Origin of the sequence: Marinobacter sp. DSM 26671, assembly GCF_900112835.1 — a bacterium.
Taxonomy (GTDB): domain Bacteria; phylum Pseudomonadota; class Gammaproteobacteria; order Pseudomonadales; family Oleiphilaceae; genus Marinobacter; species Marinobacter flavimaris.
This window is the reverse complement of sequence record NZ_FONF01000009.1, coordinates 1-56,853: the sequence shown is the minus strand read 5'-3', so window position 1 is coordinate 56,853 and position 56,853 is coordinate 1. Positions and strand designations below refer to the sequence as shown.

55 protein-coding genes (1 of these 55 only partly in view) are annotated in these 56,853 nt (G+C 57.9%); 35 read left to right on the top strand and 20 right to left on the bottom strand.

Annotation, left to right across the window (positions count from 1 at the left end; translation table 11 throughout):
• A protein-coding gene (locus BM035_RS11770) for a HipA domain-containing protein (protein ID WP_254775486.1) crosses the window boundary here: on the top strand, positions 1 to 313 show its final stretch. It extends 500 nt beyond the left edge of the window; only the last 313 of its 813 coding nucleotides appear in the window; the start codon falls outside the window, past its left edge; its stop codon occupies positions 311 to 313.
• Positions 310 to 1,164, top strand: a complete 855-nt coding sequence (locus BM035_RS11765) for a DUF3037 domain-containing protein (protein WP_075267582.1) — start codon at positions 310 to 312, stop codon at positions 1,162 to 1,164. The genes BM035_RS11770 and BM035_RS11765 overlap by 4 nt, the downstream gene beginning before the upstream one ends.
• A 241-nt stretch (positions 1,165 to 1,405) precedes the next feature.
• On the opposite strand, the gene BM035_RS11760 is transcribed toward BM035_RS11765, so the two are convergent.
• The 7 genes from BM035_RS11760 to BM035_RS11730 all read right to left on the bottom strand — a co-directional run bounded on the left by BM035_RS11760 (position 1,406) and on the right by BM035_RS11730 (position 8,624).
• Positions 1,406 to 2,152 (bottom strand): amino acid ABC transporter ATP-binding protein, encoded by a 747-nt coding sequence (locus BM035_RS11760; protein ID WP_092031996.1) that lies wholly within the window; start codon positions 2,150 to 2,152, stop codon positions 1,406 to 1,408.
• Positions 2,153 to 2,165: 13 nt separating this feature from the next.
• Positions 2,166 to 2,837 carry an amino acid ABC transporter permease gene (locus BM035_RS11755; RefSeq protein WP_014578168.1) on the bottom strand — a complete coding sequence of 224 codons (672 nt, stop codon included), beginning with the start codon at positions 2,835 to 2,837 and terminating at the stop codon, positions 2,166 to 2,168.
• Between the two features lie 91 nt (positions 2,838 to 2,928).
• A complete protein-coding gene (locus BM035_RS11750; protein ID WP_008175305.1) occupies positions 2,929 to 3,687 on the bottom strand; it encodes a transporter substrate-binding domain-containing protein in 759 nt (252 codons plus the stop codon).
• 250 nt (positions 3,688 to 3,937) lie between these two features.
• Complete coding sequence (gene metF, locus BM035_RS11745; RefSeq protein WP_008175304.1) at positions 3,938 to 4,807, bottom strand: methylenetetrahydrofolate reductase [NAD(P)H]; 870 nt, start codon at positions 4,805 to 4,807, stop codon at positions 3,938 to 3,940.
• 12 nt (positions 4,808 to 4,819) lie between these two features.
• Entirely contained in the window at positions 4,820 to 6,214 is a 1,395-nt protein-coding gene (gene ahcY, locus BM035_RS11740) for an adenosylhomocysteinase (protein ID WP_092031993.1), read from the bottom strand.
• A gap of 68 nt (positions 6,215 to 6,282) precedes the next feature.
• Positions 6,283 to 7,473: a methionine adenosyltransferase gene (metK, locus tag BM035_RS11735; RefSeq protein WP_053112926.1), complete on the bottom strand. Its 1,191-nt coding sequence runs from the start codon at positions 7,471 to 7,473 to the stop codon at positions 6,283 to 6,285.
• Positions 7,474 to 7,622: 149 nt separating this feature from the next.
• On the bottom strand, positions 7,623 to 8,624 hold the full coding sequence (locus tag BM035_RS11730; protein WP_039882088.1) for an ArsR/SmtB family transcription factor: 1,002 nt from the start codon (positions 8,622 to 8,624) through the stop codon (positions 7,623 to 7,625).
• 235 nt (positions 8,625 to 8,859) lie between these two features.
• Here BM035_RS11730 and tkt point away from each other — a divergent pair, with 235 nt between their 5' ends.
• The 6 genes from tkt (at position 8,860) to BM035_RS11700 (ending at position 15,959) form a co-directional block, all read left to right on the top strand.
• The gene (tkt, locus tag BM035_RS11725; RefSeq protein ID WP_092031990.1) at positions 8,860 to 10,860 is read left to right on the top strand and encodes a transketolase; all 2,001 of its coding nucleotides are present in this window, start codon (positions 8,860 to 8,862) and stop codon (positions 10,858 to 10,860) included.
• Positions 10,860 to 11,894, top strand: a complete 1,035-nt coding sequence (gene gap, locus BM035_RS11720; protein WP_092031988.1) for a type I glyceraldehyde-3-phosphate dehydrogenase — start codon at positions 10,860 to 10,862, stop codon at positions 11,892 to 11,894. Before tkt ends, gap begins: the two co-directional genes overlap by 1 nt.
• A gap of 115 nt (positions 11,895 to 12,009) precedes the next feature.
• Positions 12,010 to 13,170, top strand: a complete 1,161-nt coding sequence (locus BM035_RS11715) for a phosphoglycerate kinase (protein ID WP_092031986.1) — start codon at positions 12,010 to 12,012, stop codon at positions 13,168 to 13,170.
• 240 nt (positions 13,171 to 13,410) lie between these two features.
• Entirely contained in the window at positions 13,411 to 14,475 is a 1,065-nt protein-coding gene (gene fba / locus BM035_RS11710; protein WP_092031984.1) for a class II fructose-bisphosphate aldolase, read from the top strand.
• Positions 14,476 to 14,629: 154 nt separating this feature from the next.
• The gene (locus BM035_RS11705; protein WP_092031981.1) at positions 14,630 to 15,601 is read left to right on the top strand and encodes a DnaJ C-terminal domain-containing protein; all 972 of its coding nucleotides are present in this window, start codon (positions 14,630 to 14,632) and stop codon (positions 15,599 to 15,601) included.
• 13 nt (positions 15,602 to 15,614) lie between these two features.
• Entirely contained in the window at positions 15,615 to 15,959 is a 345-nt protein-coding gene (locus BM035_RS11700; RefSeq protein ID WP_053112922.1) for a chaperone modulator CbpM, read from the top strand.
• A gap of 13 nt (positions 15,960 to 15,972) precedes the next feature.
• On the opposite strand, the gene BM035_RS22330 is transcribed toward BM035_RS11700, so the two are convergent.
• Entirely contained in the window at positions 15,973 to 16,146 is a 174-nt protein-coding gene (locus tag BM035_RS22330) for a DUF6435 family protein (protein WP_104270694.1), read from the bottom strand.
• Positions 16,147 to 16,351: 205 nt separating this feature from the next.
• Here BM035_RS22330 and BM035_RS11695 point away from each other — a divergent pair, with 205 nt between their 5' ends.
• The 4 genes from BM035_RS11695 to BM035_RS11680 all read left to right on the top strand — a co-directional run bounded on the left by BM035_RS11695 (position 16,352) and on the right by BM035_RS11680 (position 22,411).
• Positions 16,352 to 17,818, top strand: a complete 1,467-nt coding sequence (locus BM035_RS11695) for a DUF5666 domain-containing protein (protein WP_092031978.1) — start codon at positions 16,352 to 16,354, stop codon at positions 17,816 to 17,818.
• Between the two features lie 82 nt (positions 17,819 to 17,900).
• Entirely contained in the window at positions 17,901 to 18,752 is an 852-nt protein-coding gene (locus BM035_RS11690; RefSeq protein WP_092031976.1) for a DUF6502 family protein, read from the top strand.
• Between the two features lie 76 nt (positions 18,753 to 18,828).
• On the top strand, positions 18,829 to 20,343 hold the full coding sequence (locus tag BM035_RS11685) for a DUF5666 domain-containing protein (protein ID WP_008175271.1): 1,515 nt from the start codon (positions 18,829 to 18,831) through the stop codon (positions 20,341 to 20,343).
• 127 nt (positions 20,344 to 20,470) lie between these two features.
• Positions 20,471 to 22,411 (top strand): methyl-accepting chemotaxis protein, encoded by a 1,941-nt coding sequence (locus BM035_RS11680; protein WP_008175270.1) that lies wholly within the window; start codon positions 20,471 to 20,473, stop codon positions 22,409 to 22,411.
• Here BM035_RS11680 and BM035_RS11675 read toward each other — a convergent pair.
• Positions 22,408 to 23,382, bottom strand: coding sequence for an NAD(P)H-dependent flavin oxidoreductase (locus BM035_RS11675; RefSeq protein WP_008175269.1), 975 nt, complete (start codon positions 23,380 to 23,382; stop codon positions 22,408 to 22,410). The two genes, BM035_RS11680 and BM035_RS11675, sit on opposite strands and share 4 nt — an antisense overlap.
• A 126-nt stretch (positions 23,383 to 23,508) precedes the next feature.
• Here BM035_RS11675 and BM035_RS11670 point away from each other — a divergent pair, with 126 nt between their 5' ends.
• From BM035_RS11670 to BM035_RS11660, 3 genes are all read left to right on the top strand, one after another.
• Positions 23,509 to 24,240: a DsbA family protein gene (locus BM035_RS11670; protein WP_008175268.1), complete on the top strand. Its 732-nt coding sequence runs from the start codon at positions 23,509 to 23,511 to the stop codon at positions 24,238 to 24,240.
• A 135-nt stretch (positions 24,241 to 24,375) separates the two neighbouring features.
• Positions 24,376 to 25,395, top strand: coding sequence for an oxygen-dependent tRNA uridine(34) hydroxylase TrhO (gene trhO / locus BM035_RS11665; protein WP_008175267.1), 1,020 nt, complete (start codon positions 24,376 to 24,378; stop codon positions 25,393 to 25,395).
• 21 nt (positions 25,396 to 25,416) lie between these two features.
• Positions 25,417 to 26,148, top strand: a complete 732-nt coding sequence (locus BM035_RS11660) for a DUF481 domain-containing protein (protein WP_008175266.1) — start codon at positions 25,417 to 25,419, stop codon at positions 26,146 to 26,148.
• 51 nt (positions 26,149 to 26,199) lie between these two features.
• Here the strand turns inward: BM035_RS11660 and BM035_RS11655 are convergent, their stop codons facing one another.
• The 4 genes from BM035_RS11655 to BM035_RS11640 all read right to left on the bottom strand — a co-directional run bounded on the left by BM035_RS11655 (position 26,200) and on the right by BM035_RS11640 (position 31,306).
• Positions 26,200 to 27,147 carry a YbgA family protein gene (locus BM035_RS11655; protein WP_008175265.1) on the bottom strand — a complete coding sequence of 316 codons (948 nt, stop codon included), beginning with the start codon at positions 27,145 to 27,147 and terminating at the stop codon, positions 26,200 to 26,202.
• Between the two features lie 103 nt (positions 27,148 to 27,250).
• Positions 27,251 to 29,494 (bottom strand): glycosyltransferase, encoded by a 2,244-nt coding sequence (locus BM035_RS11650; RefSeq protein WP_008175264.1) that lies wholly within the window; start codon positions 29,492 to 29,494, stop codon positions 27,251 to 27,253.
• Entirely contained in the window at positions 29,491 to 30,549 is a 1,059-nt protein-coding gene (locus tag BM035_RS11645; protein ID WP_008175262.1) for a lysylphosphatidylglycerol synthase transmembrane domain-containing protein, read from the bottom strand. The genes BM035_RS11650 and BM035_RS11645 overlap by 4 nt, the downstream gene beginning before the upstream one ends.
• A 97-nt stretch (positions 30,550 to 30,646) precedes the next feature.
• Positions 30,647 to 31,306: a GntR family transcriptional regulator gene (locus BM035_RS11640; RefSeq protein ID WP_008175260.1), complete on the bottom strand. Its 660-nt coding sequence runs from the start codon at positions 31,304 to 31,306 to the stop codon at positions 30,647 to 30,649.
• A gap of 251 nt (positions 31,307 to 31,557) precedes the next feature.
• Here BM035_RS11640 and BM035_RS11635 point away from each other — a divergent pair, with 251 nt between their 5' ends.
• The gene (locus BM035_RS11635; RefSeq protein WP_008175258.1) at positions 31,558 to 32,694 is read left to right on the top strand and encodes an alkane 1-monooxygenase; all 1,137 of its coding nucleotides are present in this window, start codon (positions 31,558 to 31,560) and stop codon (positions 32,692 to 32,694) included.
• Between the two features lie 291 nt (positions 32,695 to 32,985).
• Complete coding sequence (gene gloA / locus BM035_RS11630) at positions 32,986 to 33,534, top strand: lactoylglutathione lyase (RefSeq protein ID WP_008175256.1); 549 nt, start codon at positions 32,986 to 32,988, stop codon at positions 33,532 to 33,534.
• A gap of 6 nt (positions 33,535 to 33,540) precedes the next feature.
• Here gloA and BM035_RS11625 read toward each other — a convergent pair whose 3' ends face one another.
• The 7 genes from BM035_RS11625 to atzF all read right to left on the bottom strand — a co-directional run bounded on the left by BM035_RS11625 (position 33,541) and on the right by atzF (position 40,789).
• Positions 33,541 to 34,494 (bottom strand): DMT family transporter, encoded by a 954-nt coding sequence (locus BM035_RS11625; protein ID WP_092031973.1) that lies wholly within the window; start codon positions 34,492 to 34,494, stop codon positions 33,541 to 33,543.
• Positions 34,491 to 35,144 (bottom strand): LutC/YkgG family protein, encoded by a 654-nt coding sequence (locus tag BM035_RS11620; RefSeq protein ID WP_008175252.1) that lies wholly within the window; start codon positions 35,142 to 35,144, stop codon positions 34,491 to 34,493. The genes BM035_RS11625 and BM035_RS11620 overlap by 4 nt, the downstream gene beginning before the upstream one ends.
• Entirely contained in the window at positions 35,141 to 36,580 is a 1,440-nt protein-coding gene (locus tag BM035_RS11615; protein WP_008175234.1) for a LutB/LldF family L-lactate oxidation iron-sulfur protein, read from the bottom strand. Before BM035_RS11615 ends, BM035_RS11620 begins: the two co-directional genes overlap by 4 nt.
• On the bottom strand, positions 36,573 to 37,355 hold the full coding sequence (locus BM035_RS11610) for a (Fe-S)-binding protein (protein WP_008175233.1): 783 nt from the start codon (positions 37,353 to 37,355) through the stop codon (positions 36,573 to 36,575). The genes BM035_RS11615 and BM035_RS11610 overlap by 8 nt, the downstream gene beginning before the upstream one ends.
• A gap of 151 nt (positions 37,356 to 37,506) precedes the next feature.
• Positions 37,507 to 37,776, bottom strand: a complete 270-nt coding sequence (locus BM035_RS11605; protein WP_008175232.1) for a ComEA family DNA-binding protein — start codon at positions 37,774 to 37,776, stop codon at positions 37,507 to 37,509.
• 461 nt (positions 37,777 to 38,237) lie between these two features.
• Positions 38,238 to 38,930, bottom strand: coding sequence for a GntR family transcriptional regulator (locus BM035_RS11600; protein ID WP_008175230.1), 693 nt, complete (start codon positions 38,928 to 38,930; stop codon positions 38,238 to 38,240).
• 44 nt (positions 38,931 to 38,974) lie between these two features.
• Entirely contained in the window at positions 38,975 to 40,789 is a 1,815-nt protein-coding gene (gene atzF, locus BM035_RS11595) for an allophanate hydrolase (protein WP_092032126.1), read from the bottom strand.
• Between the two features lie 352 nt (positions 40,790 to 41,141).
• On the opposite strand from atzF, the gene urtA reads away from it, so the two are divergent.
• From urtA to tnpA, 18 genes are all read left to right on the top strand, one after another.
• Positions 41,142 to 42,449 (top strand): urea ABC transporter substrate-binding protein, encoded by a 1,308-nt coding sequence (gene urtA, locus BM035_RS11590; protein ID WP_008175225.1) that lies wholly within the window; start codon positions 41,142 to 41,144, stop codon positions 42,447 to 42,449.
• Between the two features lie 91 nt (positions 42,450 to 42,540).
• Entirely contained in the window at positions 42,541 to 44,139 is a 1,599-nt protein-coding gene (urtB, locus tag BM035_RS11585) for an urea ABC transporter permease subunit UrtB (protein ID WP_008175223.1), read from the top strand.
• A gap of 192 nt (positions 44,140 to 44,331) precedes the next feature.
• Positions 44,332 to 45,456, top strand: a complete 1,125-nt coding sequence (urtC, locus tag BM035_RS11580) for an urea ABC transporter permease subunit UrtC (protein ID WP_092031971.1) — start codon at positions 44,332 to 44,334, stop codon at positions 45,454 to 45,456.
• Positions 45,453 to 46,277 carry an urea ABC transporter ATP-binding protein UrtD gene (gene urtD / locus BM035_RS11575; RefSeq protein WP_008175220.1) on the top strand — a complete coding sequence of 275 codons (825 nt, stop codon included), beginning with the start codon at positions 45,453 to 45,455 and terminating at the stop codon, positions 46,275 to 46,277. The genes urtC and urtD overlap by 4 nt, the downstream gene beginning before the upstream one ends.
• Entirely contained in the window at positions 46,277 to 46,975 is a 699-nt protein-coding gene (gene urtE / locus BM035_RS11570; protein WP_008175218.1) for an urea ABC transporter ATP-binding subunit UrtE, read from the top strand. The genes urtD and urtE overlap by 1 nt, the downstream gene beginning before the upstream one ends.
• Positions 46,972 to 47,868 (top strand): urease accessory protein UreD, encoded by an 897-nt coding sequence (locus tag BM035_RS11565; protein WP_092031968.1) that lies wholly within the window; start codon positions 46,972 to 46,974, stop codon positions 47,866 to 47,868. Before urtE ends, BM035_RS11565 begins: the two co-directional genes overlap by 4 nt.
• Before the next feature lie 41 nt (positions 47,869 to 47,909).
• Positions 47,910 to 48,212, top strand: a complete 303-nt coding sequence (gene ureA, locus BM035_RS11560; RefSeq protein ID WP_092031965.1) for an urease subunit gamma — start codon at positions 47,910 to 47,912, stop codon at positions 48,210 to 48,212.
• 10 nt (positions 48,213 to 48,222) lie between these two features.
• A complete protein-coding gene (locus BM035_RS11555; protein WP_008175206.1) occupies positions 48,223 to 48,540 on the top strand; it encodes an urease subunit beta in 318 nt (105 codons plus the stop codon).
• Positions 48,537 to 50,240, top strand: a complete 1,704-nt coding sequence (gene ureC / locus BM035_RS11550) for an urease subunit alpha (RefSeq protein ID WP_092031962.1) — start codon at positions 48,537 to 48,539, stop codon at positions 50,238 to 50,240. Before BM035_RS11555 ends, ureC begins: the two co-directional genes overlap by 4 nt.
• A gap of 47 nt (positions 50,241 to 50,287) precedes the next feature.
• Positions 50,288 to 50,872, top strand: coding sequence for an urease accessory protein UreE (locus BM035_RS11545; RefSeq protein ID WP_092031960.1), 585 nt, complete (start codon positions 50,288 to 50,290; stop codon positions 50,870 to 50,872).
• Entirely contained in the window at positions 50,838 to 51,557 is a 720-nt protein-coding gene (locus tag BM035_RS11540) for an urease accessory protein UreF (protein ID WP_092031957.1), read from the top strand. Before BM035_RS11545 ends, BM035_RS11540 begins: the two co-directional genes overlap by 35 nt.
• A gap of 22 nt (positions 51,558 to 51,579) precedes the next feature.
• Positions 51,580 to 52,218, top strand: a complete 639-nt coding sequence (ureG, locus tag BM035_RS11535; protein ID WP_041645525.1) for an urease accessory protein UreG — start codon at positions 51,580 to 51,582, stop codon at positions 52,216 to 52,218.
• 44 nt (positions 52,219 to 52,262) lie between these two features.
• Entirely contained in the window at positions 52,263 to 52,448 is a 186-nt protein-coding gene (locus BM035_RS22325) for a hypothetical protein (RefSeq protein WP_139216036.1), read from the top strand.
• A gap of 173 nt (positions 52,449 to 52,621) precedes the next feature.
• Positions 52,622 to 53,374: a nuclease-related domain-containing protein gene (locus BM035_RS11530; RefSeq protein ID WP_092031954.1), complete on the top strand. Its 753-nt coding sequence runs from the start codon at positions 52,622 to 52,624 to the stop codon at positions 53,372 to 53,374.
• Between the two features lie 62 nt (positions 53,375 to 53,436).
• Positions 53,437 to 54,825, top strand: coding sequence for a Fic family protein (locus BM035_RS11525; protein ID WP_175497389.1), 1,389 nt, complete (start codon positions 53,437 to 53,439; stop codon positions 54,823 to 54,825).
• Between the two features lie 82 nt (positions 54,826 to 54,907).
• Positions 54,908 to 55,720, top strand: coding sequence for a DUF3800 domain-containing protein (locus BM035_RS11520; RefSeq protein WP_175497388.1), 813 nt, complete (start codon positions 54,908 to 54,910; stop codon positions 55,718 to 55,720).
• Between the two features lie 124 nt (positions 55,721 to 55,844).
• On the top strand, positions 55,845 to 56,510 hold the full coding sequence (locus BM035_RS11515; protein ID WP_175497387.1) for a hypothetical protein: 666 nt from the start codon (positions 55,845 to 55,847) through the stop codon (positions 56,508 to 56,510).
• A gap of 79 nt (positions 56,511 to 56,589) precedes the next feature.
• The coding region (gene tnpA / locus BM035_RS11510) for an IS66 family insertion sequence element accessory protein TnpA (RefSeq protein WP_092031949.1) at positions 56,590 to 56,853 on the top strand (264 nt) is incomplete at its 3' end.

Sequence of the window (56,853 nt, the reverse complement as noted above, 5' to 3'; positions counted from 1 at the left end):
TGCGGAAACTCAGCGCCTCGTGGTCATTGACCACAACCAGGCGTTCGACCCTGATTTCGATGCCGACCAATTTTTTCGGTATCACGCCTTCAAGGACAGCGTGCCAGATGTGTTCGATGACTTGATTGAGCGCCAGCACTATACTGAAAGGCTGGAACAGGCTTTGAGGGAGTGGGACGGCATTATCCAGGCCATTCCCGAGGAGTGGTTTTACATAGACTCTGAGATGACGATGAAACTGGACTTTGATCCGGATTCATTCCTGACACACTTGCAGCGTTTTCGTAGCGACAACTTTTGGAACCGGAAATGACCAGGACAGCGTGCCAATACGCCATCGTGCGGTTTATGCCTTATATCGAGACGGGCGAGTTCGCCAACGTCGGTATTTTGCTGTGGGCACCGAAAACCCGCTACCTGGGCTTTAAACTGCTTCGGAAAAAGCATGCCCGTATCACCCAGTTCTTTGAGGAGCTGGACCGGGGACTGTACCTCAAAACCATGGCGAATCTGGATGCTGAGCTGCGCAGAGTACAGGGCATGCTCAAAGACCAGGTCGGCGAGTTTGGTGACAACGACCGGGATTATGGATTTCACAAAGGTCTGTTTCAGGAACTGATCCGACCCCGTGAAACCATCGTTCGTTTCAGCGAGCAGCGGGCAGTGCTGGCGGAGAATCCAGAGCAAACACTGGCTGAGCTCTACGAATATTACGTTGGCCGGAACTTCGTCACCAGGGAATATCAGGAGACCATTCTCGAGAAGGGCATCAAGCAACTCCTGGAACAGCGGGATCTGGCAAAGCGTTTTACCAAGCGTCGGATCGAAGATCAGCTATACGGAGTCACCTTCCCCTTCGTTGAGCAAAAGGACAACGAGGCCATTCGGGTAATCAAGCCCCTGTTCCTGGGGCAGACCGATTCCACGGCCATTATCGAACATGGTGGCAAGTGGAAGCTGAAAGTGGATCAGCTCCGCAAGCGGCATCTGCTGAAAGGCCCCGTGTTATTTCCGGTTAAAGGCCCGGAGCCTGGACAGGTTAATGACCTTCGTGTAGAGGCTTTCGAGGAAACCCTTGCCAACCTGGAGGGCGACGGTATCGAGATAACTCTGCACACTGAAAAAGACAGGATTCTCGAGTTTGCCGGAATGCACGCCCATTAGCGATCTCGGGCTCGTCGGCGGGTATGATTGCGCCTGCCGATTGCCCTCCCGAGGAGCTTGTAATTAATCCTTACAGGTTGCACCCCGAGCGGGTTGCAATTATCGGTACTGCAGGCGATCAGTATGCAGACAGGCTAGGTTACTTCCTCCACTTGCTCTCCCTCCTCCGGAACTTGCAGTTCGCCGGCGGGCATTCAGGAAAAAGCCTCCGCAAGCGGAGGCTTTCAAAGCTGGGTTTGGCTCAGTGCGCCAACACCCGCGAAAGAAACGCCTGGGTGCGCTCGTTCTGAGGGTTGTCGAACACATCGTCCGGTTTACCCTGTTCCACAATCTGGCCCTCGTGGATGTAGATCACGCGGTCGGCCACTTCCCGGGCGAAGCCCATCTCGTGGGTGACGACCATCATGGTCATGCCTTCCTTGGCCAGTTCCCGCATAACGTCCAGCACTTCACCGATCATTTCCGGGTCCAGGGCTGAGGTTGGCTCGTCGAACAGCATCAGGCGCGGTTCCATCGCCAGCGCTCGGGCGATTGCGACCCGCTGTTGCTGGCCGCCGGACAGCTGGCTGGGGTACTTGTCGGCCTGGTTGCCGATGCCCACACGGTTGAGCAACCGCTCGGCGGTGGCATTGGCAACAGTTTCCGGAGCATCCTTGACCTTCTTGGGCGCCAGCATGATGTTCTTTTTCACCGTGAGGTGAGGGAAGAGGTTGAACTGTTGGAATACCATGCCGACTTCCTTGCGGATTTCAGCCAGAGCTTTCGGATTGCCGCTCTTGGGCGCGAGCTGTTGGCCGTCCACTTCCAGTGTTCCGGATTCATATTCTTCAAGGCCGTTCACACAGCGAATCAGGGTGGATTTGCCGGAGCCGCTGGCGCCGATAATAACCACCACTTCGCCCTGTTCAACGGTAAGGTCAATATCTTTGAGGACATGCAGTTTCCCGAAGTACTTGTTCATGCCCTTCATTTTTACAATCTGAGTCATGGGTAACGTTCCTTCAGACAGAAGCCAGTCCGCGGCGCTCAACGAAGCGGAGAATGATGGACAGGGACAGGGTGATGGCCAGGTAGAGGATCGCGACCACAAAATACACCTCGAAGGCGGTAAAGGTGTTGGCAATATAGATCTGGCCCTGGCGTACCAGTTCGCCCACGCCAATCACCGAGAACAGGGACGTGTCCTTGATGCTGACGATAGCCTGGTTGCCCAGCGGCGGAATCATCCGGCGGAACGCCTGAGGCCACACGACAGACCAGAAGGTCTGGGTACGGGATAGCCCCAGAGAGAGACCGGCCTCGGTCTGGCCTTTATCGATGGACTGAACACCACCGCGGACCACCTCCGATATGTAGGCGCCGGAGTTCAAAGCGATGGCCGCGATGCCGGCCGTCAAGGGATCAATGGGACCGCCAATCAGATCGGGCAGGCCATAGAAAATAAAGAGGACCTGAACCAGGATCGGAGTGCCACGAAAGATTTCGATGTAGGCGGTTGCCGGCCACCGCAGGAACCACTTCTTGTTGATGCTCAGCAGGCCAAAGAAAATGCCCAGAGCAAAACCGATCAGAAGACCGCCGAAGGAAATCAGCAGGGTGTAGGGGATCCCTTTTATCAGAAAAGGGATGGAGTCGATGGCTGCCTGCCAGTCGAACTGAAACTGGAATTCCACAGTGAGAGTCTCCGCAGAGTTTTGGAGTCACGAAGTGCCGGGGCAGTGAAGCCCCGGCAAAGGGAATCAGACCTCTGGGGCCCGGGAGCCCTTACATGCCCTCGGGCATGGGGCCAAACCATTTTTCGTAGATGGTTTTGTAAGTACCATCTTCCTTCATTGCGGCAAGGGCTTCGTTTACATCATCAACCCACTCACTGCCACTCTTGAGGGCGATACCATACTGCTGGCCTTCGTAAAGCGGGCCGACGGTTGTCACCTTGCCTTCACCTTTGGTGCGGGCAAAGTAGCCTACGTTTGGCGCATCGTAGAACACTGCATCAATGGCACGGGACATCAGCGCCATGTACATATCAGAGCTGCCCGGGTAGGGGGTTACACCGTCATCGGCGTCAAGGTTCTTGACCAGGTAGTCATAACTGGTGCTACCAATCTTGGTGCCGATTTTCTTGCCTTCGAGGTCGTCGAATTCGCTAACGTCGTCATTACCCTCGCGAACGAGGATTCGCAGACCCGAGTCGTAGTACGGGTCGGAGAAATCGACGATTTCTTCACGCTCTTCAGTAATCGTGATGCCGGCAATGGCAATGTCGACGTTGCCGGTTTGCAGGGCCGGGATGATGCCGTTGAAATCCATGGTGTTGAGGTCAATTTCGAAACCTGCACGGTCGGCTACCTCGCGGATGATCTCCATATCGAAACCGATCATCTCACCGGTTTCCTGGTCCATCATTTCAAACGGAACGAAACTCGGGTCAGTGACGACGCGCAGGGTTTCTGCGCTCACGGTTCCTGCGGCAACGGTCAGTGCCAGGCTGGCGCTTACGGTCTTCAGCCACTTCGTGCTCATACAATCTCCTTTTCTTTCTTATGAGGCTCCATTTGCCCGGTAAGGCAAGCCGGACCAATCACTGCTGTTGACGGCGATCTCCGGGGAGCGTTGATGGAACTGCATCACATACACTCTAGACTATTACGCAGATGTATACAGGAAATCAAATGCTTGGCGGGGAGGTCCCGCCGGACGGGGAATAAAAAAGGGGCAGATGAAAGTGTTCATCTGCCCCTTTTATTTCGTGGAGAGCGGATAGCGCGAAGCCTTAAAACGCAATCTTCTCCCGCTCACTGATGCCCAGATTCTTCCAGATGCTGATGCTGGGCTCTACCTGATTCAGGGTGTAGAAATGCAAGCCCGGCGCGCCTGCTGCCAGGAGCTTCTCGCACATTTCGGTGACCACTTCCTCACCGAATTTGCGAATAGATTCTCTGTCGTCGCCGTAGGCTTCGAGCTGCTTGCGAATCCAGCGAGGAATTTCCGCGCCGCACATGTCGGAGAAACGAACCAGGTTGGAGAAATTGACGATGGGCATGATGCCCGGTACCACCGGAATGGTAACGCCCATTTTCTCCAGCCGGTCGATGAAGTAGAAGTAGCTGTCTGCATTAAAGAAGTACTGGGTGATGGCGCTGTTCGCACCGGCCTGAACTTTGCGGGCAAAGTTCTTCAGATCTTCTTCGGCGTTGCGGGCCTGAGGATGAAACTCAGGGTACGCAGCTACTTCCAGGTTAAACGTATCGCCGCTGTGCTCACGGATAAACTCCACCAGCTCGTTGGCGTAGCGCAGCTCACCGGCGGCACCCATACCGGAGGGCATGTCGCCCCGTAGGGCGACAATCCGGTTGATTCCGTGCTCCCGGTACAGATCCAGAAGCTCCCCGATTTCCTGGCGGGTGCCCCCGACGCAGGAAAGATGAGGTGCCGTGGAAATGCCCTGGCTATGCAGGTTGAGCACGGTCTCGATGGTGCGGTCCCGGGTGGAACCACCGGCGCCGAAGGTGACGGAGAAAAAGTCCGGATTCACCTCGGCCAGCTGGTTGCGCACGTTCTGCAGCTTTTCCTTGCCCTGGTCGGTCTTGGGCGGGAAAAACTCAAAGCTGAAACGACGCTTGAACTGTTTCTGGGATTGCATCTGTTTACCCGATCAGTACTTGTAGCTTTCTGGCTTGTACGGGCCTTCGACCGGTACACCGATGTATTTCGCCTGCTCCGGAGTCATCTTGGTGATCACGCCACCAAAGCCTTCCACCATGGCCCGGGCCACTTCCTCATCGAGGTGTTTGGGCAGAACCTGGACGTACACGCCTTTCTCACGGGCATCTTCCGGCAGGTCGGCGAACTTGCGCTCGAACAGGTACATCTGGGCCAGAACCTGGTTGGCAAAGGAGCCATCCATGATCCGTGACGGGTGACCGGTGGCGTTGCCCAGATTCACCAGGCGGCCTTCGGACAGCAGGATCAGGTGGTCGTTGGTGGCCTTGTCGCGGTACACCACGTGCACCTGCGGCTTCACCTCGTCCCATTCCCAGTTCTTGCGCATGTAGGCGGTATCGATCTCGTTGTCGAAGTGACCGATGTTGCACACCACAGCACCGCTTTTCAGGGCTTTGAGCATGTGCGCGTCGCACACGTTCATGTTGCCGGTGGTGGTGACCAGCAGATCGGTGTTCTGCAGCAGGTCGCGGTTCACGGCAGACTCGGTACCGGTGTTCACGCCGTCAATGTACGGAGACACAACTTCGAATCCGTCCATGCAGGCTTGCATGGCACAGATGGGGTCGGCCTCGGTCACTTTTACAATCATGCCTTCCTGGCGCAGGGAAGCAGCAGAGCCCTTGCCTACATCACCATAGCCAATCACCAGGGCTTTCTTGCCTGCCATCAGGTGGTCGGTAGCGCGCTTGATGGCGTCATTCAGGCTGTGGCGACAACCGTATTTGTTGTCGTTCTTGGCCTTGGTGACCGCGTCGTTCACGTTGATGGCCGGCACCTTCAGAGTGCCCTCGCGCAGCATTTCCTGCAGACGATGCACACCGGTGGTGGTTTCTTCGGTCACGCCGTGGCAGTTAGCCAGGATTTCCGGGTACTTCTCATGGAGCAGGGCGGTCAGATCGCCGCCGTCGTCCAGAATCATGTTCGGTTCCCAGCCGTCTACATCGGCTCCGACCGTACGCTCCAGGCACCAGTCGTACTCTTCGTCGGTTTCGCCCTTCCAGGCAAACACGGGAATGCCCTGCGCGGCGATGGCGGCAGCGGCCTGGTCCTGGGTGGAGAAGATGTTGCACGAAGACCAGCGCACGTTCGCACCCAGTTCAATCAGCGTCTCGATCAACACGGCGGTCTGGATGGTCATGTGGATACAGCCCATCACATTGGCGCCTTTCAGCGGCTGCTCGGCTTTGTATTTCTCGCGGAGCTTCATCAGGGCCGGCATTTCGCCTTCAGCGATGTTGATTTCCTTGCGGCCCCAGCCGGCCAGGGAAATATTGCGAACTTTGTAGTCGTCAAAGCTGTTCAGCTTTTCTGCGGGAGTGCTCATGGTGTTCTCCTGTCAGTTCAATCAGTTTGGCTTGGGCGTATGCCTGATGACATACGCCCGAAATCGGTTTAGATACCAGCCGCATCTTTCAGGGCCGCGGCGCGATCGGTCTTCTCCCACGGGAAGGCGGTAAAGGTTTTGCCGCCAACCGTCATTTCATAGGGGTCGCGACCGAAGTGGCCGTAGGCGGCTGTTGCCCGATACATCGGATGCAGCAGATCGAGCATGTTGGTAATTGCGTAGGGCCGCAGGTCGAAGTTGTCGCGCACCAGTTCAATGATCTTGTCGTCGCTGATCTTGCCGGTGCCGAAAGTGTTCAGGGAGATCGACGTCGGCTGCGCCACACCGATGGCGTAGGACACCTGGATCTCACACTTGTCAGCCAGTCCGGCGGCGACGATGTTCTTGGCAACGTAGCGGCCGGCGTAGGCGGCGGAGCGGTCAACCTTGGACGGATCCTTTCCGGAGAAAGCACCGCCACCGTGGCGTGCCATGCCGCCGTACGTGTCTACGATGATCTTGCGGCCCGTCAGACCACAGTCGCCAACGGGGCCACCGATCACGAACTTGCCGGTCGGGTTGATGTGGAACTGGGTGTCCTTGTGCAGCAGTTCAGCTGGCAGCGCGTGCTTGACGATCAGCTCCATCACCGCTTCTTTCAGGTCTTCCTGGGTCACGTCTTCATCGTGCTGGGTGGACAGAACCACTGCGTCGATACCAGCAACCCGGCCGTTTTCGTAGCGGCAGGTAACCTGGCTCTTGGCGTCCGGGCGCAGCCACGGCAGCAGGCCGCTCTTGCGGGCTTCGGCCTGGCGCTGAACCAGACGATGAGAGAAGGTGATTGGCGCCGGCATCAGTACATCGGTTTCGTTGCTGGCATAGCCGAACATCAGGCCCTGGTCGCCGGCGCCCTGGTCTTCCGGCTTCTGGCGGTCGACGCCCTGGGCAATATCGACGGACTGCTTGCCGATAATGTTGATGATGCCGCAGGTGTCGCCGTCGTAGCCCACTTTCGAGGAGGTGTAGCCGATGTCCTTGATGACACCGCGCACCAGGTCTTCCAGATCCACCCAGGCGCTGGTGGTGATCTCACCGCCAACGATGGCCACACCGGTTTTTACCATGGTCTCGCAGGCAACGCGGGCATGGGGATCGTCGGTCAGGATGGCATCCAGCACGGCATCAGAGATCTGGTCTGCCAGTTTGTCCGGATGGCCTTCAGAGACCGATTCGGAAGTGAAGATGTTGTAGTCAGCCATAGCGCATGCTCCTCTGTGAGCGATTCAAATTCAGGCCGGTAAGCGGTTTTCTTAAAGCGCTTTCCGGTATCCGGTTTGTTGGTCTGTGTGAGGATACGTAAAACTACGTATCCGTATATCAAAATTTGTTGATATTGCGATCCAGGTCGTCAAATCTGACCGCTGTGTTTCCAGAATTCCCGAACCTGGATCTGGAACCCGTTCCGCAAGCCGATAAACAGCTGTTCTCCGGCAACCAGGCCGGCGTCCGCGGCCCAGGTGGTAAGCTCTTCCGGCTCAAACCCGAGCCAGAGATCACCGCAGTTTGCTTTTGCCCAGTCCTGGTCGTGACTGCACAGGTCGCTGATTACGAAGCAGCCGCCGTTGTTCATCAACGCCGCGGCATCAAGGAAGATGTCAGCGGGGCTGGGCACGTGATGCAGAACCATATTCGCAACGACCAGGTCGAAGGCGTCGCCCCTGGCCAGCAGGGTGTCGGTAACACCTTCTATCAGGTCGATGTTGTTCAGCCGTTCGTCAATGCAGGTGCGGGTGGCCTTGGCCAGCATGTCCCGGCTGTTATCCAGGGCAACCACATGCCCACAAAGCTCTGCCAGAACCGGTAGGAAGGCACCCTCGCCGGGGCCGATTTCCAGTGCGGCCTGCCATTGATGTTTGCGGGACCGTTTGCGGATCATTTCCGCGACCGGCTCTGCGTAAAGATCAAAAGCGGCGATCAGTTCCTGCTGCTCGCGGAACTGCTCTGCATGCCGGGCGAAGAAAGCCTGGGACTGGTCTGCGCGCTGAGTGCGAATGGCCTCAATGCGCTCCTGCAGATGTGGTGGCAGTGGCACCCGGTCTACCGCTTCAAATATCTGTCGGATGGTCTGGTCGGTTGGCTTGTCGCTGTCCAGGTGCAGCGGGCGGCGATAGAAAATCGCATTGCCTTCACGCTGGGGCTCAAGCAGACCAGCCTTGTTCATTACCTTCAGGTGGTGGCTCATACCGGACTGGCGCATATCAAACAACTGGCTGAGCTCCAGAACTCCGAACGTATCCCGTCTCAACACACGCAGAATCTCCAGCCGCAACGGATCCCCGCCCGCTTTGAAGATCGGGGCCAGTGCGTCCACGGAGGACAGGTTGTCGGCGTATGTGTTCATGGATGTCATGGAAACGAAGTGTAGGGGGCTTCGGGTGGTCAATCAATAGGCATATCAAAAAATTTTGATATAGATTTATCGTTCTTTGAAATCAGACCTTTCGGAAATCCACAGGCAAACAATCGTGAAACAGGCACATGCCGATTTGCCCCGGCACACACTAATCGGCGAAAATACGCGCCTCATTTTGATCGCCCTTTAATCACTACGAATTCTTTTCCTGCAAAACACTGGAGAAACGTCAATGCCGTCTCGTAAAGATCTCGCCAACGCCATTCGCGCGCTGAGCATGGATGCGGTTCAGAAAGCCAAGTCCGGCCACCCGGGTGCGCCCATGGGTATGGCGGATATCGCCGAGGTTCTGTGGAACGATTACCTGAGCCACAACCCGGCCAACCCTCAGTGGGCCAACCGGGACCGCTTCGTGCTGTCCAACGGTCACGGCTCCATGCTGCAGTATTCCCTGCTGCACCTGAGCGGGTACGACGTTTCCATCGACGACATCAAGAACTTCCGCCAGTTGCACTCCAAGACGCCGGGCCACCCCGAGTACGGCTACACCCCGGGCATTGAAACCACCACTGGTCCTCTGGGCCAGGGCATTGCCAACGCCGTTGGTTTTGCCATTGCCGAGAAGTCCCTGGCAGCGCAGTTCAACCGTCCGGGCCACGAGATTGTTGACCACTACACCTACGCGTTCCTCGGCGACGGCTGCCTGATGGAAGGCATCTCTCACGAAGTTGCCTCCCTGGCAGGCACCCTCGGCCTCGGCAAGCTTGTGTTCTTCTATGACGACAACGGCATCTCCATCGATGGCGAAGTGGATGGCTGGTTTACTGATAACACCCCGCAGCGTTTCGAGTCTTACGGCTGGCAGGTGATTCCCGCAGTCGACGGCCATGATGCTGACGCCATTCGCGCCGCGATCGAAGCCGCCCGTGCCAACACCGAACAGCCCACGCTGATCTGCTGCAAGACCATCATCGGCTTTGGTTCCCCGAACAAACAGGGCAAGGAAAGCTGTCACGGTGCCCCCCTGGGTGACGACGAAATCACCCTGACCCGCGAGCAGTTGGGCTGGCAGTACGGTCCGTTCGAAATTCCGGCCGACATCGCCAGTGCCTGGAACGCCCGTGAAAAAGGTGCCGCTGCCCAGTCCGAGTGGGAACAGAAGTTTGCCGCCTACGAAAAAGCGGAGCCGGAACTGGCGGCTGAGTTCAAGCGCCGCATGGCTGGCGACCTGCCCGCCGACTTTGCCGAGAAGGCCCAGGCTTACATCCAGGAATGCCAGGACAAGGCCGAGACTGTGGCTTCCCGCAAGGCGTCCCAGAACACTCTGAACGCTTACGGCCCGCTGCTGCCGGAACTGATGGGCGGCTCTGCCGACCTGGCCGGTTCCAACCTGACTATCTGGTCCGACACCAAGGGTCTGACCAAGGAAGATGCCAGCGGTAACTACATCTATTACGGTGTCCGTGAATTCGGCATGGCTGCGATCATGAACGGCATCGCCCTGCACGGCGGTTTCGTGCCCTACGGCGCGACCTTCCTGATCTTCATGGAATATTGCCGCAACGCCGTGCGCATGGCTGCGCTGATGAAGCAGCGTTCCATCTTCGTGTTCACCCACGACTCCATCGGCCTGGGTGAAGATGGCCCGACTCACCAGCCTATCGAGCAGATGGCCAGTCTGCGCACCACCCCCAACATGAGCATGTGGCGTCCGGCGGATACTGTTGAATCCGCAGTGGCCTGGAAAGCAGCTCTTGAGCGCACCGATGGCCCGACCGCCATGGTCTTCTCCCGTCAGGGGCTGCCGGCACAGCCGCGCGATGCCCAACAGCTGGCGGACGTAGCCAAGGGCGCCTATATCCTGTCAGACAGCGAAGGCACGCCGGACCTGATCCTGATTGCCACCGGCTCCGAAGTCGGCCTGGCGCAGGATGCGGCTGCCCAGCTTCGTGATCAGGGCAAGAACGTGCGCGTGGTTTCCATGCCGTCCACGGACGTGTTCGATGCCCAGAGCGCCGAGTACAAGCAGCAGGTCCTGCCGCTGGATGTCACCAACCGCATCGCCATTGAAGCCGGCATTGCCGATTACTGGTACAAGTACGTTGGCCTGGACGGTCGCATCATCGGCATGACCACCTTCGGTGAGTCCGCCCCGGCCGGTGAGCTGTTCAAGGAATTCGGCTTTACCGTCGACAATGTCCTGGAAGTGGCTGCTGAGCTTCTGGACGCCTGATGACGGACTCTGCGCCTTTTCGTGTCGCCATCAACGGGTACGGCCGAATCGGCCAGTGCGTGTTGCGTGCGCTTTATGAAAACGGCTTCCGCGATCACCTTCAGGTGGTCGCGATCAACGAGTTGTCGGATATCGACACCATTGCCCACCTGACCCGATACGATTCCACCCACGGGCGTTTCCAGGGTGACATTTCGGTATCGGGTCAGGACCTGATGGTCAATGGCGATGCCATCCGCGTGTTGAGTCACGCTGACCCGGCAGAGCTGCCCTGGCGCCTGCTTGATGTCGATCTGGTACTGGAATGTTCCGGCGCCTTCTCGGATCGTGCTACGGCCGAGAAGCACATCGATTCCGGGGCCAGACGCCTGCTCTTCTCGCAGCCGGCCGAGTCCGATGTGGACCGCACCGTTGTCTACGGGGTCAACCACGCTGATCTCACACCGGAAGACGTGATCGTTGCAGCCGCCTCCTGCACCACCAACTGCCTGGTGCCTGTGATCAAGGTGCTGGACGACGCCTTTGGCGTGCAGCAGGGCAGTACCACCACGATTCACGCGGCCATGAATGACCAGCCGGTTATCGATGCCTACCACCACCAGGATTTGCGACGAACCCGCAGCGCCCTGCACAACATCGTTCCGGTGGAAACCGGTCTTGCGAAAGGTATTGAGCGGTTGCTGCCGAGCATGGAAGGCAAGTTCAGTTCGGTCGCCATGCGGGTGCCGACCATGAATGTCTCCGCCATCGACATGGTGGTGAACGTGGGCAAAGCCACCAACGTGGCAGCGGTGAACAACCTGTTAGAAGAGGCCGCCAACGGCCCGTTAAAGAGCATACTCGGCTATACCGACGAACTGCTGGCCAGCTCCGATTTTAACCACGACGCCCACTCCGGCGTTGTCGACGGCGGACAGACCCGGGTCAGCGGCGGCACCATGGTGAAAGTGCTGTGCTGGTTCGATAATGAGTGGGGGTTCGCGAACCGGATGCTCGATGTCAGCCGTAGTTGGCTGACGAAACAAAAAACCTGATTGTCGGTTATCGCTGCGCTCGAACCGACCTACCGTAGGTCGGATTGAACGTAGTGAAAATCCGACAGCCAGACCAGATTTCAAGTGTGCAAGATCTGATCAAGGGAAGAACGTTATGGCCATCAAGAAAATGACCGACCTTAACCTCGCTGGCAAGCGAGTGCTGATCCGCGAAGACCTGAACGTGCCGGTCAAGGACGGCAAAGTCTCCAGCGACGCCCGCATCCGCGCCTCACTGCCCACCATCAAGGCTGCTAAAGACGCCGGCGCTAAAGTCATGCTGATGTCCCACCTGGGCCGCCCGGAAGAAGGCGTGTACGACGAAGCTTCCTCCATGAAGCCCGTTGCTGATCACCTGACCAAAGTCCTCGGCCAGGAAGTCCGCTTGATCAAGGACTATCTGGACGGCGTTGAAGTCGCCGATGGCGAAGTTGTCCTGTTCGAGAACGTTCGCTTCAACAAGGGCGAAAAGAAAGACAACGAAGACCTCGCGAAGAAGTACGCGGCCCTGTGCGATGTCTACGTCATGGACGCCTTCGGCACGGCGCACCGCGCCCAGGCCTCTACCCACGGCGTGGCCAGATTCGCCCCAGAGGCCTGCGCCGGCCCGCTGCTGGCGGCCGAGCTTGAAGCCCTGGGCAAAGCCCTGGACAACCCGTCCAAACCGGTGGTTGCCATCGTTGGTGGCTCCAAGGTCTCTACCAAACTGGACGTGCTCAACGCGCTTGAAAAAGTTTGTGACTCCATCATCGTGGGCGGCGGCATCGCCAACACCTTCCTGGCCGCTGCTGGTCACCCGGTGGGCAAGTCCCTGTGCGAGCATGACCTGATCGACACCGCCAAAGAGATCGCCAGTCGCGTTGAAATCCCGCTGCCGGTCGACGTGGTTGTTGCCAGCGAGTTCGCCGAAACCGCCACCGCAACCGTCAAGAACATCTCCGACGTCACCGACGACGACATGATTCTCGATGTGGGCCCGGAGACCGCGGGCGAATTCGCTGAACTGCTGAAAAACGCCAAAACGATCCTCTGGAACGGCCCGGTTGGCGTTTTTGAATTCGACCAGTTCGGCAATGGCACCAAAGCGCTTGCTAATGCCATCGCCGAAAGCGACGCCTTCTCCCTCGCTGGCGGTGGTGACACCGTCGCCGCCGTTGACAAGTACGGCGTTGCTGACAAAATCTCGTATATCTCCACCGGTGGTGGCGCGTTCCTCGAGTTCGTCGAAGGCAAGACCCTGCCGGCGGTAGCCGTATTGGAAGAACGCGGCGAGTAAACAAACAAAAGCGGTTCTGATCGGCTCCAACAACAAGACCAGAATCGCAAGGCAGGTGGGGGAATCCTTCCCGGGACTGTCTGCAGCAAGGATGCTGCAGTCAAGCGTACAGGGACGTATTAACAGCGTGTCCCGGGAAGGATTCCCCCACCTGCCGCAGCAGACTCCCAGGCCAGACCAGAGGAGTCCTGCACAGAAACAGAATTCAACTACCCATAGTCCAAATGAAGGAGACGACCCATGGCCCTGATTTCGATGCGGCAAATGCTGGATCACGCCGCCGAGCATGGTTACGGTGTGCCAGCCTTTAACGTCAACAACCTGGAACAGATGCGCGCCATCATGGAAGCCGCCGACAAAACCGACTCCCCGGTGATTGTCCAGGCTTCCGCCGGTGCCCGCAAATACGCTGGCGCCCCCTTCCTGCGCCACCTGATCCTGGCGGCCATCGAAGAATTCCCGCACATCCCGGTGGTCATGCACCAGGATCATGGCACCAGCCCCTCCGTGTGCCAGCGCTCCATCCAGTTGGGCTTCAGCTCCGTGATGATGGACGGCTCCCTGGGTGAAGACGGTAAAACCCCCACCGAATACGACTACAACGTCGACGTAACCCGTCGCACCGTTGAAATGGCCCACGCCTGTGGCGTCTCCGTAGAAGGCGAGCTGGGTTGCCTGGGTTCCCTGGAAACCGGCCAGGCCGGTGAAGAAGACGGCATCGGCGCCGAAGGCACCCTGGACCACAGCCAGATGCTGACCGACCCGGAAGAAGCGGCGGACTTCGTCAAGAAAACCCATGTTGACGCCCTGGCCATCGCCATCGGCACCAGCCACGGTGCTTACAAGTTTACCCGTCCGCCCACAGGCGACATCCTGGCCATCGACCAGATCAAAGCCATCCATGCCCGCATCCCGGATACCCACCTGGTTATGCACGGCTCCAGCTCCGTACCCCAGGAGTGGCTGAAGATCATCAACGAATACGGTGGTGAGATCCCGGAAACCTACGGCGTACCGGTCGAGGAAATCGTAGAGGGCATCAAGCACGGCGTGCGCAAGGTCAACATCGACACCGACCTGCGCCTGGCCAGCACCGGCGCGGTCCGTCGCTTCCTGGCTGAAAACCCGGCCGAGTTCGACCCGCGCAAATTCCTCAAGGAAACCATGAAGGCCATGACCGACGTATGCGTGGCGCGTTACGAAGCCTTTGGTTGTGCCGGCAACGCCAGCAAGATCAAGCCGGTGAACCTTGAGCGCATGTTCGAGCGTTACGCCTCCGGTGAGCTGGATCCGAAAGTTAAGTAAGTTATGTTATTCATTTGGGGCGGATCTCCGCCCCAAATGCCTGACCCACCTCAAGTACGAACGACCTTCCCCTTGTAATTTCCCCAATCTCATCAAATATAGTGGTTAGTAAGCGGGCGTACGCCCAGCAGAATAACCAGTGGTGAGGATCCTGATGGACTTCAAAGACTATTACGCCGTGCTCGGTGTGAGTGAGTCTGCCTCCGCCGAGGAGATAAAAAAAGCCTACCGAAAGCTGGCACGGAAATACCATCCGGATGTCAGTAAGGAAGAGGACGCCGACACCAAATTCAAGGAAGTGGGTGAAGCCTACGAAGTACTGAAAGATCCCGAGAAGCGCGCGGAGTACGACCAGCTGCGTAAATACGGCGCCAGGGCGGATGGTTCTTTCGAGCCGCCTCCGGGCTGGCAAAGCGGTGCCGGTTTCGGTGGCGGAGGTTATACCGATGCCGACGCGCGCCAGTTCAGCGACTTCTTCGAGGAGATATTCGGAGGTGGTCGCCAGGGCGGTTTCTCCGGGGGCTACGGTGGTGGCGGTTTCCGCCAGAACATGAGAATGCGCGGTGAGGATGTGCATGCGAGGCTCGCCCTGTTCCTCGAAGAAGCGTTTCACGGCTGTGAAAAGCAGGTTTCTTTTGCGGTACATGAGGCCGATGAACATGGCCGGGTGATTCCCCGGCAAAAGACCCTGAAAGTGAAGATCCCCGCCGGCATGCGCGAAGGCCAGCACATCCGCCTCAAAGGCCAGGGTTCGCCGGGTGTGGGCGGTGCTGAGCCGGGCGATCTGTTCATTGAAGTCGAGTTTGCGCCGCATCCACATTTTTCCGTGGAGGGCCGGGATGTCATGGTTACTGTGCCGATAGCGCCGTGGGAAGCGGCTCTGGGGGCAACGGTGACCGTGCCAACCGTAGGCTCAAAGGTAAATGTGAAAGTGCCGAAGGGCTCCACCAGTGGCCGGAAGCTGCGGCTCAAGGGCAAGGGGTTCCCGGGCAAGCATCCGGGTGATCAGATTGTCATTCTGCAGATCACCATGCCCGAGAAACACAGCGCCGAGGCCGAGAAGCTCTACGAGCAACTGGCCGAGGCAGAGAAAAACTTCAATCCACGCAGCAAGCTTCACGTGTAAGCGGGAGTAAGGTATGAGCAAGCAGGATCATATTTTGACGGTAGAGGTGGTCGACCAGGATGGCAGCACCTTCACCCTGCGTGAAATATGCGAGCGTGGCGAGTGCCATGCCGAGTTTGTCATAAAACTGGTGGACTACGGGATCATTGCCCCGCTGGAAGATTACCCGGAGGCACGGCAATGGGAGTTCGATGTCGCTGCCCTGAGCCGATTGCGCAAAGCGCAGAGATTACAGAGGGACCTGAAAATGAATCTGCCCGGCCTGGCCATGTCTCTGGAACTGCTCGATGAGGTGGAGGAAATGCGTCGGGAAGTGGCCCGTCTCAATCACCGCATCCGGCAATTGATGGGGGAGTAAACGCTCCCCCCGCTTATTTCTTTTCGTCCAGCGCCTGGATCTCGGCGTAGATCTTTTCTGCCTCCTCCATGAGGGTTCCATGGGTTCTCAGATCGCCGTTGCGCTGGGCATCCAGTGCTTTGGCGAGCTTCGCCTCGTATTCCTTCTGCAGTTTTTTCCTCGGATCGCCTTTCAAAAATCCCAGCATAGTAATGAACCTGTTTTGGCTGACTGTTCAAAGATTTACGTTTCCCGCTCCATAAAGTTCACAAAATTTTCATGATCAAAAACTGGACAGGCGCAAAAAATGGGATTAAATTCCCAAATACAAGATTGGGAAAAATATCCCAATTTAAGATCGGGTGTTTAAACGCGGTCGCCCGCGGACGCAATAACAAGCCTGGAGAAGGACGATGAATCGCAAACCTTTAGCAATCGCAGTGAAGCTGGCCATGACGGGAGCTCTGGCCGGTGCCCTTGCCGCTTGTGGCGGCGGAGGCTCCGGAGACACCTCTACCAGTGGCACCTCATCCGGTACCAGTGTCGGGGCGGTATCGGGCTTCGGCAGTGTTTACGTTAACGGTACTCGCTTTGGGACCGATGGCAGCGTTAGCAGCGACGATGGTCTGGAGCGTGAGGACCAGCTCGAAAAGGGCATGATCCTTAAAATTAAGGGCGACTGGGATGACCGTGGCCAGGGCCGGGCCGACAGGGTCAGTTACGACGATACCCTGCGCGGACCGATTTCCGGTATGAGCTGGGACGATGTAACCCGCACCGGAAGTCTCACGATGCTGGGCCAGACTATCGCATTGGACGGCAAAACTGTCTTTCGTGGCGTGACTCCGACGACCCTGGCTGGCAACCCCCAGGGATATCGCGTAAGGGTCAGCGCCTGGCGTCTTGAGGATGGCAGCTTCCGGGCAAGCTTTGTTGGTGCCCGGGCCATTGGCCTGGAATTCGATGACAACAACGAAGTAGAAATCGAAGGCGTTGTTGCCGATCTGGACACAAGCGCCCAGACCTTCACCATCAACGGTTTTATTATCGATTACACCAGTGCGGTAGGAGACGATGATTTCTCCCTCGATGACCTGGCAAACGGAATCGCTGTCGAAGTGGAAGGGACGCTGAACGGCAACACCATCTTGGCCGAGGAAATCGATGATGAGGATGACCTCTTCGACGATGATGACGATGTCGAAATCTCCGGAAGCATTTATGACTATGACGCCGCCAGCGGACAGTTCTCGGTAAATGGGGTGCGCGTCCAGATTGATGGGGGCACCGAGTTCGACGATCTCCGCGAAAGCAGCCTTGCGGATGGCCTGTTCGTGAAAGTGGAAGGGGATTTCCGCAATGGCGTCCTGGTGGCTGAAGAGATCGAAGGCCGGGATTCCGATGCCGAGCTGGATGGTCGCATCGAGTCTCTTGATCTGACCAATGAAACCATGGTCGTCAGTGGCGTCCGGGTTCAGCTGACCGGCAACACCCTGATTGATGACGACGACGATGACGAAGATGGCCTTCGCAGTCGCGTCCAGGATATCCAGAGCCTGCAGGTGGGTGACTATCTCGAAATTGAAGGTCGCCAGCAGAGCAGTGAAGGCGGATTCCTCGAGGCCATCAGCATCGAGCGTGAGGATGACGATGACGATGACGATTTTGAGCTTGAGGCACGGGTGAGTGCCATCGGAGCCGATTCCATCACCATCATGAATCTTGAGGTGCTCCGAAATGGCTACAGCCTGTCCGGCGCCCAGGTTGGTGATGAAGTGGAAATCGAGTATCGCCAGACCAGCGGTGGCGAGTATGAGCTCACCGACAACGTCGAAGTCGATGACGATAGTGACGACGGCAATGGCAGCAATGATGATTGATCAGTGAGCCGAAGGTGCGGGTCGGACAGTTGTCGGCCCGCATCCTGGCTTTCGAAGTCGCTATGGGAATACAATCCCAAACATGAAAAAGCCCAACCCCCTGCATCAAGCGCTGTTTCGCATTCTGCGCCCTCTGGCGAGGTTGCTGTTGCGCAATGGTATTCCTTTCGGTGAGTTCTCCGAGCTGGTTAAACGTGCCTACGTGGAAGCCGCCCTGGAGGACTTCACCGACGACCGGAGAAAGCCCACGGACTCACGGGCTGCAGTAATGACCGGGCTGACCCGAAAGGAAGTCAAACGCCAGCGGGAGATCCTGGCAGGGGAGGATGCTGGGAGCCGCGACGTGCTTCATACCAACCGGGCGTCCCGGGTGGTATCGGGCTGGGTCCACGATGCGGTGTTTCAGGCCAAGGACGGAGAGCCTGCAATGCTGGCTTTCGACGGGCCTGCAAGCTTCAGCGAGCTGGTCAAACGCTACAGTGGCGACATGCCGCCCCGTTCCGTGCTGGATGAACTGCTTCGGGTGGGGGTGGTTTCCGTGGAGGGGGAATCTGGCCGCCTGGTCCTGCAGCAAAGGGCCTTTGTCCCGGCAGGAGACAGCGAGGAAATGCTGCAGATTTTCGGTGAAGACGTATCGGATCTCATCGCAACCATTGATCACAATCTGGTCAGTGACGAGTCCGGGCAGCCACCTCTGTTCCAGAGAACCCTGACCTACAACAATATCCCTCCGGAAGTGATGGAGCGCTGGCGCAGGCACGCAGCCGAACGTTCCCAGTCTCTTCTGGAAGAACTGGACAAGTGGCTTGGTCCCCATGATCGGGATATATCCGGTCAAGAGCCTGAAAGTGTATCCGGTGAGCCCGTCCGAACCGGCGTGAGCATCTTCTTCTTTGAAGAGCCCGCCGGAAAAGGCGGCCGGGGTGGGGAATAAAAAAGTTTCCGCAGGCGCTTTAAACAAGCGATATGACAGATGCCGGCCAGGAACGCCGGTTACGGAGATAAAGGTTATGAAACGGCACTTCTGCAATCGTGTTATTGGGCTGGCAGCCGGCACAGTGGTCTTCGGGGCGATCTCCGCCTGCGGTGGCGCTGGCGGAGGCCTTGATGTTGCCGATGGTGGTATCCGGGGCACCGGGTCCAGCGTTGGTCCGGTTTCCGGATTCGGAAGTGTTTTTGTTAATGGCGTTGAATTCAGCACCGATGACATTCCGAATCGGGAAGTGGAAAGCAATGACGGCATCACTGCTGAAGGCCTTCTGAGTGAAGGAATGATTCTCAGGGTTGAAGGCGAGTGGTTTGATGATGGCGAAGGCACGGCCGAGAAGCTCAGTTACGACGATACATTGCGGGGTCCGGTAGACCTAGTGACCGCCGATCCAAGTGGTGCCGGTGAATTCGTGACCCTTTCAGTGATGGGGCAATCCGTGCGGGTTGATCGCCAGACGGTGGTTCGCGGCACAACTTACGCCACACTGCTTGGCGAACCCTCTATCACAGATCATGTCCGTGTCAGCGCCTGGCGTCAGGCCGATGGCTCCTATCGGGCCGGCTACATCGCGGTCATCAATCCGGATCTGACTAGTATCGAGTTGGAAGGCACATTGTCAGCGGTGGATATATCCCAGAATCAATTCACGATTGGCACGATCACCGTTGAATATGATGAGAACAGCGTCAGTTTCGGATCAGACCTGACCGAGGCGAACCTGATCAACGGCGCTGTCCTGGAGGTAGAGGGAACCCTGTCAGGAAGCGTGTTGACTGCCGCTACCATTGACCGGGACGACGCCCGACGCTTCAGTCGCAGCAGTGCTGACGATATCGAGTTCACCGCGATAATTGATGCGCCCTATACCGCTTCCGGTATCAGCTCACGCCCGGGAGAGTTTACGATGGGAGGTCTGACCGTTCGGGTGACAGATGCAACCGAACTGGATGACAGCATTACTCTCGACGAGCTTACCGAAGGGCTCCTGATACAGGTGGAAGGGCAGTTCGTCTCGGATACGGTTGTTGAAGCGGAGGAAATTGAGATCCGGGACGGCAATGCGAAAGTGAAGGGAGTAGTTTCTTCCTCTGCTGACAACTCTTTCCTAGTCGGCGGTGTTGAAGTTCGGATTTCGTCGACGACTGCCTTCACTGTCGAAGACGGCTCTGGTATCTCATTCCAGACCCTCCCCATTGGTTCGACCACAGTGGAGGTCGAGGGCATTGAGAAAGAGCAGGGTGCAGATGTATTTATCGAAGCTTTGAAGGTGGAGGTTGATGACGAAATTGCAGATTTCGATGATCGAGATCTTTACGAGCTTGAAGGAAAGCTTACGAGCATCACTCCGAGCACCATCACGGTTCTCGGTGTATCGATCGATGCCGGACCAGCGGTTTACGACAGTAATACTCAAAGTGAAATTATTGATCGTTTTGATGATGGCGAGCTTTTGATTCTCGAAGTTGAATATTCGAGGAACGGGAACAACTTCATCGCCGACGAAATCGATCTGGAAGAAAGCGATGACGATTAACTACAAAACCCGTACATAAATGCGGCCCACTCCGGCCCGGGTTTTGCTATACATACGGACACGCCAGGCAGGGACGCTGTTGCCGACTGTGCAGGATGCATGAAGCACACATGCTAGCGGAGTCCGTATGTCACTCAGTTTTATCCGGCGGCTGATCTCTAGCCGCCTTCTCCGACCGGTTTTTGTTGTTCTGGTCGTTGCCGGTCTGGTTCAGGTCCTGGTCAGCCAGTGGCTGATTTCCAGCCAGGTAGAGCGCCTGGTAGACACCGCAGGGTCCGCCCTTGAGGCCAGCAGCCAGCAGGTCAGTGCCTCCTTCGGTGATACCCGTGAGGATGTCCGATCCCGCCTGGAGACCATGCGGCAGAAGACCACCGAGGAACTCTCCGCCGAACTCACCCGCCAGCAGACGGCGCAGCAGGAACGCGTTGCCGGCAACGTTCGCACCGCTGTAATGGCGGAAGCCCAGGGTCTGGCTGACGTCCTCGCCGCTGTTGCGGCCCCGCTGATCTGGGATCGGGATGTCCCGCGCCTCACCGATCTTGTCGAACTGGCCGACGCACGTGAATCGGTTCTGTTTGCCGTGTATTACGACCAGTACGGTGAACGCCTGACCCGTTATGTGGACCGCACCGATGACCGGGTGCGCACCTTAATGGAGCAGGGGGAAGGTCGCGGTGCGGCAAATCGGGTCCTGGATGCGGCAAGTCGCGACCCCAACGTGGTCATCATTACTGCCGATATCGCTCCCCAGGGTTCCGCCATTGGTCAGCTGAAGCTGGGACTGTCGCTCGAAGGCATCAATCAGGACCTGGCGGCTCTGGAGCAGGAATTCAGCACTACCATCACCGGCAGCATCGACGCGCTGCATGACACCCTCGAATCAGAAACCGAGCAGGTTAACCAGCGCCTTCAGCAGCAGTTGGCGAGTATGGACGCTGACACTCGCTCCAGAATCCAGAACACTGTGGAGGCGTTGAATACCGAAGCCTCGAGCCTCTCCGCCAATTTGAGCATGTTGGCAATCGGTTCCGTGGTGGTTCTGATCCTGCTGGTGGCCCTGGTGCTCGGTGGAGGCTTGCTGCCCAGAGTTTTCCGTTTGAGCTCGGCGATCTGGGGTATCGCCGATGGCGAGGCCGATCTCACCCGCCGGGTTTCCATGAAAGGCAAGGATGAGCTCACGGAAATGGCGCAAGGCGTGAACCGCTTTATTGGACGAATCCAGGAGCTGGTCTCCGACGTGAAAGAGTCCGCTGAATCGGCAGCCGGCCAGGCCCAGGCTCAGGGCGACATAAGCCGTAGTGCCGTGGCCGCGGTGAATCGTCAGGAGCAGGACGTAGCCGAGGTGTCTGGCACCATGGAAGCCATGTCCCGCAGCATCTCTGAGGTGGCTGAGAACATACAGGACATCGCCGGATCGGTGAGTAATGTCAGTTCCGAGAGCGAGGCCACCGCCGGTATTTCCCGGGATGTGCGAAACCGGCTGGATCAGGTGGTCCGTAACGTTGAGCAGGCAGTAGATGCGGTTAATCAGCTGGACCACCAGAGCAAGGAAATCGGTTCGGTGCTGTCGGTGATCGGTGCCATCGCAGAGCAAACCAACCTGCTGGCTCTCAACGCCGCTATTGAGGCGGCCCGCGCAGGAGAATCCGGCCGGGGCTTCGCCGTGGTGGCCGATGAGGTCCGCACCCTGGCAAGCCGGACCCAGGAGTCCACCACGGAGATCCAGTCCATCATTGAGCGTTTGCAGAAGGGCAGCCAACAGGCGGTCAGCGCTATCGGTGAAGTGTCAGGCCAGGTTGCAGAGTCGTCGTCGGAATTCCGTCGGGCTGACGAGCATTTCGACCGGATCAACCAGCTGCTCAGCAGCCTTCAGGATCGGGCCATGGCTATTTCATCCGTGGCGGAAGAGCAGGGCCGGCATGCCAGTGAGGTCAGCGTGAGCGTGAGCGATATTGCAGGCTCCTCCCGAGAGACGGTGGAAGCCATTGAGCGCTCCGACGAGGCCAGCGGCCAGATTGCCCGGACACTGACCTCGTTGAAGGATAAAGCCTCACAGTTCCAGGTTTAGGAACCTGTCGATAACAGGCGCTCCCGGGCGTTTCTGTACTCCTCGGTCAGACGGCTCACCAGTTCCGAGACGGACAGCACGTCGTGGATCTGGCTGACCCCCTGGCCGGCGGACCACACGGTTTTCCAGGCCTTTGCTTCATCATCAATAGGCTTCAGTTTTTCGCCGTAGTTGATCTCGCCGGCCTGGTTCAGTTCGTCCATGGGGAAGCCGGCCGCTTCCAGGCTCTGGCGCATAAAACTGGCGGGCACACCGGATACCGCCGGCGTATGAATAATGTCGCCAGACACTGCCTCAATGATCATGTTCCGGTAGGCCTCATCGGCCTGGGACTCGAACGTGTTTATAAAACGGGTACCCAGGTAGGCCAGGTCCGCACCGAGGGCCTGGGCCGCCAGCAGATCCTCACCATGGGATAGCCCCCCGGCCAGCAAAATCGTGCCGTCAAAGACTTCCCGGATTTCATGCACCAGAACGAACGGGTTGATCGTGCCCGCATGGCCACCGGCACCCGCTGCCACGGCAATAATGCCGTCCACACCGGCTTCGGCCGCCTTGCGGGCATGCTTCTGGTTGGTCACGTCATGGAACACCACCCCGCCGTAGCTGTGCACCGCCTCCACCACCTGGCTGGCGGCGCCCAGGGAGGTGATGATAATGGGCACCTTGTGTTTAACACACAGTTCCAGGTCTGCCTGCCAGCGCGGATTGGTCCGGTGCACGATCAGGTTCACGGCGTAGGGCGCCGTTTTTGCTTCCGGATTGGCGCTTCGGTAAGCGGCCAGCTCTTCGTTCATCTGGATGAGCCACTCCTCAAAGCCCTCGCTGGTGCGTTGGTTCAAAGCCGGGAAACTGCCAACGATGCCCTGCTTGCAGCAGGCGAGCGCCAGTTCGGGCCCAGAGATCAGAAACATGGGTGCGGCCACCAGGGGCAGTGAGAGAGAGTCTGTCAGGGAAGCGGGCAATGGCATGAGGATTCCTTAATTTTTGTTGGAACTTTTGTAGAATATAAAGGATCTTAGCGTGCCACGCTCGATCTGAAAACGGTCGCGAGCTAATTAATTCCGGAAACCATAAACACAATAAGGAGTCCCTCCATGGGTGAAGCAAAACGTCGCAAGGAAACCGGTGCGCCGCCGCCCCAAAAAGGAAAATCAAACAAGCTTTTGTATGCGGGTATCGGACTGCTTGCGCTTGCGGCAGTGCTTCTTGGCGTATTTTTCCTGACCGCTCCACCAAAACCAACGTCTGACGGGCTGCCTGTGGCCGCTCCGAATGCCGAGGACTTCCCCGCCCAGTTGGACCAGTTCGGTGTCTCCGTGGGTCCCGACGACGCACCGGTCGTGGTGCGTGAGTTTGCCGACTATCAATGCCCCGCCTGCGGCAACTTTGCCTCTGCCAGCAAGCAGTTGAAGGAAGAGTATGTGGCTGAGGGCAAGGTTCGCTTTGTCTACTTTGATCTGCCATTACAGCAGCATCAGAACGCCATGCCAGCCGCCCAGGCAGCACGCTGTGCCGGGGATCAGGACGCCTACTGGGCCATGCACGAACGCCTGTACGATTCCCAGACCGAGTGGAGCGGCTCGAACGATCCGGTTGCCACCTTTACCCGCTACGCCGGTGCTCTGGGCCTTGAAGAGCGGCGCTTCCGCCGGTGCATGACCACCGAGTTGCACCGGGAAGCTGTCGAGCAGAGCCGCCAAGTGGCCATGCAGCTTCGGGTAACCAGTACGCCGACGGTTCTGGTGGATAACATCCGCCTGACCCGTCCCGGCTGGGGCCAACTTTCCGCCGTCGTTGAGCGCGAACTGGCCAACGGGGCGGAGTGACCTGTTGAACCCCGGGTAACCCCGCACTTGATCGTGAGCCTGAGTTGGTTAAAATTTGCGCCCTCTCAGGCTCCCGCCTCAGATGAACCTCTAAACCATGCTCCGGATTTACGGTCCGGCCCGCAGGAGAACATGATGAGCAACAATGTTGTTGTCTGCGCACTGTACAAGTTCGCAGTCCTGAACGATTACAAATCCCTCCGCCAGCCGCTGCTGGATCTGATGCTTGATAAAGACGTGCATGGCACTTTGCTGCTGGCGCGCGAAGGCATCAACGGTACCATTGCCGGCAGCCGCGAAGGCATTGATGCCGTGAAAGCCTGGATCGCCAGCGACGAGCGGTTCGACGGCATTGATTACAAAGAGTCCTTTGTGGACATCCAGCCGTTCAAACGCACCAAAGTGAAGCTCAAGAAAGAGATCGTCACCATGGGTGTGGACGGTATTGATCCGAAGCGGATTGTCGGCACGTATGTGGATCCGAAAGAATGGAACAAACTGATTTCCGATCCGGATGTGGTGCTGGTGGATACCCGCAACCAGTACGAAGTGGAAATCGGCACCTTTGAAAATGCCGTCAATCCGGCCACGGATACCTTCCGGGAGTTCCCGGAATACGTGAAACAGAACCTGGATCCTTCGAAGCACAAGAAGGTGGCGATGTTCTGTACCGGTGGAATCCGCTGCGAGAAATCCACCGCGTATCTGAAGGAGCAGGGTTTCGAGGAGGTCTATCACCTCAAGGGTGGCATCCTGAAATACCTGGAAGAGGTACCGGAAGAGCAGAGCCTGTGGCACGGAGAGTGCTTTGTTTTTGATGACCGGGTAACGGTTAACCACCGGCTGGAGCGTGGCGATTACGACCAGTGCCATGCCTGCCGCAGGCCGATTACCGAAGAAGACAAGCAGCGCCCCGAATATGAACAGGGTGTGAGCTGCCATCAGTGCATCGAATCGCTGACCGAAGAGCAGAAAGCCCGGTTTGCCGAGCGTGAACGCCAGATGCGTCTGGCAGAGGAGCGGGGCGAAGCCCACGTTGGTGGTGAAGCCGCGCGCATCATTGCCGAGCGCAAGGCCCGGAAAAAGGCTGAAAGAGAACGTCAGGCCCGGAAAAGCCTCGATGGCGAGAGGGCGAGGAGCACCGAGGGCGCCTGACCAACCCCCAAAGGAGACTTCATGGATTTACGACAGGCTGTAGCCATTACCGCAGTTGCAATCGCGCCCTTTGCCAGTGCGCAGGAGGCAGACAACTGGAAGGGCGAAACCGAGCTGGGTGTGTTGATCACCTCGGGCACTACCGAAGAGACCAACATCAAGGGTCGCCTGGGGTTGGTCCATGAAGTCGAAACCTGGCGTAACACCGGCGAATTCCGCACCAACTATTCCGAGACTGAAGACGAAACCACTGCCGAGAAATATCAGGCCGCCCTGGAGACCGACTACAAGTTCGCCGAGAACCGGTACTGGTTTCTCCGTGGCTCCTATGAAGACGATCGCTTCTCCGGCTACGACTTCGAATCAACCGTAACCACGGGTTACGGCAACCGGGTCTGGAACTCCGGAGATCGCTCGTTTCTGGACCTCTCAGTAGGCGCCGGTTACCGCTACAACAAGCTGGATATGGTGAATGCGGAAGGCGAGGATACCGAGGAAGAGGCCATCGCCCGCCTTGCTGGCCAGTTTGATTACGCCCTTTCGGAAAATTCCCTGTTCCGTCAGAAGCTCAGTACCGAAGTTGGCCTGGACGAAAACAACACGGTGACCGAATCGGAAACATCGCTGCAGGCGAACGTGGTGGGGAATCTCTCCATGAAGGCTGCTTTCCGGGTCAAGCACGTGTCTGACGCTCCGGCCGGCTCCGAAAACACCGACACCGAAACGTCACTCTCGCTGCTCTACGGTTTCTAACTGCGTGAATTCGGGGTCAGATGAAAATTTCATCTGACCCCAACTTTATCTTCAGACGTTGTTACGCAGCCCCAGCTCATCTGGGTAGGGCGTCAAATACTGCTGGGCATGCAGGTAATCCACCGGCTCCCTTCTTTGGGCCATACGCAGCAGCGTCATGGGAACCACCAGCGGTACCTCGCCACGATGGTAGGCCTCCATCTGCTCCATCAACACCTTGCGGTCTTCATCGCCCATGGAATCCCTGAGGTAGCCCATCAGATGCTGCATGGCGTTCATGTGTGAACCCCGGCTTACCTTCTTGCTCATGGCCTCCATGAACTGGTGGATATAGCGTTCGGCAATGTCTTCCAACGGCTCGGACTTCAGGTCTCCAAGCATCGGACCAAGCTGGCGGTAGATCTTTTCGGAGTGAGCCAGAAGCTGGAATTTGTGGCGGGTATGGAATTCAATCAGCGCCCTGGCCGAGAGCTTGTCTCCGGCCACGTTCTGCATCCAGTCGTCGTAGGCGAAAACTCTTTCAACGAAATTCTCCCGGATCATGTTGTCGTTCAGTCGGCCTTCCTCTTCCACCGGCATCAGAGGGTAGGCCTTCAGCAGCGCCTCGGCAAACATGCCCCGGCCATCCCGGCGGGTTACATTGCCATCCTCGTTATGTACCTTGATCCGCTCCATGCCACAGCTCGGGGACTTGGCCATCAGGATGTAACCACGAAGGTCTGCCAGGGTCGGCATCACCTGTTCGATAAAGCCCTGCATGGCGTCGGTATGGTCCGCCGCGCCCTTGGTCTCGATCAGGCGCAGGCCATCACTGTATTCGCGCAGGTGGATCGCCGGGCGCGGAACGCCCAGGCCCGCTTCCAGCTCCGGGCAGATGGAGCGGAAATCAAAGTGTTTCGAGAGCACCTGGGTGCAGTAGCGGGAATGTTTATGGCCGCCATCATGGCGAACTTCCTTGCCCAGCAGGCAGGTGCTGATTCCGACGGGGATGCCGCTCACGTTAGTCTCCGATAATTAACCAGGTCTGATAGCTAAAACTGTCTTTGTAATACGTGAATTCAGTCTAGCCCGATCAGGCCGCTGCGGAAAACTGTAACCCCACCTATTCAGGATGGATTATCGAGCCTTTTCGTTTCTTCGCGGCCATGGCGAGTGTGGTGGCGTAGATGGTGCGGACGTCTTGGGCGAACTGCTCCACTGAGTAGTCCCTGGCAAATTCCAGGGCCTGTTCGGAGAGTTTTTCACGCAGATCGTCGTCTTCCAGTAGCTTTTTGACTTGCGCCCGCCACTGGTCCTGTTTTTCCGGCGTCTTGAAGCCGTTGAACCCGTGTCGGACAACGTCTTCAATGCCACTGGAGCGAACCGCTACGACCGGCAAACCGGCAGCCATCGCCTCCAGAATTACCATGCCCTGGGTTTCGGAGATGGAGGCGAACAGGAAGGCATCCCCCAGTCGGTACCAGGTGGCCATTTCGTCCGGCGGCACGGCACCAACAAGGGTGAAGTGTTGTTGAAGTCCCAGGTCTTCGATCTTCTTCTGCAAGCGGTCCTTTTGGTGGCCATCGCCGATCATCAGGAACCGGAAGGGCACATGGGTTTCCCGCCGCAGGGCATCAATGGCCTCAATCATGAAGTCGATGTTTTTCTCGTTCGAGAGCCGGGAAACACTGACAAACACTTTCTCATTCCTGAGCTTCAGCTTCTCCCGGAGTTGCTCGACGTCCTTTTCCTGAACCTCCTGGAACTTGTGATATTCAATGCCGGTAGGCTGCACGAAGGTCGGTGTTTTAACCCCGATCATCCGCAGATATTCCTCCGTGGAGTAGGTAGGCACGATCACACCGTCGCACTTGTTGGCAAAGCGTTTGATCAGCGCGTGCGAAATCAGGTTCCGGAACAGCATGCCGGGTAGCGGCACGAAGTGGGCGTAATGCTCCAGGCGGGTATGGTAGGTGTATATGGCCGGGATATTCAGGGTGCGAGCCACGAACAGGCCCAGCGACCCCAGCCAGAACGGATGGTGCAGATGGATGATATCCGGCTTGAACGCCCGAACCCGTTTGCGAATCCGCCCGAGGAAAATATTGGCCAGCCGGAATTCCCGCTTCTCGCCCATGGCCAGTAGCGAGGGCACTCGCAAAACGTGGGATTCGGTTTCCGGCTGCCCCTTGTAGCGGGGCGCCACGACCAGCAGTTTATCGCCAAGCGCTTCCAGGCCCCGGCGCAGGCGTTCAATGGAAATGGGTACCCCGCCGATGAAGGGCAGGTAGTTGTTGGTAAACATGGCCACCCGCATCGGTTTGTCCAGCCAGGGCGAGGGGTCCAGGTCGTAGTCCGGGTAATAATCCTTGCCGATGAAAATGGCGCCGTACAGCTTGATCGCAATGGCCGCAAACACGGCGACGATCAGAATAAAGTTGAGGTAACCGGTGTAGAACAGGGAGTAGATAAAGAACCAGAGACTTTCCAGCCGCTTCAGAACCGGGTGCTGGCCCACTTCCAGTCGCTGCAGACGGTGTGTTACCTCGCCATCTGAGTCTACATTCACCTGCACGTAGTGATAGAAACTGGTGTCGTTGTTCATAACCAGGCCACCGGCGCCACCCGTGGTAACGAAGGTGGTGTCTTCTACCGTCTTTTCCGAATAGAGCGAGAGGTTGGCTGAAAATACCCGGTCAACGTCATGCTCCTCGATGGCCTGTAGAAGGGCGTCCCGGAACTCGGGCGGCGCCAGGTAATCATCCTTCTGGTCGAACGGGGCATTCTCGTCCGGATGAAGGGGAGGGTGCCCGATGAACAAGATCCTCGCCTTCGACGTGTCCTGGGCCAGCAAATCCTTCAGCCAGCGGATCTGCCAGCGCCAGGGAGTTTTACCGGTGCTGTCCAGAAAAATCAGCCGGCTATTGCCCGCTTCGATACTGAAGAAGTGCGGGCCGAAGTGATCGTAGAAACGGAAACTGCCAAAGTCCTCGTACTCGTGGGCACCGAAGGTCAGCAGATAGGGGATCTCCAGGTGGCTCAGAGTGCCGTAGAGTGCCCGGTACTTGTCTTCGCCGCCACCACTGACAGCGTTCCCCGCCGAAACCAGAAAATCCAGCCCGGATCGATTCAGCTCCGGGATGATGCGGTCCTCGAAGATGCCCACCGAATTATTGATATTGCCCACCACCGCGAAACTGAAGGGCTCGCCGGGTTCAAGTGCCTGATAAATCCGTTCTACCTGCTCGGTATGAACCCCCTCGAAATCCTCCGTGAACAGATTCAGGTAGGTTTTGTAGCCAACCAGCAGAAACACCACCAGAAGACAGAGGTAAAACAGCAGCTTGAGTGGGTTTCGGAAGATCATCCGGCTCTCCTGCGATTGGCAACAAGTTCCTTCTGTAGCACCACCAGCCCGATAATCATGCCCAGATAGATGGTCAGCAGACGCCAGCAGACGATGACCAGAATCAGGTGGTTTCCCGAGAGGATATCCCGGAAGAAGCTCCCGAAAACACCCTCCGAGATGCCTGAGGCGCCCGGCGTGGGCGAGAAGTACATCACGAAGGTGGTCACAACCAGCAGGCCCACGGACATCACATAATCAACACTGTAGTCCAGGCTGTGCATCAGCAGCGCCGGGAAGCTGAACAGGCTAAGCAGAAACACGGCGGTGAACAGGATGGACAGCCAGACGAACACCGGAGCACCACGCAGGTAATCACCAAAGCTCCGTGACAGCCGCAGCATTTCCCGGCGTGCCTTGAACTGCCAGCGCCGATGGCGGGGTTCACTGATCAGATGGAGCCGACGCGCGGCCCTCAGCAGCCGGGCCAGGGGGCCGATCAGCCAGCGGGTCCGGAGCAGCAGAACCAGGAAAAAGCCGAGGTACAACACAATCAGAACTGCCAGAGCGGTGCCGATATCGCCAGTGATGGAATTGCCGTCCAGGGGTTTGAGCGTGAGCAGGAATACCGGCGTCAGCGAAAATATGAACAGCACCGCCAGGATCGTCCGGATCGTGGTCGCAGCCGTCGCACGCCCAATCGGAACGCCATGGTGGCTCAGAAACCAGATCTGGGCGAAACCGCCCCCGGTGGCCATCGGCGTGATGTTGGAAAAGAACAGATTGATAAACACCAGCCGCACCATGGCCGGCAGGGGAAGCCGGTGCCCCAGGGCTCTCAGGGTAAAATAGAGCCGAAGGCCATCCGAGATGAAATAAACCAGCAGAAGGCCAGCCACCGATAACAGGGTTCCCGGAGCGATCAGCCTGGTATCGAAGGTAAGGGTGCGTTCGGCGAACAGATGGTAAACGGCATACAGCCCGGCAGCGGTGAGCGCCACAAACAACAGACTGAAAACCGCCAGCCTTTTTCCCGAGGCACGCTTCGAATGGTTGATGTCCGTGGAGTCAGTCATGGGCTGCCCGTCAGAGTGAGACGGGCAGTTTACAGCGTAGGGTGTGGTGGGTGTCCAGTGTCGCTGGCGGCGAACCCCATGGATTCCAGGGTCGAGGTTAAGAAGTCAGAGCCTGGTGAATGAGAGACTTCTGGTGCTCCGCAAACTCCCGAATCAACGCCTGCGCCTTAACCGAATCCCGCGCCAGCACCGCCTGCGGCAGATTGGCAAAAAACTCACTGGTCTGCGTCAAACCTCGACGATACCGATCGGCACTCAGATAATAGGCCCGACTGACCGCCGGCTTGAAATTCGACAGTGCCTCCGTGAGATACGGATTCCCCACCACCTCACAACAGGCATCCATCACATCAAAACTCGCCTCAACCACCCCGGAGATGTCGGCAGATCCGTCGTTTATCTTGTCAACAACCTTGCTCACCGCCCCAAGCACCAGAGGCTTGTCGCGTTCCTGCCAGCGCTCGCACAAACGCACCGCCATCATCATCAGCAAGTGCATATAAACATCGTAGAGCTCCGAAGCATGGGCCGCATCCAGCCGGGTTGCCGAAGCGCCCTTACGGGGCGTGATCTCCACCAGATGCCAGCGCTCCAGGGTGTACAGGGCTTCCTTCACCGATGCCCGGCTCACCTTCAGTTTACCGGCGAGCGTGGCCTCCTGAATCCGCTCACCCGGACGAATCTGCCCGGTCATGATCCGTTCTGCAAGGTAATTGGCAATCTGCTCGGCCAGTGTGTTCGGCACCTGAAAATCCATAAAGGCTCTCTGGACAGGTCGTAAAAACCGGTCGGCTGCTGCAGTAAGCCGACCGGCGGAAGAGTATATGCGCATGAGTTTATCACAGCCTCGGAGTGCGATAGCGACAACGCCTTGATTCGGCGGGGCTTCCTGACAATTGTCAAAAAACCTCGCCAGAAATGTTGACGACTGATGTACTGTAGGACAATAATGCAGAAAACAACAGGTGATCAGAGTTTCACCAACAAGCATTTGATGGAGAGAACCCAATGAGCACAACGCAGTTATCGGTCAATCGCGAGGCCACCCGCCGAAGGATATTGCTGACCCTCAAGAAGTACAGCTACCTGATCGCCATGGTGCCCCTGTTGCTGCCGCCTCTGCTGCTGGCCGCCGGCCAGGCCACTGATCTGGTGAACCTGTTTTCCTGGGGCGTCCCCGTGGTCGTGTTCGGGATCATCCCGGTACTGGACATGCTGCTCGGCAAGGATTCCCTGAACCCGGATGAAGAAACCGACGTGCCGCGGATGGTCGGCGAACGGTTCTATAAAGCCATTACCCTGGGCTGGGTGGCAGGCTTTGCAGCCTTACTGGTCTGGAGCATGCTGGAACTGGCGTCCGGCACCTTCAGCCTGGTGGGCAGTATTGGCTGGATCGTCTCCATCGGCATCGTCGGAGGCCTCGGCATCAACGTCGCCCACGAACTCATCCACAAAGACGAAAAACTCGAAACTCGGGCCGGCGGCTTCCTGCTGTCACTGGTCTGCTACGCCGGTTTCAAAGTCGAACACCTGCGCGGCCACCACGTACACGTCTCCACCCCGGAAGATGCCTCCTCGTCACGCTACAACCAGTCCCTGTATAACTTCTTGCCCCAGGCCTACATGCGCAACTTCCTGAATGCCTGGAAACTGGAAGCCGAACGCCTGCAACGCAAAGGCCACAAAGCCCTCAGCTGGCGCAACGAACTGATCTGGTGGTACAGCATCAGCGCCCTGGCACTGGCTGGTTTCACCATCGCCTTCGGCTGGCTCGGCGCCGTCTTCTTCCTGGGCCAGAGCTTTATCGCCTTCACCCTCCTGGAAATCGTCAACTACCTCGAACACTACGGCCTGCACCGGAGAAAACTCGAAAACGGCCGCTACGAACGCACCGGCCCCGAACACAGCTGGAACAGCAACTACTTCCTCACCAACGTCTTCCTGTTCCACCTCCAACGCCACAGCGACCACCACGCCTGGGCCAAACGCAGATACCAGATCCTCCGCCACCACGACGTGGCTCCCCAACTACCGGCCGGCTACTCCGCAATGATCGTCCTGGCAATGTTCCCCCCACTCTGGCGGAGGGTAATGAACCCAAGGGTAGAGGCTTATTACGAAGGAGAAGAACACCAGTTGGCCTGAAAGCGGGCCACTCCAAAGGTTCGGTCGGCAGGGGTGTGAGGGGGTTCTTTCTGCAGGGAAACGACTGTCTGAGCGAAGCGAGTTCGGATTCCCGGAAGAAAGAACCCCCTCATGGCCCTGCCAGCCACCGATCTTCAGAGCGTCTCTGAAGAAACGCCGGCCTAAAAAACCGGCCCTCAAGACCCCGGCGGTTCGTCTCTGGCCCCGGGGTCTTTTTTCACGCCCTTGAAATCCCCCTGAAACGCACACAGGTATAACCTTTGAATCCTGCGAAAAAAAGGGAAAACCAACATGCCCAAGCATTTCGAACAGGCCCCTGGCCTATACGAAGAAACCGTTCCCGAAACCGAAGGTTACGTCTTCAACCAGACCATGATGCGCATCAAGGAACCCGAGCGCTCCATGGACTTCTACACCCGAGTGATGGGCATGCGCCTCGTTCGCAAACTGGACTTCCCCGAAATGAAGTTCACCCTGTATTTCCTTGGCTACCTGGATGATCGCCAGGCCGGCCTCGTGCCGCAGGACGATGCCCACCGCACCACCTACACCTTCGGCCGCGAAGCCATGCTTGAGCTCACCCACAACTGGGGCACCGAAGACGACAACGACTTCGGCTACCACAATGGCAACGACGAACCTCAGGGCTTCGGCCACATCGGCGTAGCGGTGCCAGACGTTTACGCCGCCTGCGACCGCTTTGAAAAGCTCGGTGTGGAGTTTGTGAAAAAGCCGGACGACGGCAAGATGAAAGGCCTGGCCTTTATCAAAGACCCGGACGGCTACTGGATTGAAATCCTGCAGCCGGACATGCTTGAGAAACAGCGCAAGGAAGACTGATCTTCCTTACTCCGCACCGGCCTCCTGGCCGGCTGCGGGTTTACGGCCGTAGCGGGAGGCCACCACCACCGCTGCGGTCAGAATCAGTGCCCCCGCAATACCAATCGGCCCCAGAATCTCCTCCAGAAACACCCAGGCCAGCAGCGCCACAAACAGCGGTTCCAGAGTCACGATGATGCTGGAGAGCGTGGCCGGTGTCGTTTTCATGCCAGAGAAAAAACACACATAGCCAATACAGGTTGGCACCACCCCCACATACACCACCATCAGCCAGTGCCCGATACTGAGAGTTTCCAGCCCCTCGAAACCGCCAGACAGGGCAACCACCGGCAACAGAATCAGCGCCGCCGTGAAGAAGCAGATAAACGCCGTCGTAAACACCGGGGTGCCAGCAGAGCTGTAACGGCTGGTGAGCGTAAAACCGGTGTACACACAGGCGGCCAGTAACGCCACCAGAATGCCCGCTAGCCGAAGTGTACCGGTGGTGTCCATATCGCTGAGAACCAGCATGCCCGTGCCCGCGATGGCGGCAAACAGCGACAGAACCGTCAAAAGGCTGGGCTTCTCTCCCAGAAGAGGCGCAGCAAGAATTGCCACCAGTACTGGCGGAAGGCAGAGCGCGATCAGGGTGGCGATGCCGGCACCGGTGAGGTCCACGGCCAGAAGGTAGCTGCCCTGGTAGAACGCCTGGAACAGGCCAAGGGCTGCCAGCGGAATCAGGGTCTTGCGGGTGAGGCTCCGTAGCGAACTGCCGGGCACTCTGGCGCCCGGGTTGGCGCGCTCAAGGCGTATCTGCTCCCGCCGCATCAGTAGCCAGAAAAACGGCAAGGCCACCGCCAGTCGCAGGAAGCCCAACGTAATGGCCTGCAGTTCGGTACCGGTAAACAGAAATTTCGCAACAATGCCCGTGGTCGCCCATAGCAGGGCAGCCAGGGCGATCAACAGGGCGCCTTGGATCATTCAATAATCAACACAATAAGCTCTTTGGGACCGTGAACACCGTAGGCAAGGGTTTGCTCGATGTCGGCGGTTTTGGAAGGGCCAGAGATTAGCAGGGCATTGGTCGGCATGCCAGCAGCCCAGTTCTGGGCCTTCATGGCTTCGTGGAAGGTGGTATAGAGCTCCGCGGCCCGGAGCACGGCAATGTGCACCGGCGGCACCAGGCTCATTAGCCGTGGCTCGTCCTCGTTTGGCCACAGGATCAGCGAGCCGGTTTCGGCAATACCGCCGCGGGTGGACGTAATGCTGGCGTCCACCTCGTTGAACAAATGCGACTGCCAGCTTTCGATAGGCTCGTCGTAGATCAACAGTTCCGGCAGATCGTTACGACCGGCAGTGCGAAGTGACTGTCCGATTTCGTGTTGTTTTGGAATCAGCAGATTCCTGGCCCCGCGGGTGTTCAGCACCTCCGCCAGGCGTTCCATCCACATGTCTTCGGTGCAGTGGTGCACCTCGCCGTGGACCGACTCGATCATCTTCTCGAACCGCTCGATACGCTCCTTTGTCGACCAGTCATCCCGTACCAGAACTGAAAAGTCGCACTCCGGCACCGTCAGTTCACCGCCGGTTCGGTTGCGCAGACGCTGAAGAATCGTTTCCCGGGAACTCATTGGCCACGCTCCTTCATTCGCTGGTGCAGGGTTTTGGCCGCCAGTTTGGGGGGCGTGCGGTAATCGGTCCAGGCGCCCGCTTTCGAGGGCTGCAATGCCCTGAATTTGCTGGCGGCACCGGTGCCGAAGCGATAAATGCCGGGGCTGGCGTGCATCCAGGCCCAGCCTTTCCAGATCATCGCTTCCATTGAGCTTCGCTTGGCCCCGTGGCCACGGACCTTGGCCGGGTGGAGCTTGTCGCCATCCACCGATTCCTGGCGCAGTCGCACCAACAGATCGGGAATGGGGATTTTCACCGGGCAGACCTCGCCACAGGCGCCACACAGACTGGAGGCGCTGGGCAGGTGCCGGCCTTCGTCCAGGCCAATCAGGTGCGGCATCAGGATCTTGCCGATCGGGCCCGGATAGGTGGTGCCATAGGCATGGCCGCCTACCCGTGTGTACACCGGGCAGTGGTTCATGCAGGCGCCGCAACGGATGCAGCGCAGGGTGTCCAGCAGCTCGTCGTCCTGGTAGATCGACGAGCGGCCGTTATCCACCAGCACCAGATGCACTTCTTCGGGCCCGTCCAGCTCCTCGGCCTTGCGCGGGCCGGAAATCATGTTGAAGTAGGTGGTGATGTGCTGGCCGGTAGCAGACCGGGTCAGCAGGGCGAGCAGGGCAGAGACGTCCTCCATGCTCGGCACCACCTTTTCTATGCCGGTAACGGCAATATGGCACTTGGGCACCGTGGTGGTCATCCGGCCATTGCCTTCGTTTTCCACCAGGCATAGGGTGCCGGTCTCCGCCACCGCAAAGTTAACCCCCGAAACGCCCACATCGGCATTCATGAACTTTTCCCGCAATTGCAGGCGGGCACTGGCGGTGAGGTATTCCACATCGTTGGACAGATCCGTGCCGGTTTTCTCGTGCAGCAACTGGGAGATCTCTCCAGTGTTCTTGTGAATCGCCGGCATGATAATGTGTGATGGCGTTTCATCCGCCAACTGCACAATGTACTCGCCCAGGTCCGATTCCAGGGCTTCGATCCCCTGTTCCTCCAGGTAATGGTTCAGCTCCATTTCCTCGGAGACCATGGACTTGCCCTTGATCACCGTCTTGGCATCCCGGGCCTTGCAGATGTCCCGCACAATCCGGCAGGCCTCATCGCCATCCACCGCCCAGTGCACCCTGATGCCGTTTTCGATCAGCTTTTTCTCAAGCTGCTCCAGCAAATCTGGCAGGTTGGCCAGGGCGCGGAGGCGAACGTTGGCACCCAGATCCCGGAGGGTTTCCAGATCCCAGCCCTCGAACGCCGTCTTGCGCTTGGACATCAGCCCGTCCATGGCGCTGCGGAAATTCTTGCGGATCTTGGGGTCGTGAATGGCCGCCTGAGCCCGCGGATGGAACTCTTTCACGTCGATGTGATGGCCAGTGTGCTCGGCTGTCTCACTCATGACTGCTGCCCCCTTTGCCCTGGGTGCGCGACCACAGGAAACTGAGAATGTGCTGGCCTTCAACAGGCTTCTGGTTTTTCTCGGCGTAGCCGGCGATGTTCATCAGGCAGCCGCAATCGGTGGTGACAAACTGCCTGGTGCCGGTATCCACCAGTGCATCCACCTTCTCGCTCACCATGGCGCTGGAAATCTCCGGGTGGCGAACCGCAAAGGTGCCGCCAAACCCGCAGCATTCCTCCGGCCGGATCTGCTCTACCAGGTTCACGTTTTTGAGTTGTCCCAGCAGTTTGGGTCCAACCTCGGCCACGCCCATTTCCCGGCGGGCGGAGCAGGAGGTGTGCATGGCCACGGTGGTGGGTTCGCCCAAATCTTCAAGTTTGATGTGGCAAACATTGAGCAGAAAATCCGTCAGCTCCCAGACCCGGCCCGCAACCTCAGCGGCTTTCACCTCATCCGTGGTGTCCTTGAAAAGGTCAGGGTAGTGCTTGCGCATCATCCCGCCACAGGAGCCGGATGGCACCACAATGGGCCAGTCGCCGGGGAACAGGTCGAGCTGGGCCCTGGCTACTGATCGGGCCTCGTCGTGATAACCGGAAGTGTAGGCTGGCTGGCCACAGCAGGTCTGGTTCTGGGGAAACAGCACCTCAATGCCTTCACGCTCCAGAAGTTCCACGCCGGCAATGCCCGCATCGGGGTAGAACATGTCCACCAGGCAGGTGCCGTAGAAATAGACTTTCGCGGGTTTTGCAGGATAAACCTTGATCGGATCAACCATGTGCGGATGCTCAACGGTTTTTGAATTGTTATCCAGCAATAATAGGGTGGCGAGCGCGGTGTTGCCAGACGACTTTATGGGTAGCCGGAAAGAGGGAGGAAAGGGATTCAGAAAGAGGAAGGGCAGCGGCAGCGCGCCACTGCCCGGGGTATTACTTCACGGTGAGGCGAGCGGCATTTTTCTCGATGGTACGTTCGCCAATGCCCTTCACATTTGCCAGGTCTGCGGTAACTGCAAAAGGACCATTCGCTTCGCGATAGGCAACGATGGCTTCGGCCTTGCTCTGGCCAATGCCGTTCAGGCTGGCGAGGGTAGCCACATCGGCCGTGTTGATATTGATAGCGGCGTCCTGGGCGTAGGCAAAACCGGTAACCAGGCTGAACAGCAGAACGAGTGTTGCGAAAAGCGGTGTGCGTTTCATAGATACGAGCTCCTGAAGCTGTGTTGCGTTTTTTGGTTTTGTGCCAGGGCGCAAAGCAGCAGAAGCGAAATGTAAAGAAGAGAGCAGAAATGTCTGTGGGTACGGGGAGTGCACGGACGGGACCACATTCCTTGTGATCCCCGATTCCGTGGCTGACCCCTGCCTGTTCCCTCAGGCGTGCGACTCATCCTGAGCGCGTCTTTCCTGTGATCATCCCTGTAAGCCCTGATCCTTCGGGCAACTCCCGAGCCGCGGAGGGCTCTTCCCTGGAGTTCTCATCCTTGAGCCAACGTTCCTTGCTGGCTTGTCATCCCTGACACTAACCATTCTACTTTGGATCGAATTCCTACCTATCGGAGAATCGCTCCATGGTTTGTGCGATATATCTTACGGATCTGTAAGCGTTTCGGCGGGTTCAATTATGAACCTGAGTTCAGTATTTCCGGGGCCTGAGAGGCAATTTATTGCTCACTGCGGTGGGCAGCAGCCGCCTCGCGGATTCGCTCCATGGTGATTTCCCGCACGGCCTTCTGGCTGGCACGGATATGACGGGTGAGACGATCCGCCGCCTCGCTTGCCTGCCCGTTGCGCAGTGCCTCCAGAATCGCGGCATGCTCCACGTAAGTGGCATCAATACGCTCGTCCCGGCTGAAGTCCAGGCGCCGCACAATCCTCAGCCTGTCGGTGATCTCACGATGAATTCGTGTCATCTCCCGGTTTCCGGCAGCGGCCACCAGATCGCAGTGAAAGCTCTCGTCCAGCATTCTGACGGTGCTGCCCACCGCGCGCTCGGATGGATGGTCCGGGTTCCAGAGGGCTACCAGGGTTCGCAGTGCTGCAGGCTCTTCAGGCAGGTTGCAGATTTTGTGCACGGCCGCCCGTTCGAGAGTGATGCGCAGGTCATAGAGTTCCTCCACCTGCTGGAAATCGAATGGCTTTACCTGCCAGCCACTGCGGAACAGCACCTCCACATGGCCCTCCCGCTGCAAGCGGTACAGTGCTTCCCGCACCGGTGTCCGGCTTGCGTTCAGGCGGGTTCCGACATCCCCCTCGCTGAATCGGTCGCCGGGGATCAGGCGGAACTCGAAGATGTCCTCTTTCAGGGCCTCATAAACCCTGTCGGCTACGGACTCTTTTCGTCTAGGGTTTGCCATTGGCACCGTTTCCCCTCGTGGAGCGCCAGATTGCCCCGGCTTGGTCAGGCTCTGGAGGCGATATAGGCGCGCCAGCCACCGAACTCTGTTACATCCTCTGCGCCCTCGAAGCCGTAGCCCTCACAAACAAAACCGTTTACCCACCGGCCATCAGCCAGCTCGACGTTGCCTATGCCCAGAGGCGCAGGAATCAGGTCCACAAAGGAGCCAAAGGCCGAGGCGGGCATTTCCCAGACTTCCACAATGATTTCCCTGCCTTCGCCAGGGGCCGCCCGTTTCAGCCCGGGCTTCGGCGGTGTGGTGTTTGGTAGGGCGAACAGCCGGTAGTTGGCAGACGTTGTGGTTTGCTCAAGCAGAACCGCGTAGCGCTCACTGAGCTGGGTGTTCAGGGGCATGCCACTGAGGTGGGCACCAACAACGGCCACCTTGATGGTGGGTGTCGAAATGGCGGCCCCGGGGGCTTCTTCGGGGCGGTCGTTGCCTGTAGCGCCCAAAGGGGTCGGGTGGGCATTCAGCCACTGGCACGCCAGGCGTTGCAGCTCCGTGTCTTTCCAGGCACCAGTTATCAGGGTAACGCCAAAGGGCAGGCCGTCGTCCCGGAAACCGGCAGGAATCGCGAGCGCACTCATGTCGGCCAGGTTCACGAAATTGGTGTAGGTGCCGAGTTGGCTGTTGAGTGCAACCGGGTCCGCATTTACCGCTTCGATGGTGGGAGCCGTCGGAGCCGTGGGCACCAGCAGGGCATCCACATCGGCTAACAGTTCATCGATCTGGCGCTGCAGCTCTTCCTTGCGGTACTGGGCCTTGAAGGTATCCGTGGCGCTGAAATTTCCGGCCTTGCTGATAATGCCTTTGACCACCGGGTTCATATCATCGCCGTGGCTGGCCATGAACGATTCCACCGCCGCGTGGCGTTCAGCCACCCAGGGGCCTTCGTAGAGCAGTGCAGCCAGTTCCAGCATGGGGCTGAAATCCAGCGGCACCAGTTCCACATTCTGTTGTCGCCACTGGCTGATGGCGGTATTCCAGGCCGCTTCTGCCTTCTGATCACCAAACCATTGCGGGTGGTCGGGAATCGCCAGTCGTTGGATGGGGCCGGGCCGCCGAAGGGCTGGCCCATCCAGAGGCAGCGCATAGGGAGGCTTGCGGGAAAATGCATCGGCGGCATCGAAGCCCGCCATGGTATCCGAGACCAGGCCGGCGTCATTCACGGTCAGCGCAAAAATGGACACGCAATCCAGTGAACGACAGGCCGGTACCACGCCGCGAATGCTGAAGAGCCCTTTGGTCGGTTTCAGCCCCACCAGATTATTCAGCCCGGCAGGCACCCGGCCGGAACCGGCGGTGTCGGTACCCAGGGCAAAAGGCACCAGACCTCTTGCAACCACAGAAGCCGAACCGGAGCTGGAGCCGCCGCTCACCACGTCCGGTTTGAAGCTGTTGGGCACGGCGCCATAGGGAGAGCGGGTGCCCACCAGGCCGGTTGCGAACTGGTCCAGGTTGGTTTTGCCGATGACGATGGCGCCGGCGGCCTTGAGTCTGGCCACGGTGGTGGCGTCTTCTTCCGGGGTATAGGCAAAGGCCGGGCAGGCTGCCGTTGTCTCAAATCCTGCCGCATCAATATTGTCTTTCGCGGCGAAGGGAATGCCGTAGAGCGGCAGCTTGTCGATCTCTTCGCCGGCGTCCTGGAGTTTCTGTTTCAGCCCGGCAAGGGCCTCATCCAGGCCTTTCTGGTCCAGAAGCGAAATCCAGGCGACGTCTTTTTTGTCCAGGCCGGTCAGTAACTCACCCAGCAATGACTCGGGCGTAGCGCCCTCTTTATAAGCAGTCTGCCAGTCCCTGATGGTCCATCCGAGCATTGAAGGCATTGGTCATCCTCATGTGCGTAATCAACTTGTATACATGTGGAATGGCAATGCTTGTGCCATTTGCCAATTTTTCTTGATAGTGAGCAGAAAACATAAGGTTATGAGTATTTTTGAGGCACAAGACGGTTCAGGTCTGCCCATATCAGGTGCGGCCGCACCAAAAACGCTCAAGAATGCTGCACTCCGGAGGCGTATTCAGGAGCGCGGATGCCTCTGGTTTGCCTTGTATACTAGATAAGCCTCTGTTTTTAATGGAGATATAAGGGTTATGGAACAGCAGATGCAAAGGCCCTGCTGCGTTTGAAGACGAACTGCATACCCAACCAAGAAAAGGACGCCTGAAATGAACCTCAAAAAACACGTGAAACTTGGCCTCTCTGCGCTCGCTCTCTCCATCTCTTTTAACTCCGTTGCAGCGGAAGATCCCATCAAGGTGGGCATCCTGCACTCACTGTCCGGCACCATGGCCATCAGTGAAACCGTTCTGAAAGACACCGTTGAAATGCTGATCGAACAACAGAACGCCAAGGGCGGTGTGCTCGGTCGTCAGATGGAAGCGGTTGTTGTAGACCCGGCCTCCAACTGGCCGCTGTTTGCTGAAAAAGCCCGCGAGCTTCTGGCCCAGGAAGAAGTCGACGTGATTTTCGGTAACTGGACCTCGGTTTCCCGTAAATCCGTACTGCCGGTGGTGGAAGAGCTGAACGGCCTTCTGTTTTACCCGGTTCAGTACGAGGGTGAGGAATCCTCCGAAAACGTCTTCTACACCGGCGCTGCGCCCAACCAGCAGGCGATTCCTGCGGTTAACTATCTGATGAACGAAATCGGCGTGGAGCGCTGGGTTCTGGCAGGTACCGACTACGTCTACCCGCGCACCACCAACAAGATCCTTGAGACCTACCTGATGGACATGGGTGTGGCCAAGGAAGACATCATGATCAACTACACGCCTTTCGGTCACTCCGACTGGCAGAACATCGTGTCTGATATCAAGCGTTTTGGTTCCGCCGGCAAGAAGACCGCCGTGGTCTCCACCATCAATGGCGACGCCAACGTGCCCTTCTACCGTGAACTGGGTAACCAGGGCATCGCGGCCTCCGACATCCCGGTTGTTGCCTTCTCCGTGGGCGAGCAGGAACTCTCCGGTATCGACACCGGCCCGCTGGTTGGCCACCTGGCCGCCTGGAACTACTTCATGAGCGTGGACAACGACGCTAACTACGACTTCATCGACCAGTGGATTGAGCACACCGGCAATGATGAAGCGGTCACCAACGACCCGATGGAAGCGCACTACATCGGCTTCAACATGTATGTGGAAGCGGTCAAGAAGGCCGGCACCACAGATGTTGATGCGGTAAAAGACGCCATCATCGGTGTGACCGTGCCCAACCTCACCGGTGGCTACGCCGCCATGATGCCCAACCACCACATCACCAAGCCGGTGCTGATCGGCGAGATCCAGGACAACGGCCAGTTTTCTGTGGTTTGGGAAACCTCTGGTCTGGTCGCGGGCGATGCCTGGTCTGACTACCTGCCTGGTTCGCGGGACATGATTGCAGATTGGCGCAAGCCGTTGTTCTGCGGCACGTTCAACACCGCAACCGGCACCTGTGGCGCGTCTGCGGGCGAAATGGCCGCTGAAGCCGAGTAAGGCTCAGACGGTAAAGCACCATCGACAGCCGGGGGTAGTTAAGCCTCCGGTTGTTGCCCCGCAACACGCTTGAAACAGACAGGACACTCTCATGAGCATTTGCCGATCGCTCACATTGCTGCTTATCGCCCTGTTTTCCCTGCTATCGCTGCCTGCAACGGCGCAGGAAGACGATCCTGGCAAGGCTCTGCTGATCAATCTCGCAGAGGCGCCGGCCAGTAAAGTGGAAGAGGCGGTGAACGCCATCGTCAGCAGTGGTGATGAAAGAGCCAGGGGCTGGCTCGAAGCCTACGGAAATAACCGCCTGAGCCGGGTAAAAGACACCGGGCAGGTTGTACTGGTACTGAACAACCGGGGCAGGGACTGGGAAATTGCCGATCCGCTGACCGGAGAGAATATGGGTGAAATGTCCCGCCGTGAGCTGGACAGAGTCGCCATCAATAACCGCATACGGGGCCAGCTTGAAGGCATACTGGCCATGCTGGACCTGAATGCCAAAGACCCGGATGTGCGCGAAGCCTCCGCGCAGGACATGATGGGCAAAGTGGATGCTTCTCTGGTCGAGCCGCTTGAGGCTCAGCTGGCGAAAGAAGAAGACGCGGCTGTACGCAACCGCATTGAAGAAGCCCTGGCCATCTACCGGGTGGGCGAGGGCAACCTGGAGGCCGTGGACGTGCTCGCCGGCAGCCTGCATCCCCGGGCCCGCGCCGCTTTGAACGAAGCCGTTCGCGGTGACAACGAGGCGCTGGCTCAACGTGCCGCCAAGGCCCTCGAAAGCATTGAACAGAAACTCCAACTGAACCGCGCCGCCGAGACCCTGTATTTCGGCCTTTCCCTCGGTTCGGTTCTGGTCCTTGCCGCCATCGGCCTGGCCATCACCTTTGGCGTGATGGGCGTGATCAACATGGCCCACGGCGAACTGATCATGCTCGGTGCCTACACCACCTGGGGCATGCAGCAACTCTTCCCCGGCCAACCTGGCCTGGCGCTGATTCTGTCGATTCCCGCCGGGTTCATGGTCGCGGCCACCGCCGGCATCATCATTGAACGCAGCGTAATCCAGTACCTCAAAGGCCGGCCGCTGGAAACCCTGCTGGCCACCTTCGGTATCAGCCTGATCCTGCAGCAGCTGGTGCGCACGGTGATCTCTCCGCAAAACCGCACCGTGGTAACGCCGGACTGGATGAGCGGCTCCCTGGTGATCAACGACGCGCTCTCGCTGACCCTGAACCGCCTCTACGTGTTGGCCTTTGCGCTGATCGTGTTCGCCGGGCTGATGTTGATCATGCGCAAGACCCGCCTGGGCCTGGAAGTGCGCGCTGTTACCCAGAACCGTGCCATGGCGCGCTCCATGGGCATCCGCGCCACCCGGGTAGACATCATGACCTTTGCCCTGGGCTCCGGCGTCGCCGGCCTGGCCGGGGTGGCGCTCTCCCAGCTCACCAACGTGGGCCCGAACCTGGGCCAGAACTACATCATCGATTCGTTCATGGTGGTGGTGTTCGGCGGCGTCGGTAACCTCTGGGGCACGCTCATTGCCGGGCTTTCCCTGGGCACCATCAACCAGCTGCTTGAACCCTGGGCCGGTGCCGTACTCGCCAAGATCATCGTGCTGGTGTTCATCATCCTGTTCATCCAGAAACGGCCGAAGGGGCTCTTCCCCCAGAAAGGCCGGGCAGCGGAGGGCTAGGGTGTCCCGTCTAGCCAATTCTTTAATCCACTGCGAGGCGCGTGCGCCTCGCCCTTCGGGAGCCTCTGAGCGCCTTGATAGCCGCGTTGCAGCGCCTCGATTTGGAACCACCAAACCTTCGCCACTGCGCCTTGCTCTCAAGGCGTTCAGAGGCTCAGTGAATCAAATAATTAGCCAGAAGGGACACCAGTTATGTGGTTAACAAGACCCTTAAAAGAGCGATCCACGCAAGTTTTCCTGGGTGTACTGTTCGCGGCCGTGGTGCTGGTGACCTTCCTTCACCTGTTCATGCCCCAGGACAGCGCCCTGCACGTGAGCGCCTTTACCGTCACGCTGCTTGGCAAATACCTCTGCTACGCCCTGCTGGCGGTGGCGGTGGACCTGGTGTGGGGTTACCTCGGTATCCTCAGCCTGGGCCATGGCGCCTTCTTTGCCCTCGGCGGCTATGCCATGGGCATGTACCTGATGCGCCAGATTGGTGATCGCGGCGTGTATGGCGACCCGATCCTGCCGGACTTTATGGTGTTCCTGAACTGGCAGGAGCTGCCCTGGTTCTGGCACGGGTTCGACATGGCCTGGTTTGCCTTCATCATGGTGCTGCTGGCCCCGGGCCTGCTGGCCCTGGTGTTCGGCTTCCTGGCCTTCCGCTCGCGGGTAACCGGGGTGTACCTCTCCATCATCACCCAGGCGCTCACCTTCGCCCTGATGCTGGCCTTCTTCCGCAACGAGATGGGCTTTGGCGGCAACAACGGCCTCACCGACTTCAAAGACATTCTCGGCTTTAACCTGCGCACAGACGCCACGCGCCTCGGGCTGTTCATCGCAACCGGTATCGCCCTGGCCATCGGCTACGTGATTTGCCGGGGCATTGTGACCAGCAAGCTGGGCCGGGTGAGTGTGGCCTGCCGGGATGCCGAGGCTCGAACCCGCTTCCTGGGTTACCGGGTGGAGCGGGTGCAGCTGTTCGTGTTCGTGGTCTCCGCCATGCTGGCGGGTGTGGCCGGGGCGCTGTACGTGCCTCAGGTAGGCATCATCAACCCCAGCGAATTCTCGCCTCTGTTCTCCATCGAGATCGTGGTGTGGGTGGCCCTGGGTGGCCGGGCAACCCTCTACGGCGCGGTGATCGGGGCCATCCTGGTGAACTACGCCAAAACCGTGTTCACCGGCATCATGCCGGACGCCTGGCTGTTCGCCCTCGGCGGCCTGTTCGTGCTGGTGACCGTGTTCCTGCCCAAGGGCATTGCCGGGCTGCTGCAGAAGCGCCGGAAAGCCAGCCAAGATGACGATACCCCCACCGCGCAGGAGGCGACTGTATGAGCTTGTTTCAGGAGCTGACCGACCGCGAGCATGTGTTCGAGTTTCTGACCCAGGTGCAGTCCCCGGTGGACGTGCGCCACGGGCCGATCCTGTATCTGGAAGACGTGAACGTAAGCTTTGACGGCTTCAAGGCCATCAACAACCTGAATCTCACCATCGACGACGGCGAGCTGCGCTGCATCATCGGCCCCAACGGCGCGGGTAAAACCACCATGATGGACATCATCACCGGTAAAACCCGGCCGGATACCGGCTCGGTGTGGTTCGGCAGCCGCCACAACCTGCTCACCATGAACGAGCCGGACATTGCCTCCCTGGGCATCGGCCGTAAGTTCCAGAAACCCACGGTGTTCGAAGCGCTCACCGTGTTCGAAAACCTGGAGCTGGCCATGGCGACGGACAAGCGGGTGTTCCCCACGCTCACCGCCATCATGAAAGCCGAATACCGCGACCGCATCGATGAAGTGCTGGAAATGATCGGCCTGGAATCCCTGCGCGACCGCCTCGCCGGCATCCTCTCCCACGGCCAGAAACAGTGGCTGGAAATCGGCATGCTGCTGATGCAGAAACCCCGGCTGCTGCTGGTGGACGAACCGGTAGCGGGCATGACCGAACAGGAAATGGAACGCACCGCCGAACTGCTCACCAGCCTCGCCGGCAAACAGTCGGTGGTTGTGGTGGAGCACGACATGGGCTTTGTGCGCTCCATCGCACGCAAGGTGACCGTGCTGCACCAGGGCAGCGTGCTGGCCGAAGGCTCCATGGACCAGGTCTCCAACGATCCGGAAGTGATCAAGGTGTATCTCGGGGAGGAGGCGTAATGCTGAAGATTGAAAAACTCAACCAGTTCTATGGCGAGAGCCACACCCTTTGGGATCTGGACCTGGACGTACCCCAGGGCCAGTGCACCTGCGTGATGGGCCGCAACGGCGTGGGCAAGACCACCCTGATGAAATGCATCATGGGTGAGGAAACCACCAAAAGCGGCAGCATCGAATTCGCCGGCGACGTGGAACTCACCAAAAAGAAAGTGGAAGACCGCTCCCGGCTGGGCATTGGCTACGTGCCCCAGGGCCGGCAGATCTTCCCGCTACTGACCGTGGAAGAAAACCTGCGCACCGGCCTTGCCGTGCGCAAGGACGGCAGCAAGAAAATCCCCGAGCGGGTGTATGAACTGTTTCCGGTGCTGAAAGAAATGCGCCATCGCCGCGGCGGTGACCTTTCGGGCGGCCAGCAGCAACAACTCGCCATCGGCCGCGCCCTGGTGATCGAGCCGCGCCTGCTGATCCTCGACGAGCCGGGCGAGGGCATCCAGCCCAACATCGTGGCCCAGATTGGTGAAGTGATCCGCAAGCTCATCGAGGAGGACGGCCTGACCGTGCTGCTGGTGGAACAGAAGCTTCCGTTCGCCCGCAAATACGCCGACCGGTTTGCCATCCTCGACCGCGGTCGCCGGGTAGCTGAAGACGAAATCGCCGGCCTCACCGATGAACTCATCAAGAAGCACCTGACGGTATGACGGTTTTTGAACGCATCGAACCCGCCCACGACTCCGGCCATCGTTTCGACGCCGGGCGGCACTGGGCCGCGTCCATTGCCCTGGGCTTCGACGCCCGGCCGGATGGCAGCAACACCGCCACCCGGATGACCCATGTACGCCACAAAGGCCCGTTGCGGGTGCAACGTCCGTTTTACCCGGAAGGCCGTCATGGCTGCTGCCACGTGTACCTACTGCATCCGCCGGGCGGATTGGTGAGTGGCGATGCACTGAGTATCGAGGCACGTGTAGGTAAAGACTCGCACACCCTGCTGACCACGCCAGCGGCGGCCAAGCTCTACAAGGCCGACAGCCATGGGGTGGCCTGGGCCCAGCACACCCGGCTGAAGGTGGAGCAGGGCGGCATTCTCGAATACCTGCCCCAGGAAACCCTGGCGTTTGATGGTTCCCGGGGCGAACAGACCACCACCATTGAACTGGAAGCCGGCGCCCGATGCATCGGCTGGGAAATCCTTGCCCTCGGGCGCCCGGCCAGCAAACTGCCGTTTGTTTCGGGCCACCTGGAGCAGAAATTCCGCCTGCTGATGGACGGCCGCCCCCTGTGGCTGGAACGCCAGTTGATGGACCCGAACCACGCCAGGTTCAAAGGCCACTGGGGCCAGGGCGGCGCCACCGTGCAGGCCACCCTCTGGGTGGTCGGCCTGGACGACGAAGCCGCCGCCATTGAAGAACTCAGGGAAACCCTTCCGGAAAGCCACCGCTGGGCGGTGACCCGCCGCCGGGGTGTGGTGCTGCTGCGCTACCTGGGGCAGGAACGAAACGAAGCCTGGGCCCTGTGCCAGCAAGCCTGGGAACTGATCAGACCAAGACTCACCGGCCAGCCTGCCAGCGTTCCCCGAATCTGGCTGACCTGAATAACAAGCAGAATGCGACGCGATCAACGGAGCAAACAACGATGGAATTAACGCCAAGAGACAAAGACAAACTGCTGCTGTTCACAGCAGCCCTGCTGGCCGAGCGCCGGAAAGCCAAAGGCCTGAAGCTCAACTATCCGGAAGCCGTGGCCCTGATCAGCGCCGAAATCATGGAAGGCGCCCGCGAGGGCCGCACCGTGGCCGAGCTGATGGCCGCCGGCACCGAAGTCCTCACCCGTGATGACGTGATGGACGGCATCGCCGAAATGGTCGACGAAGTGCAGGTGGAGGCTACCTTCCCCGATGGCACCAAGCTCGTCACCGTCCACAACCCCATCGTGTAAGGAGCGCGCCATGATTCCCGGTGAATACCAGCTCAAAGACGGCGACATCGAACTCTGCGAAGGCCGTGAGCGCATCCAGATAGACGTGGCCAATACCGGCGACCGCCCGATCCAGATCGGCTCTCACTACCACTTTGCCGAAGCCAACCCGGCCCTGGATTTCGACCGTGCCAAGGCCCGTGGCTACCGCCTGGACGTGGCGGCCGGCACCGCCATCCGCTTCGAACCCGGCCAGAGCCGCGAAGTGACGCTGATCCCGTTTGCGGGCGGCCGTGAAATCTACGGTTTCCGGCAGGAAGTCATGGGCAAACTGGAGGGCCAGAAATGAAAATTACCCGACAAGCCTACGCCGACATGTACGGCCCAACCACCGGCGACCGGGTAAGGCTCGGCGACACCGACCTGTGGATTGAAGTGGAAAGCGACGCCGCCCACTACGGCGACGAAGTAAAATTCGGCGGCGGCAAGGTTATCCGCGACGGCATGGGCCAGAGCCAGCGTGCCGATGCCGCCGTGATGGACACCGTGATCACCAACGCCTTGATTCTCGACTGGTGGGGCATCGTCAAAGCCGACGTGGGCATCCAGAAAGGCCGCATCGCCGCCATCGGCAAGGCCGGCAACCCGGACACCCAGCCGGACGTGACCATCGTGATCGGCCCCGGCACCGAAATCATCGCCGGTGAGGGCAAGATCCTCACCGCCGGCGGCATCGATGCCCACATCCACTTCATCTGCCCCCAGCAGGTGGAAGAAGCGCTAATGAGCGGTATCACCACCATGCTCGGCGGCGGCACCGGCCCGGCCACGGGCACCAACGCCACCACCTGCACGCCGGGCCCGTGGCACATTGGCAAGATGCTCCAGGCGGTGGATTCCCTGCCCATGAACATTGGTTTTCTGGGCAAGGGCAACGCCTCCCTGCCGGAATCCCTGGAACTGCAGATCCAGGCTGGCGCCATTGGCCTGAAGCTGCATGAAGACTGGGGCACCACCCCGGCCAGCATCGATAACTGCCTCACCGTGGCCGACAAATACGATGTGCAGGTGGCGATTCACACCGACACCCTGAACGAATCCGGCTTTGTGGAAGACACTCTGGCCGCGTTCAAAGAACGTTGCATCCACACCTACCACACCGAAGGCGCCGGCGGTGGCCACGCACCGGACATCATCACCGCCTGCTCCAAGGATTACGTGCTGCCGTCGTCCACCAACCCGACACGACCCTACACCGTGAACACCATCGACGAACACCTCGACATGCTGATGGTGTGCCACCACCTGGACCCGAACATCCCGGAAGACGTCGCCTTTGCCGACTCCCGCATCCGCCGCGAGACCATCGCCGCCGAGGACATCCTGCAGGACATGGGCGTGATCTCCATGATCGCCTCAGACTCCCAGGCCATGGGCCGGGTGGGCGAAGTGGTGTGCCGCACCTGGCAGACCGCCCACAAGATGAGACAGCAGCGCGGCCTGCTGCCGGAAGACGAAGACCGTGGCGCCGACAACCTGCGCGCCAAACGCTACATCGCCAAGTACACCATCAACCCGGCCATCACCCATGGCATCGCCCATGAAGTGGGTTCCGTGGAAGTGGGCAAGCTGGCGGACCTGGTGCTCTGGAGCCCGGCGTTCTTCGGCGTGAAGCCGGCCACCATCCTCAAAGGCGGCATGATTGCCGCTGCACCCATGGGCGACCCGAACGCCTCGATTCCCACGCCCCAGCCGGTGCATTACCGCCCCATGTTCGGCGCCTTCGGCAAGGCGGCCAGTGCCACCCGCCTGAGCTTTGTGAGCCAGGCGGCAATTGATGCCGGTATTGGCAAAGAGCTTGGCCTGGACAGCCCATTATCCGCCTGCAAGGGCGTACGTGAGGTGCGCAAGGGCGACATGAAACTGAACGACGCGTGCCCGCACATCACCGTGGACCCGCAAACCTACGAAGTGCATGCCGATGGCGAACTGCTCACCTGTGAGCCCGCCACCGAACTGCCCCTGGCCCAGCGCTACCATCTCTTTTAATCAATACAGCTCAAGGCTGTTCTGAGCCGGGTACTGGAGAACTGATTATGTTGGAACTGACAAAACGCCTGAGCGAACAGGAAGCTGCCGAAATCGACAGCTCCGAAATCCTCGATAACCTGATTTTGCCGTACGAGCTGCGCATCCGTGGCCGCCTGCGCGCCACCACCCAGACCAGGGTGGACGTGGGCCTGTTTCTTGATCGCGGCCCCGTGCTGCGGGACGGCGACCTGCTACTGGCAAAAACCGGAGAGATCATTCGCATCCGCGCGGCCGAGGAACAGGTGGTCACCGCCCGAATCGAAAACGGCCAGCCCCTGGCGCGCCTGTGTTACCACCTGGGCAACCGCCACGTGACCCTGGCCATCGGCATGGACGACAAAGGCGCCTACGTGCGCATTACCCCGGACCACGTGCTGGAAGAACTGGCGGAACGCCTGGGTGCCACACTTGTGCACCACACCGCGCCATTCGATCCGGAACCCGGAGCCTACACCCAGGCCGGGTATTCCCATGGAAACGGGCACAGCCACGGCCATTCCCACGGCCATTCCCACGGCCACAGCCATTCACACGATCACGACCACGGGCACAGCCATGGCCACAGTCACAGTCACAAACACACCCACTGAGGCCGCCACCCCGCAGGTGGACGACCTGGCATTGCTGGGCCTGATGCAACTGGTCAGCCCCGCACTGCCCATCGGCGCCTTCGCCTGGTCCCAGGGCCTGGAAAGCGCCTTCGAACTGGGCTGGGTGAACAACGAAGCCGAACTGGCCCAGTGGATTGAAGGCGTGCTGGAAGACGGCCTCAGCCGCTGCGAACTGCCCCTGCTGGTGCGTTTGCAGACCGCCTGGGCCGAAGGTGATGCCATTGCGCTGGCAAAGTGGAACGACTGGCTGCACGCCACCCGGGAAACCGCCGAACTGAGCGACGAAGACACCCGCCTCGGCGGCGCCCTCGTTACTCTCTTGCGCAACCTGGAGCTGCTGCCAGAGCCACACCTGATTCCGGAAGAGCCCGGCTACATCACCATGTTCGCCTGGGCCGCCCATAAACGCTTTTTACCGGTGCGCCAGACGCTGCTCGGCTTCGCCTGGGCCTGGCTGGAAAACCAGCTCGCGGTGGCCTGCAAGGCATTGCCCCTCGGCCATACCGCCGCACAGCGCATTATCGAACGGCTGCGGCCGCAACTGGCGGTGGCGGTAGACACGGCCCTGGAACGAAACGATCACGAACTCGGGCCCATCCTGCCGGGACTGGCGCTCGGAAGTGCACTGCATGAAACACAGTATTCACGGCTTTTCAGAAGCTGAATAACAATTGAGGAGATCTGCCATGACACATTGTCTGAGAGTTGGAGTGGGTGGCCCGGTTGGTTCCGGCAAAACCGCCCTCTTGCGCCAGTTGTGCAAAGCCCTGCGGGATCACTACGACATCGCCGTGGTGACCAACGACATTTACACCCGGGAAGACGCCGACTTCCTCCTGCGCCACGAAGCCCTGGCCGCAGACCGCATCCTCGGCGTGGAAACCGGGGGCTGCCCCCACACCGCCATTCGCGAAGACGCCTCCATGAACCTGGCGGCCATCGACGACCTGCAAAACCGCCACCCGAACCTGGAACTGGTGCTGGTGGAATCCGGCGGCGACAACCTTTCCGCCACCTTCAGCCCGGAACTGAGCGACCTCACCCTCTACGTGATCGACGTCTCCGCTGGCGACAAGATCCCCCGCAAAGGCGGCCCCGGCATCACCAAATCCGACCTGCTGATCATCAACAAGATCGACATCGCGGAACAGGTGCACGCCTCCCTGGATGTGATGGAGCGGGACAGCAAGAAAATGCGCGGCGAACGCCCCTTCGTGTTCACCAACCTTTACGACGGAGTAGGGCTGGAGACGATCATCAGCTTCATTCTGGAGCGGGGCATGCTGCCGGAGCGCCGGCCTGAGAAGCTTGCCGAGACTGCTTAGAGAAACCGGATTTTGAGATTTAAACGAACTACGGAGAGAAAACTATGCAACTGACTAACCGATTGACTATGACTGCCGGCCTGCTACTGATCTCAGGTGCTGCCTTTGGTCACGCCGGCCATGAAGCACTTGGTGATGGAGTGCATATTGAATACTTCCTGGCGGCTGGTGCTGCGGTTGCTGCTGGCATCTACGCGCTGATGCGGCATAAACGAGGCGGGCAGGATTGAGGAGAGACCTAGACTGATTTGCTCCTTATTGGTTTGAAAAGCCGCTCCTGATTCGGGCGGCTTTTCCGTTTTTGAATTACTAAATTTTACGTCCGAAGGGTAGGAAGTTACCTTACGATTAGGCTAGTGTGTATTCAGAAGAAACGGACTGACGCCGCTGTTAAGGATAACGGATGGACCACACCCAGCTACTGCACACCCTCCAAAACGCCATTCCAACGGCCATCTGGTATCTGATTCCGTTCTTCCTCGTTGCGGCGGTCATCAAATCGCCTTGGTTCAAAGGCAGAGCCGGGGAAGCGGTGGTTAACCTTTCCGCCAAACTCTTTCTCGATAAAACCCGTTACCACCTAATCAAGAATGTCACCCTGCCCACGGAAGACGGCACCACCCAGATCGACCACATCATCGTTTCCCGGTACGGGGTGTTTGTGGTGGAAACCAAGAACATGAAGGGCTGGATCTTCGGTAACGCCAAACAGCGGTATTGGACACAGAAGATCTTCAAGTACTCGCAGAAATTTCAGAACCCGCTGCACCAGAACTACAAACACGTTAAGACACTGCAAAGCCTGTTGGAGCTGAGTGATGAGCAGGTGTTTTCGGTAGTGGTCTTTGTGGGGGATTCGACGTTCAAAACGCCAATGCCGGAGAACGTGACCCACGGTGGTGGGTATGTCCGCTATATCAAAGCCCAAACCGAGCAGCGGCTGTCGGATGTTGAGGTTCAGAAGGTAATCGAAGCCATTGAATCCGGGCGGCTGGCGGCTACGTCCAAAAATCACCGGAAGCACGTGGCGCATGCGAAGGCAATTGCGGCGAAGAAAAGCAGTAAGCCACGGTGCCCGAAGTGCCGGGGGATGGTGGGTGCTTCGTTATTGCAGCAACGCAGCTGTCACATGACCACGGCCCGACCAGAGTGTTAACGAAGCGCGCTATTGAATCACTGTTAGCCAAGAAAAATCATGAAGCTCGGAGACTTACTTAGATGCTTGAGAATGAAATCGATATTTTTTCTGAAATTTCGGATATCGAGAGGTTTAAGCCCAAGGGAGTGACACTCGATTATCTTGAAGAAGTCAAGGAGAGTGTGCTTGAAATCGACGAGCAGCGGCCTTTGCCTTCTCATATTACGGAGAAGCTCCAAGAAGAAATTCTATTTGATCGTGTGCATGCATCTGCCGTAATTGAAGGTAACAAGCTCTCAAGAAGAGAGACAATTGTGGTGCTAAGTACCGGAATTTTGGAGGCGGGATCACGAAAAGACCAGCAAGAAGTGATTAATCTTGCTGACGCCTGTGTATATTTGCAAGACTGCCTTGATGACAATCAAAATTTGAGTGTTTCTTTGATTAAAGAATTACATCAAAAATTGCTAACTAAACTCGACGATCAAAATGCAGGAACTTTCCGTTCTAGGGATGTTGCAATATCTGGTGCAAAGCTAAATCCTCCATCACACCTTGATGTTGATAATTTAATTAAAAGAATAATTAAAATTGAAAAAGAATCAGATGCTAGCCCAATTCATAAGGCAGCTTGGATACACTGGGCAATGGCTCGGGTCCATCCGTTCATTGACGGAAATGGCCGGATGGCGAGGCTCATCCAAGACTTTGTTTTACTCAAAAATAGGTATGTCCCTGCTTCGGTGCAGCCCGAAGATAGAGAGAGGCACTATTATGAAGCTTTAGAGCAAGCTGATCTTGGGAATGGTGAGGAACTGCTGGAGGTCATTGCTAAAAATGTGTTGAGGATGTCTCAGCGATATCTCGCAATTATTCGAGAAGAAACATCCAGATCTTCTTGGGTAAAGAATATTGCTAAGGCTGCCTCCGAAAAGGTTCGACAGACAGATCATAGAAAATTTCTGATCACTCAAAAGACATTTGACTCATTAAAGCTTGAGTTTTCAAATGTTTGTAGTGAGCTTAATTCTGAACTTACAGATATGTTTATTGGATTTAAGGACTATGGGAGCATTGACTTTGACAAACATCAACAGTTGAGGTCAAAAGGACGAGCGTCTCAGACATGGTTTTTTGGGCTTCGTTTCGCTTATGGTGAGGTAGATCAAAGGTTTATATTTTGGTTCGGCACCCATCATAAAGACCCGAGCGATTATAAGGAATTTGAAAACAATGCATTATGTATATTGATATCAATGGAAGACAGTGCGGGAAACAAGAAAATTCTTGATGATTACGAATCAGAAGATCGCATTACTCTCAGGGAGATAGTTTTAGACAATAGGTTATTTGCCAGGCGGCGGTATAATCCCGTTAGTCGGAGCTCGGAATGGGATGATCAACTTAATCCCTCCGATATTGTTAGAGAATTTATTCAAGAAGTCCTTTCCAAAATGGGTCTGGTATAGGCTAACAATAGGCTGTTGTCGGACGGTTTTTCCGTTGCTACGCTCCTCCAAAACCGCCGCAAAGCCCGGCGTTAGGTGTTTTATGAAATTCTGTTACTTAGACGAGAGCGGAACAGGAGGTCAGCCGATTTCGGTAATGGCGGGAGTTGTTGTCGATGCAAATCGGATGCACTTGACGAAAGACGCTTGGTCAGCGCTACTTAAACAACTCTCAGAAATCGTAGGGAGTTCAATTCAGGAGTTTCATTCCCACAAATTCTATTCAGGATCAGGTATCTGGAGAGGTCTAGATGGAGCTCATCGCGCGACCATTATCTCTACAATCATTGAATGGATGAAAGAGAGAAAGCACAAAGTGGTGTATTCAGCTTTAGATGTTGAACGCCACCGGGAGCAGCAAAAAGAAAACGAACGGATTCAAGATCTGACCGCCTGGAGAACAATGGCTCTGCATGTTGCCCTGAGTTTACAGCGTCGTCATCAGAGTGAAGCGAATAACAAGGGCCACACAGTGCTTGTGTTCGACGAGCAAGTGAAGGAGAAAGACCAGTTCACTAAGCTAGTATTAAATCCCCCTGAGTGGACTGATGATTATTACGACCGCGGAACCAAGCGGAAGGCTCTTGATCAATTAATTGACGTGCCGCATTTCGTGGATTCGAGACAAGTTGGGTTGGTTCAAATCGCTGACTTGTATGCCTTTATATTACGCCGTCATTTTGAACTTAAAACTGGAGTAGATGAACCTAAATACGATGATGAGATGAACAAGGTTGGTGCTTGGGCACAGGATATCCTTAACCAAACTATTGGGAATGGTCACATTTATCCAAAGAAGAAACCTAGTCATGCAGCCCAACTCTTCTTGTCGGTGGCCCCCGAATGTTGTGTTTAACACCTAATTAGTGGCAGCACAGTGACCGCTTTTCCGCCGCATCGCGGTTCCAAACGGGCACGTGTGCCAAGAATTAACAAATTGATGAAATCAAAACATACGAAGAATAAAAACTGAGGAAGTTATGGCGAAGAGAGGGACTTACTACCTTGGGCGTGTTGTGAAAACTGGAGCGCTCGACACTGACCATATAAAGGCTTCCCTTCGGTCGCCAAACAGTGTTTCAAGGTATGGAAGTGCTTGGACGTTTGTTGATATTCAGGAGCTTACAGACGGCCGATCAACATACTTTTTCGGCCGACTAGTCAAATATGACCCAAAAGGGGAGGTCTCTGTAGTCGATCCCGAGCAAAGAAAGCAGGTGCGTCAGAGCGAACCAAACATGACTATCGCCTCCAGCCCTTTTGTCTATGTGCCTGAATACCAGGGACTGTCATTCCTCCATGTTTCCAATCAAATCGAACATTCAGCTTTCATGAACAGATGGGCACAAGTGGTCAATGCTTCTCATCATCAAATACTTGCAGAATGCGCTGTAGACCCGATAGCTGACCTTCGTTCTTTTGTGCGAAAACTTCAATCACTTGATGGCATTTATCGGGTTTCTGCATCCGTATCGCCACCAAACCCAATGTTTGGCCCTTTGTGGGAGGAGTTGAAAGAGTATCTTGCAAAACGGCGGACCGACCGAATGAAAGTGGAAGAAGATAGCGGGCAAGGGACACCGATCGATACCGATTTGGCAGAACATGTACAAGGGATACTTGATCAAACTGATGAAAGACCGTAAGCGCCAATAAATCAGCACCTACACTCCGGCCCTGAGATTACCCAAACTGGATTCCTCTCCAAGATCAAGAGGAATCGGCATGACGCAAATCGAACGGAAACAAACCTGGCAGCAGCGTATCGCGGACTGGCAGGCCTCGGGCCTGTCCGGTGCGGCCTACTGCAAACAAGAGTCCCTTGTTTACCACCGGTTTGTCTACTGGCGGCAGAAGCTGACCGGCAGCGAGGAGCCCAGCAAGCCGGTTCAAACTCGATCCGGATTTACCCGCGTGGCACCGGTTCCGGATGCCGGAGCCGGTCTGACCGTGTCACTGCCCGGCGGCGTATCAATCACCGGCCTGCAC

What these genes read in the sequence shown, in the direction of transcription:
- BM035_RS11765 (WP_075267582.1), top strand. Translation starts at nt 310, where the DNA reads ATGACCAGGACAGCGTGCCAATACGCCATCGTGCGGTTTATGCCTTAT.
- BM035_RS11760 (WP_092031996.1), bottom strand. Translation starts at nt 2,152, where the DNA reads ATGACTCAGATTGTAAAAATGAAGGGCATGAACAAGTACTTCGGGAAA.
- BM035_RS11750 (WP_008175305.1), bottom strand. Translation starts at nt 3,687, where the DNA reads ATGAGCACGAAGTGGCTGAAGACCGTAAGCGCCAGCCTGGCACTGACC.
- metF (WP_008175304.1), bottom strand. Translation starts at nt 4,807, where the DNA reads ATGCAATCCCAGAAACAGTTCAAGCGTCGTTTCAGCTTTGAGTTTTTC.
- ahcY (WP_092031993.1), bottom strand. Translation starts at nt 6,214, where the DNA reads ATGAGCACTCCCGCAGAAAAGCTGAACAGCTTTGACGACTACAAAGTT.
- metK (WP_053112926.1), bottom strand. Translation starts at nt 7,473, where the DNA reads ATGGCTGACTACAACATCTTCACTTCCGAATCGGTCTCTGAAGGCCAT.
- BM035_RS11730 (WP_039882088.1), bottom strand. Translation starts at nt 8,624, where the DNA reads ATGACATCCATGAACACATACGCCGACAACCTGTCCTCCGTGGACGCA.
- tkt (WP_092031990.1), top strand. Translation starts at nt 8,860, where the DNA reads ATGCCGTCTCGTAAAGATCTCGCCAACGCCATTCGCGCGCTGAGCATG.
- gap (WP_092031988.1), top strand. Translation starts at nt 10,860, where the DNA reads ATGACGGACTCTGCGCCTTTTCGTGTCGCCATCAACGGGTACGGCCGA.
- BM035_RS11715 (WP_092031986.1), top strand. Translation starts at nt 12,010, where the DNA reads ATGGCCATCAAGAAAATGACCGACCTTAACCTCGCTGGCAAGCGAGTG.
- fba (WP_092031984.1), top strand. Translation starts at nt 13,411, where the DNA reads ATGGCCCTGATTTCGATGCGGCAAATGCTGGATCACGCCGCCGAGCAT.
- BM035_RS11705 (WP_092031981.1), top strand. Translation starts at nt 14,630, where the DNA reads ATGGACTTCAAAGACTATTACGCCGTGCTCGGTGTGAGTGAGTCTGCC.
- BM035_RS11700 (WP_053112922.1), top strand. Translation starts at nt 15,615, where the DNA reads ATGAGCAAGCAGGATCATATTTTGACGGTAGAGGTGGTCGACCAGGAT.
- BM035_RS22330 (WP_104270694.1), bottom strand. Translation starts at nt 16,146, where the DNA reads ATGCTGGGATTTTTGAAAGGCGATCCGAGGAAAAAACTGCAGAAGGAA.
- BM035_RS11695 (WP_092031978.1), top strand. Translation starts at nt 16,352, where the DNA reads ATGAATCGCAAACCTTTAGCAATCGCAGTGAAGCTGGCCATGACGGGA.
- BM035_RS11690 (WP_092031976.1), top strand. Translation starts at nt 17,901, where the DNA reads ATGAAAAAGCCCAACCCCCTGCATCAAGCGCTGTTTCGCATTCTGCGC.
- BM035_RS11685 (WP_008175271.1), top strand. Translation starts at nt 18,829, where the DNA reads ATGAAACGGCACTTCTGCAATCGTGTTATTGGGCTGGCAGCCGGCACA.
- BM035_RS11680 (WP_008175270.1), top strand. Translation starts at nt 20,471, where the DNA reads ATGTCACTCAGTTTTATCCGGCGGCTGATCTCTAGCCGCCTTCTCCGA.
- BM035_RS11675 (WP_008175269.1), bottom strand. Translation starts at nt 23,382, where the DNA reads ATGCCATTGCCCGCTTCCCTGACAGACTCTCTCTCACTGCCCCTGGTG.
- BM035_RS11670 (WP_008175268.1), top strand. Translation starts at nt 23,509, where the DNA reads ATGGGTGAAGCAAAACGTCGCAAGGAAACCGGTGCGCCGCCGCCCCAA.
- trhO (WP_008175267.1), top strand. Translation starts at nt 24,376, where the DNA reads ATGAGCAACAATGTTGTTGTCTGCGCACTGTACAAGTTCGCAGTCCTG.
- BM035_RS11660 (WP_008175266.1), top strand. Translation starts at nt 25,417, where the DNA reads ATGGATTTACGACAGGCTGTAGCCATTACCGCAGTTGCAATCGCGCCC.
- BM035_RS11650 (WP_008175264.1), bottom strand. Translation starts at nt 29,494, where the DNA reads ATGATCTTCCGAAACCCACTCAAGCTGCTGTTTTACCTCTGTCTTCTG.
- BM035_RS11645 (WP_008175262.1), bottom strand. Translation starts at nt 30,549, where the DNA reads ATGACTGACTCCACGGACATCAACCATTCGAAGCGTGCCTCGGGAAAA.
- BM035_RS11640 (WP_008175260.1), bottom strand. Translation starts at nt 31,306, where the DNA reads ATGGATTTTCAGGTGCCGAACACACTGGCCGAGCAGATTGCCAATTAC.
- BM035_RS11635 (WP_008175258.1), top strand. Translation starts at nt 31,558, where the DNA reads ATGAGCACAACGCAGTTATCGGTCAATCGCGAGGCCACCCGCCGAAGG.
- gloA (WP_008175256.1), top strand. Translation starts at nt 32,986, where the DNA reads ATGCCCAAGCATTTCGAACAGGCCCCTGGCCTATACGAAGAAACCGTT.
- BM035_RS11625 (WP_092031973.1), bottom strand. Translation starts at nt 34,494, where the DNA reads ATGATCCAAGGCGCCCTGTTGATCGCCCTGGCTGCCCTGCTATGGGCG.
- BM035_RS11620 (WP_008175252.1), bottom strand. Translation starts at nt 35,144, where the DNA reads ATGAGTTCCCGGGAAACGATTCTTCAGCGTCTGCGCAACCGAACCGGC.
- BM035_RS11615 (WP_008175234.1), bottom strand. Translation starts at nt 36,580, where the DNA reads ATGAGTGAGACAGCCGAGCACACTGGCCATCACATCGACGTGAAAGAG.
- BM035_RS11610 (WP_008175233.1), bottom strand. Translation starts at nt 37,355, where the DNA reads ATGGTTGATCCGATCAAGGTTTATCCTGCAAAACCCGCGAAAGTCTAT.
- BM035_RS11605 (WP_008175232.1), bottom strand. Translation starts at nt 37,776, where the DNA reads ATGAAACGCACACCGCTTTTCGCAACACTCGTTCTGCTGTTCAGCCTG.
- BM035_RS11600 (WP_008175230.1), bottom strand. Translation starts at nt 38,930, where the DNA reads ATGGCAAACCCTAGACGAAAAGAGTCCGTAGCCGACAGGGTTTATGAG.
- atzF (WP_092032126.1), bottom strand. Translation starts at nt 40,789, where the DNA reads ATGCTCGGATGGACCATCAGGGACTGGCAGACTGCTTATAAAGAGGGC.
- urtA (WP_008175225.1), top strand. Translation starts at nt 41,142, where the DNA reads ATGAACCTCAAAAAACACGTGAAACTTGGCCTCTCTGCGCTCGCTCTC.
- urtB (WP_008175223.1), top strand. Translation starts at nt 42,541, where the DNA reads ATGAGCATTTGCCGATCGCTCACATTGCTGCTTATCGCCCTGTTTTCC.
- urtC (WP_092031971.1), top strand. Translation starts at nt 44,332, where the DNA reads ATGTGGTTAACAAGACCCTTAAAAGAGCGATCCACGCAAGTTTTCCTG.
- urtD (WP_008175220.1), top strand. Translation starts at nt 45,453, where the DNA reads ATGAGCTTGTTTCAGGAGCTGACCGACCGCGAGCATGTGTTCGAGTTT.
- urtE (WP_008175218.1), top strand. Translation starts at nt 46,277, where the DNA reads ATGCTGAAGATTGAAAAACTCAACCAGTTCTATGGCGAGAGCCACACC.
- BM035_RS11565 (WP_092031968.1), top strand. Translation starts at nt 46,972, where the DNA reads ATGACGGTTTTTGAACGCATCGAACCCGCCCACGACTCCGGCCATCGT.
- ureA (WP_092031965.1), top strand. Translation starts at nt 47,910, where the DNA reads ATGGAATTAACGCCAAGAGACAAAGACAAACTGCTGCTGTTCACAGCA.
- BM035_RS11555 (WP_008175206.1), top strand. Translation starts at nt 48,223, where the DNA reads ATGATTCCCGGTGAATACCAGCTCAAAGACGGCGACATCGAACTCTGC.
- ureC (WP_092031962.1), top strand. Translation starts at nt 48,537, where the DNA reads ATGAAAATTACCCGACAAGCCTACGCCGACATGTACGGCCCAACCACC.
- BM035_RS11545 (WP_092031960.1), top strand. Translation starts at nt 50,288, where the DNA reads ATGTTGGAACTGACAAAACGCCTGAGCGAACAGGAAGCTGCCGAAATC.
- BM035_RS11540 (WP_092031957.1), top strand. Translation starts at nt 50,838, where the DNA reads ATGGCCACAGTCACAGTCACAAACACACCCACTGAGGCCGCCACCCCG.
- ureG (WP_041645525.1), top strand. Translation starts at nt 51,580, where the DNA reads ATGACACATTGTCTGAGAGTTGGAGTGGGTGGCCCGGTTGGTTCCGGC.
- BM035_RS22325 (WP_139216036.1), top strand. Translation starts at nt 52,263, where the DNA reads ATGCAACTGACTAACCGATTGACTATGACTGCCGGCCTGCTACTGATC.
- BM035_RS11530 (WP_092031954.1), top strand. Translation starts at nt 52,622, where the DNA reads ATGGACCACACCCAGCTACTGCACACCCTCCAAAACGCCATTCCAACG.
- BM035_RS11525 (WP_175497389.1), top strand. Translation starts at nt 53,437, where the DNA reads ATGCTTGAGAATGAAATCGATATTTTTTCTGAAATTTCGGATATCGAG.
- BM035_RS11520 (WP_175497388.1), top strand. Translation starts at nt 54,908, where the DNA reads ATGAAATTCTGTTACTTAGACGAGAGCGGAACAGGAGGTCAGCCGATT.
- BM035_RS11515 (WP_175497387.1), top strand. Translation starts at nt 55,845, where the DNA reads ATGGCGAAGAGAGGGACTTACTACCTTGGGCGTGTTGTGAAAACTGGA.